Origin of the sequence: Janthinobacterium aquaticum, from assembly GCF_009208565.1 — a bacterium.
GTDB lineage: Bacteria > Pseudomonadota > Gammaproteobacteria > Burkholderiales > Burkholderiaceae_D > Janthinobacterium.
Window position 1 is genome coordinate 172,261 of the sequence record NZ_WFLK01000011.1, and the last position, 57,036, is coordinate 229,296.

Consider the following 57,036-nt stretch of genomic DNA (forward strand, 5'->3'; position numbering starts at 1 on the left):
GTAACGCGCACAGCGGCCAGCGGTTCACCACGCCGTCGACCAGGAACGGCAGCCCTGCAGCCGCGCGCTCACGGAAAGCCGCTTCGCCAAGCCGCGCCAGACGCGGCACTACTGATATGGAAGGCAGAGCGCGCGACGCCTGCCGGATCGCCTCGCGCATGGCGTCGATCGAACTGACGCCGCGCACCTGCGCATCCTTGCGCGCCCGCGCCTCGCGGTGGGCCTCGGCAGCGTCGCTGCTGGCGAACTGCGCCGGTGGCAGCGGCGGCAAATGGCGTGGCTTGGCAGCCACAGTTTCAGCTGTTGAAATCAGATTACTTTTGGACATGGATTGCTGCTATGTTGATCAGTGCCGAGAGCTTAGCATTTTGCCGTGCCAACTGTCCTGCCCGCCCTCTGCCGACCATGATTTTTCTTTATTTGAACAGTCATTGAATCCGTTTTTGATTGTCATCCGTACAAAGTGAGCAGTCTGTTGTTTCTTGATATTCCAAAAGTGCAAAACAATCAGGGAGATACACATGTCGCTATCAAAAACCGCATTGGGCGCCGCCCTACTGGGCAATCTGCTGGTGCTCGCCTGCGCGCCGTCCGCCTATGCTTCCAGCCACCGGGAAGCGCCGTTCATTACACAAAACCCGAAAGTCGACGCCACCGACTTCTATATGTTCCGCAGCTACGAAGCGGGCCGCGGCGCCTTTACCACGCTGGTAGCCGATTATGTGCCGCTGCAGGACGCTTATGGCGGCCCCAACTACTTCGCCATGGACCCGCAGGCGCTGTATGAAATCCATATCGACAACAACGGCGACGGCAAGGAAGACATCACCTTCCAGTTCCGCTTTACCAATACCATCAAGGACGGCCAGTTTACGGTCGGTGGCAAGAAAGTATCGATTCCGCTGGTCATCAACGGCGGCGCCATCGACACCGTTAATCCGGCTGGCCTCAATGTGCGCGAAACCTATAGCGTCACGGTGGTGCGCGGCGACCGGCGCAGCGGCACGCGCTCCAGCGTAACCAATGTGACCGGTGGCGGCGCCACGTTTGACAAGCCGGTCGACAATATCGGCAACAAAGCCATTCCCAACTACGCTGCCTATGCGGCGCAGCATGTGTATGCCATCAATATTCCCGGCTGCGCCACGCCGGCGCGCATGTTCGTGGGCCAGCGCAAGGACCCGTTCGTGGTCAATCTGGGCGAGACGTTCGACCTGGTCAATATCAAGGCGCCGGCCACCGAATTTGCCGCCAATGCCGAGTCCGCAGCCAAGGATGACCTGGCCAAGAAGAACGTGACCGCGATTGAAATGGAAGTGCCGACCAGCTGCCTGACCGCCGGTACCGACCCGGTCATCGGTGGCTGGACTACCGCCAGCCTGCGCCAGGGCCGTCTGCTCAATCCCGTACCGGGCACGACCACCGGCGCCTCGAAGGAAGGCGGCGCCTGGGTCCAGGTGTCGCGTCTGGGCATGCCACTGGTCAATGAGCTGGTGATCGGCCTGAAGGACAAGGACCGCTTCAACGCCAGCAAACCGTCGGGCGATGCGCAGTTTGCCGATTACGTCACCAACCCGACCGCGCCAGCGCTGGTCGAAGTGCTGTACGGCTCGGCAGGCGCCAAGGCGCCGACCAACTTCCCGCGCAATGACCTGGTCGCCACTTTCCTCACCGGCATCAAGGGCGTCAACCAGCCGGTGACCGTCGCCGCGTCGGAAATGCTGCGCCTGAACACCTCGATTGCCGCCACCGCAGTGGGTTCGCAAAACCGCCTTGGCGTGATCGGCGGCGACAATGCCGGCTTTCCGAACGGACGGCGTCCCGGCGACGATGTAGTCGACGTGGTGCTGCGCGTGGCCATGGGCAAGCTGTGCACGCTCAATATCGGCTGCGCCCCGGCCGATGCACCGGCGGGCAACCTGCACTTTACCGATGGCGCCTACCTCGATGAAACGGCCTTTACCGCCGGTTTCCCGTACCTGAAAAACCCGGTAGCCGGTTCGCCACAGCAATAAGGAGTTCGCCATGAAAAAATCAACGATTGCCGGCGCGCTGGCCGGTGCGGCCCTTCTGGCAGGCTGTGGTGGTGGCAGCAGCCACACCCATAGCGGCAGCGACGGCGGCGTCAATCCGCCGCCGGTGGCCCTGCTCGACACTTTCTTTGTTGCCGTCAGCAATCTCACGCTGACCACCAGTGAAGACAAGGAAGGCGTCAGTATCGACGCCATCATGGCTACCTCGCCGGACAATACCGAGCCGGTACCGCTGTAAGGTAGGTGGGCGCCAGGCTGGCAGCAGCCTGGTGCCCAATTGCTGTGCATTGCCACGAAAGCAATAATGAATGCATCGATACGCTGGCTGGCCAGCGCGCTGTGCGCCGGCTTGTGCTCGACCGCGCATGCCACCCCCTATATCCCCAAAGACGGCGCTGCCGTGATCGAACAGCTGCCACACCGTGCCGACGCCACGCAGACCGAACTGCGCCGCCTGCGCACGCAGCTGAACGCCCAGCCGCAGGACCTGGCGCTGGCGACCAGCCTGGCGCAGCGCTATATCGGCCTGTCGCGCAGTGAAACCGACCCGCGCTATCTTGGCTACGCCCAGGCCGCGCTGGCGCCCTGGTGGCAAAGCGCTGCCGCGCCGGTGCCGGTTCGCCTGCTGCGCGCCACCATCCTGCAAAGCACCCATCAATTCAATGCCGCCCTGCAGGATCTCGATGCCGTCATCGCACAGCAGCCCGGCAATGCGCAGGCCTGGCTGACCCGCGCCACCGTGCTGACGGTGCAGGGCAACTATGCAGCGGCGAGCGCCAGCTGCGCCCGGCTGTCCAGCCTGGCAGCGCAACTGGTGACCGTGACCTGCCTGGCCAATGTGGCCGGCGTCAATGGCCGCTCTGAAAAGAGCGAGCAGTTGCTGGACCTGACGCTGCAGCGCAGTGCTGGCGTGGCGCCCGAGATGGAAAACTGGGCGCTGACCCTGCTGGCCGAAATGGCCACGCGGCGCGGCGACGCCGCCGTGGCCGAACGGCGCTACCGCCAGGCGCTCGCGCAGCAGCCGCGCGACAGCTATCTGCTGGGCGCCTGGAGCGACTTCCTGCTCGACCAGCAACGCCCGCAGGAGGTCATTGCCCTGTTAAAAAGCGAGCAGCGCATCGACGCCCTGCTGCTGCGCTACGCGCTGGCGCTGCAGGCGGTGCCCGGCCAGCAGGCAGCACTGGCGCGTGCCACGACCGAACTGGCGGCGCGCTTCAATGCCGCCATGCAGCGAGGCGACACCGTGCACCAGCGCGAACAGGCGCGTTTTGCCTTGCTGCTGCAGCACGATGCGCCGCAAGCCTTGCAGCTGGCGCAAAAGAACTGGGCAGTACAAAAGGAAGTAGCCGACATGCGCATCGTGCTTGAAGCAGCACTGGCCGCACGCGATTTCGCAGCGGCGCAGCCGGTACTGGACTGGATCAGCACCAACAAGGTTCAGGATGTGGCGCTGCAGGCGCTGGCAGCCAGGCTGGCTGCAAGGAAGGCGACATGATGGCGCGGCTGATTCTGATGGTACTGGTCTGCTGCTGGTGCACGCTGGCCCAGGCCCACAAACCAAGCGACAGCTATCTGAGCCTGGACGTGCAGGGCCAGACCATTGCCGGGCAATGGGATATCGCCTTGCGCGACCTCGATTTTGCCATCGGCCTGGATGGCAATGGCGATGGCGAGCTGACCTGGGATGAAATCCGCGCCCGCCATGGGCAAATAGCTGCCTACGCCTTGCAGCACCTGAAAATTGCCAGCACAGCCGGTCCCTGCCAGCTACAGGCAGGCCAGCAACTGATCGACCAGCATACCGACGGCGCCTACAATGTGCTGCGTTTCCAGGCCACTTGCCCCGGTAGCGCGGCGCCGGCCAGTCTCGACATCAGCTACACGCTGCTGGCTGACCTGGACCCGCAGCACAAGGGCCTGCTAAAGCTCAGCCATGACGGCCAGGTGCAGACCGCCATTTTCGAGCCGGAACATGCGCGGCAAAACCTGTCGCTGGCCGCGCCAAGCCGGCTGGCGCAGTTTGGCGCCTACGTGCAGCACGGCATCTGGCATATCTGGATCGGCTACGACCATATCCTGTTCCTGCTGTCGCTATTGCTGCCAGCGGTACTGCTGCCTGCGGCCGCGCGAGCCGGCATCGCATCGGGCCAGCAAAGCTTGAAGGCGGCGTTTTTCGATGTGCTCAAGGTGGTGACCGCTTTTACGCTGGCGCACTCGATCACGCTGAGCCTGGCCAGCCTGTCGCTGATTTCGCTGCCTTCTCGCATGGTCGAGTCGGCGATTGCCGCTTCGGTGGTGCTGGCGGCGCTCAATAATGTGCTGCCGCTGTTTCGCGGCAAGCGCCCGGTGGCCGCCTTTGTGTTCGGGCTGATCCACGGCTTCGGCTTTGCCAGCGTGCTGCGCGATCTTGGCCTGCCGCAATCGGCGCTGGTTACCAGTCTGCTGGGCTTTAATGTGGGCGTGGAGATCGGCCAGCTGGCGATCGTGGCGGTATTCCTGCCTGTGGCCTGGCTGCTGCGCAAAACCTGGTTCTATCGGCAACTGATGACCTGGGGCTCGCTGGCGATTGCACTGGTGGCGGCCATCTGGCTACTGGAACGGCTGGCCGATATCAAGCTGATCAGCTAAACTGGGCAAAACAAACGCCGCTGGCGGAGGAGCACCTATGCATCATGGTCTGGCGGTCATCCTGTTCCTGCTGGCGGCGCAGGCCTCGGCCTGCACCGTGCGCGTCGGCTATCCGGATCGCGAACGTGCGCCCTACTATCTGGGCAACGGCAGCGCCATTCCCCAGCGCCCGGGTGCAGCGGTGGACGCCATGACCGAAGCGGTCAACAGCGCCGGCTGCACGGTGCAGCTGGTGCGCTTGCCCACCGCGCGCATCAAGGTGGCCCTGATCGAAGGACTGGTGGACATGGCGCCGGTCGACCTGCCGCCGGGCGCAGCGCCCTATTCCGCCTTGCCGCTCACGCCGCGCGGCCTGCCCGATACCCGCCGCGCCCTGCGCACCAGCGCGATTGTCTTTGTGCGCAGCGCCGACAGGCTGGCGGTGGAAGCGGATCCGCGCCAGTACTTCCGCAACCACAAGCTGGCCGTCAACCAGGGCTCGTCGCTGGTCGAGACGCTGGTCGATGACGGCATGCAGGTCGACTCCGGCAGCGGCGACACCCTCAGCAACCTCGACAAGGTGATGCTGCAGCGCGTCGACGGCTTCAGTTTTGCTATCGCCAACGAAAAAGCCATGGACAGCGTGGTGGCGGCACGCTACGGCGCCGCGCTGGTACGCATCAGGGAGCCGCTCCGGGTCTCCTATGTATGGCTGTCGGCCAGCTACCGTTTTTATGGCGTACATGCCGCGCAAAGCGAGGCGGTGTGGAACTGGTTCGGGCAAAAAGGCAGCGAGCGGCTGGGCGAACTGGTCGATCAATACGTGCGCCAGCGCTGATTTTGCGTGAGCCAGCGGCCACCCCGGCGGCATTTCAGGCTACAATAAGAACAATTCTCAATCGCATTGACGCCATCCGGCACAGGCATGGCGTAGAAAGCCTGCATGCTCCACCCGCCACTGCACCAGCAAATCGAAGTGCTTTACAGCGACCACCACGGCTGGCTGCATGGCTGGCTGCGCCGCAAGCTCGGCAACGCCTTCGACGCGGCCGACTTGGCGCATGACACCTTTTTGCGCCTGCTCACGCGTGGCAGCGCGCCTCAGCCCGGACAATCGCGCCAGCATCTGGCGCGCATTGCCAACGGCCTGATGATCGACCTGTTTCGCCGCCGCGATATCGAGGCCGCCTACCTCGAAGCGCTGGCCCTGCTGCCCGAGTTGCAAGTGCCTACGCCTGAAACACGCGCACTGATTATCGAGGCACTGACCGAAATCGACGCCATCCTCGCCCGCTTGCCAGCCAAAGCGCGCGAGGCTTTCCTGCTGTGCAAGGTCGAAGGCCTGGCCTATGCCGAGATTGCCCGCCAGCTTGGCGTGACGGTGTCGTCGGTGGAAAAATATATCGCCCGCGCGCTGCTGGCCTGCTGCCTGGCGCAATCGCGATGAGCAGCCTGCGCGAGCCGCTCTCGCCTGAGATTGCGCCCGCCGTGCTGGCCCGCGCCGCCCAGTGGATGGCGCGCCTGTGGTCCGACAACGCCAGCGCGGCCGACAGCGCCGCCTGCGCCGCCTGGCGCAGCGCCCACCCGGAACACGAACGCGCCTGGGCGCGCCTGCAGTGCTTCGAGCAGCAGTTTGATGCCATACCGCGCCAGATCGCCCGCTCTGCCCTGTCCGAGCTGCCGCCACGCAGCCACGGCACGCGCCGGCGCGCGCTGCAGCTGCTGGGCGTGATCGCGGCCGGTGGCGGCAGCGCCTGGCTCGCCCATGAAAGCGGCCTGTGGCAAGCTTACAGCGCCGATTACCATACCGCCACTGGCCAGACGCGCAACATCACGCTGGCCGACGGCACGGCCGTGGTGCTCGACACGGCGAGCGCCATCGATGTGCGCTACAGCGCCAGCGAGCGGCGCATCGTGCTGCGCGCCGGCGCCATCCTCGTCACCAGTGCGCGCGACCCGGCGCCACGCCATCGGCCACTGCTGGTGCAAACCGTGCACGGCACGGCCACCGCGCTGGGCACGCGCTTTGACGTGCGCCTTGAAAAAGCCGGCACCGGTGTGGCCGTGTTCGAGGGGGCCGTGGCGCTGCAGCCAAGCCTGGCGCCCGACAACGGCGTGCAGCTGCAGACCGGTCAGCGCGCCAGCTACGGCCATGATGGCGTGCAGGCGATTGGCAGCGTGCCCGATAGCGCCGCCGCCTGGGCGGACGGCAGCCTGGTGGCCGAAAGCATGCGCCTGGACGCTCTGCTGGCCGAACTGGCGCGCTACCGTCATGGCCTGCTGCGCTGCAGCCCTGACGTTGCAGCCTTGCGCGTGACCGGCGTCTACAGCCTGCGCGATACCGACCGCGCGCTGCACAACCTGGCAGCGAGCCTGCCGGTGGAACTGCATGCGCGCACGCGCTACTGGGTGACGGTCACGCGGCGCAGCGGGGCATAAATTATTTGGCTATGTCACTGCCAAATGTGGGAATTGTCCCAGTGCAGCATTAAGCAGACTGGTCGCTGAGCGGATGCGCCTGGCATCGAGTATCCAGCGCCAGCCCAGGTAGTTGGGCAGATAGCGCGTGGCCACGCCATGAAACGGCGCCAGCCATTGCCGGAATCGACTATGGTAGGCGTTGACGTTTTGCACATGCGCCGCGCCGCTGACACGGATGCCGGCACGCAGGTTGACGGCCTGATGGCTGATGCCAGCCTCGCGTGCGAAGGCACGGTAAGCCGGGTGGCCATCGGTCACGAGCAACACATCACGGTCGATCACCGGTTCAAGCCAGGTGTGCAGCTTGGCAGCAGTTAATTGACCCTTGCCGGTGACAAAGTCGCGCGTCTGGCCGGTACGGTCGCGCGCTACCAGGATGCAGACCTGTTCGCCGGAAATGCCGCGCTGGCGGGCGTGGCCGCCACGCCGGCGCGCCGGCCGGGTCAGGTGGCGCGAACCTTTTTCTGACTCCAGCAGATACATCTCGTCTGCCTCGGCAATACCGTGCAGACACAGTGGCCGGTCGGTTCTGGCCAGCTCAAGGAAGCGGTGGCGCCAGCGAAAGCTGGTATTGCGATGAATGGCGACCTGCTGGGCTGCCTTGCGCACCGAAAATGAGTCAAGCATGCAGCCGGCATAGGCCAGCCATCGCGCTTTGTAATGTAAATGGGCCAGCGGCGTGCCCGAGAGAGCATTAAAGGTTCTGCCGCAGCCTACGCAACGATAGCGCTGCAGGCCATGCGCATGGCCGTGCCGGTGAAAATGTGTTGAACGGCAGGCGGGACAGGTCAGATGCGCCTGCGCCGCCTGCTCGATCAGGGCCAGTGTGGCGTCGATCCCCGCAGATGCACTCATCAGTTCCATGGCGGCACTGCGCTGGTGTGGCGACAACTGGGCGAACTGGCTGATAAAAGACTGCCATCGTGACGGGGACATGATGTGCTCCTGACGGTAGATTCAGACCGTTAGACCTGCCCAGTTCAGGCGCGTTCCCCTATTTCTCGCTGACAGAGCCAATTATTTTCAAAATTCATTGAGGGTTTGGTTTTTTGGTTCGGAAACACCTGCAGAACACGCTGTTCTTCAACTGACGCCAAGGAAATCCCGCCATGCCTGCTCTGCCCAATTTGTCCCGCTCCCCCCGTCCGTCGCGTATCGCCCTCGCCATCCAGGTACTGTGCCTGGCCGGCGCCGCCGCGACTATTACGGCCAGCATCGCCCCTGCCGCGCAGGCGCAAACGCAGTCCGCGCGCTCCTACGCAATTGCCGCCGGCTCGCTGGAACGGGCGCTGACCAGCTTTGCCACTGCGGCCGGAGTGGAATTGTCGGTCGACAGCGCGCTATTGCAGGGCAAGAGCAGCGCCGGACTGGCCGGCAGCTATACGGTCAGTGAGGGCTTCGAGGCGCTGTTGCGCGGCCAGAACCTGCAACTGGTGGCGCAGCCGAACGGCAGCTATGCACTCAGGGCCGCAGCACCGGCAGCGGTGGCCGCGGCCAGACCGGCACAGGTGGACGCCACGTTGCCGGCCATTACGATTAGCGCCAGCACCGAGCGCGAAACGGCCACCGGCCCGCTGCGCGGCTATATGGCGCGCCGCGCCACCTCGGCCACCAAGTCCGATACCGCGCTGATTGAAAATCCGCAGTCGGTGTCGGTTGTCACGGCCGATGAAATCAGTGACCGCAATGCCGAGTCGCTTGATGAAACGCTGCGCTACACGGCGGGCGTCACGCCCAACCAGCGCCCGCTGGGCAGCGACGATTCTTCGCTGCTGCGCGGCTTTACGGTGGAAACGGCCGGCCTGCTGCAGGACGGCCTGCGCGTGTCGGGACGCACCTTTGGCGCCGTGATCGAACCGTACGGGCTGGAGCGGCTTGAAGTGCTGCGCGGCCCGGCATCGGTACTGTACGGCCAGATTCCGCCTGGCGGCGTGGTCAATGCCGTCAGCAAGCGCCCGAGCCTGGACGCGGTACGCGAAGTGGGCGTCGAAGTGGGCAGCTACCAGCGCCACCAGGTGAAAGCCGATGTGGGCGGCGCGCTGGACGCTGAAGGCAACTGGACCTGGCGCCTGGTCGGCCTGGGCCGCGAAGCCGATACGCGCCTGGCGCACGACCGCGACAACCGCCTCTACCTGGCACCCTCGCTGACCTGGCAGGCCGGCCCCGGCACGCGCCTGACCCTGCTGGCGCGTCACGAGGAAGACAACCAGCAGTATGCGTTTCCGAACCAGCTGTTCACGCCCGGCGCGCGCGGCCAGGTCGATCCGCGCGTCAACCTGATGGGTTATGACAACCGCTTCAAGCGCCGCAATACCAGCCTGGGCTATGAGTTCGAGCACCGATTCAACGATACCTGGACGCTGCGCCAGAACCTGCGCTATGCGCGCCTGGAAAACGAGCGCACCGATGTGTTTCCGCTGGGCCTGAACGATGACGCCACCGTCGAGCGCTATTTCCGCCCGGTCGATACCGCATCGCGCAGCCTGTTTGCCGACACCCAGCTGCAGGCGCGCTTTGCCACCGGCGCCGTGCAGCATCTGGTGCTGATGGGCGCCGACTACGCCAATATCCGCAACCGCGATGAATATATCTACCGGGTTGGTTTTATCGACCCGCTCGACCTGTACCAGCCGGTCTACCAGCGCCAGGTCAAGTCGCCGTCGGCCAAACCAACCCGCGCAATTGCGCCGTCACGCCAGATGGGACTGTATGCGCAGGACCAGCTCAAGTGGGAGCGCTGGGTCGTCACGGCCGGCCTGCGTCACGACCAGGCGCACCAGTCGCAGCAGACGGTCAACCTGCTGACCGGCGTGCCGCGCAGCGACTACGACCAGTCGCCGTCAGCCACCACCGGGCGCATTGGCGCGGTCTATCTGTTTGACAATGGCTGGGCGCCGTATCTGAGCTACGCCACCTCGTTTTCGCCCGAACTGGGTACCGCAGTCGGTGGCGGCGCCTTGAAGCCGTCGCGCGGCAAGCAGGTCGAAGCGGGCGTGCGCTACGAGCCGGTCGGCCAGCGCGCCAGCTATACGGCAGCCGTGTTCGACCTGGTGCGCAACAACGTGTCCACTTCTGCCATCGGCAACCCCGGCTTCCTGCTGCAAACGGGCCAGGCCAAGTCGCGCGGCGTGGAGCTCGAGGCGCGTCTGGACCTGGCCAGCCGGCTGGCATTGATTGCCCAGTACACCTATCTGGACACCAATATCAACCGCAGCAACAATGGCGACCAGGGCCTGCAGCAGGCCGGTGCACCGCGCCATAGCGCCTCGGCGTGGGCGCGCCAGTCGTTCACGCTGGCCGAAGCGACCCCGGCCTATGCGGCGCTTGGCATGCGTTTCCTGGGCAATATGCGCTCGAACTCGGATGGCGAGAACCTCAATATCCGCAACGGCGGCCTGACGCAGTGGGATGCGGCGCTCGGTTTAAGCCGTGGCCCATGGAACTTCACGCTCAACGTCAACAACGTGCTCAACAAGCAGACCCTGTATGACTGCGGCTACCTGCCGGGCCTGTGCTACCGCAGCGCCGAACGCACGGCCAATCTCAGCGCCATGTACCGCTTCTGATGCGCGCAGTCCTGGCGGCACTGCACCGCTATGCCGGGCTGCTGATGGCGGGCTTTTTGCTCGTTATTGGCCTCACCGGCAGCGTGCTGGCCTGGAGCGACGAGCTGGAAAGCTGGCTGGCGCCACAGGTGTTCCTGGTCACGCCGCCGGCGCCCGGCGCGCCGCTGCAAGACCCGCTGCTGCTGCGCGAGCGCATTGCCAGCCTGTATCCGCAGGCGCAGGTGGTCTATGCGCCGCTCAGCGCACCGGCCGGGCACAGCATGGTGTTCTACCTGCGCCAGTCCGGCAGCACGCCGCTGGCCAATAACGAGGTGTTTGTCGATCCCTACACCGGCAAGGTGCTGGGCCAGCGCCTGTGGGGCGAACTGCGCCAGGGCCGCCTGAACTGGCTGCCCTTTGTCGAGCGCCTTCACGAGGCGTTCGCGCTCGGCGAACCCGGCCTGCTGGTGTTTGGCGTGGTGGCCATCATCTGGACCATCGACTGCTTTGTGGGTGCAGCGCTGACTTTCCCGGCGACGCCGAAGCGGCCCAGGTCCGCCGGCACACCACGTGCCACACCTCGCAAACCTTGGCTGCTGCGCTGGCGCCCTTCCTGGCTGGTGCGCCGCCACGGCGGCAGCTACAAGCTGGTGTACGACCTACACCGTGCCGGCGGCCTGTGGCTATGGGGCATGTTGCTGGTTTTTGCCTGGAGCGGCGTCGCCTTCAACCTGTACAACGTCTATGCGGCCGTGATGCAGCCAATGTTTGCGCATCAACTGAGCGAAGAAAAAGTCCTGCAGCGCCAGCCCACGCCCTTGCCGCACCTGGACTGGCCGGACGCGCTGCACCATGCGCGCACGCAGATGGCGGCACTGGCGCAGCGCGAACACTTCCAGATTCTCGAAGAAAACGCGCTGGCCTACGAAGCATCGCTGGGCGTCTACCGCTACAGCGTGCGCAGCAGCCGCGACGTGCGCGAACACAAGGGCCTGACCACGCTGTTCGTGGACGCCGGCAATGGCCAGCCGATTACCAGCTGGCTACCTACCGGCAAGGCCTCAGGCGACACCATCCGCAGCTGGATCAGCGCCCTGCACATGGCCTCGATGTGGGGCTGGCCATACAAGCTGCTGGTCTGCGCGATCGGGCTGGCCGTCGGCATGCTCAGCGTGACAGGTGTGTTGATATGGCGGCGCAAGCGGCAGGGGCAGCGTCAGGCCAAAGCACGGGCAAGGCCGTTCAAACCCGGCCAGCCCTAAAACGCATGCATCAAGGTCAAGCGCACCGAACGCGGCTCCACAGGATGAAAATGCCGGTCTTCCACTCCACCAGGCGCTTCGCCAGGCAAACGCGAAGCGTAGAAATAGTCAATATCGCTGGCGCGCTTGTCAAACAGGTTGAAGATATCGAATGACAGGCGCGTCTTGCGGTTGAACTGGTAAGCCAGCCGCGCATACGCCAGCGTGGTCGAGGACGAGCGCACGCTATTGTCTTCAGTCAATGGACGCGGCCCGAAATAGCGCAGCTGGAAAGCGCCCGACCACGGCCCCTGGTCGGTCACGGTCACGCCAAACGAGGCCACCTTGTCGATGGCGCCGGGAATAAAGTTGCCGGCCGGATCATTCTCCGTATAGCGCGAGCGCGACGCTGCCAGGTCGAGGTCGAACAGCAGCCACGGCGTGGCGATATAGTGGTTGTTCCATTCGAGGCCATGGCGCCGGCTGGCGCGGCTCGGTTCGGTCTCGCCCGCGTCACCCACGAACAGCAGTTCGGAATCGACATCGAGGCGCCACAGCGCAAGCGAACTTTGCAGGCCGGGCAGCCATTCGGTACGCGCGCCCAGCTCCATGCCGCGCGTGCCCACCAGTGGTGTCACCGGCACCGACTCGCCGCCGTCGGGCAGCCGCGTTTGTGTGGTGCCACGCGCATCATTGCTGTGAAAACCCTTGCCGTAGTTGGCAAACAGCTCGGTCTTGCTCCAGGGGCCGAAGATCAGCGACAGCTTGGGCGAGAAAATGTGGTCATCGGCCTTGCCGCTGTTGCCGTCGATACTGCTTGCAACATTGAAACGGTAGGCGTCGTAACGCAGGCCAGCCACCGAGCGCAGCCACGGCTGCCATTGCAGCGTGCTTTCGCCATACAGCCCCATGCTGCTCTCGCGCACGCGGTCTTCGCGCACCGTGCTCTGGTGCACGCGTTCGACGGTGTTGTACAGGCCCACCGGCGCCAGGCGGTCGAAGCGCGCCTGCACGCCCAGCTTGTTGCGCATCGCCATACCGGCCAGTTCGGTCTGCCAGCTTTCGCTGGCATTGAGACCGGCCACGGTGCGCCGTTCGCTTTGCTGGAACTGGTCGCCAAGGTCGGGGTCGGCCAGGAAATAGGTGAAATTACTGGCCAGATCGAGCGAGGAGCGGATCAGATAGGCATCGAACTCGAACAGCCGGTTGTCGTGGCGCTGGCGCAAGGCATAAGACAGGCTGTAGCGCGCGCTGTCGCCGCCGTCGCTGGCATCTAAAGCGCCATAGCGGCCGATCAGGCCCGACTGCACGGCCCGCAGCGGCACCTGGTCGGTTGCGTTCCAGCTGTTTTTGTAGGCCATGCCCGTGATGCTGTAGCCATTGTCGGCGCTGCCCTGGCTATAGCGCAGCACGGCGCTGTACTTGCGCACGCGCTCGGGACTGTCCCATGGGCCGTTGTTGCGGTTGATCTCCAGCCCGTACAGCAGCGTGCCCTGCATGGCGTCAAAAGAATCGGCCACCACGCCGCGCAAGTAGCCATGCTGGCCCAGCGACACGCTGGCCTGGCCCTGCGCCAGCTTGTCGCCCAGGCGGATGCGGGCGCTGCCGGCCGAGGCAAAGTCGCCTTCGGACGCAAAATACGGTCCCTTCTTGTAATCGATGCGCTGCACCAGCTCGGGGATCAGGAAATTGAGGTCGGTATAGCCCTGGCCATGCGCATGCGTGCGCATATTGACCGGCATGCCGTCGACATAGGTGGCAAAGTCGGTGCCATGATCGAGATTGAAGCCACGCAGAAAGTACTGGTTGGCCTTGCCGTCGCCGCTATGCTGGGTGACTATCAAGCCTGGCACGAATTCCAGCAGCTCGGCCGTGCGCAAGGCGGGCCGGTTGACAATCAGCTCGCTGGTAATGACGCCCTGGCTGGCCGCATCCGAGGTGCCCACCGCATTGTCGTAATGCCCGCTGACGCGCACCGTGCGTTCATCGTCCAACTCGGCAAGTGGCGCTTCGGCTTGCGCCATCACCGGCCCGGCCATCGACACCAGCGCACAAGCGGCCGCCAGTTTGCGTTTTCTCAAGTGCATGGTCTCTCCTGTTTTTATGATGAAGGCACACCAGCCACATCCACATAGCCTGGTCATGCAAACACACGTTCTATCCATGCTTATACGCAAAAAAATGCTGTCTGGATGCAAATAGTTGGATTTTTTTCAAGCGAGGAAACCATGGCCACGCAAACTGGTACCGACAGCTTCCGCACCAGGTTGACCAAACGCCTGCCCGGCCCGGTCAACCAGCGCGATGTGCTGCCGGCCATTTTGCTGAGCATCCTGCTGGCCGGCCTGGTCGCCGTTGCCAGCGGCGCGCTGCTGCCACCCAGATACCAGGCTGTGCCGGCGCTGCTATGGAGCCTGGGCTTTGGCGTCAGCGGCATGCTGCTGGGTTTTCTGTTCGGCATTCCGCGCAGCCTGCCCTCCGATGCCACTGCCACCACCACTGGCGCAGTGCAGCCAGACGGCGCCAGTATTGCTGCGACGGGCGACAAGTCGCTATTGTCCGGCACGCCCGCTCCCATGGAAATCAATTCCAACCTGGTCGAAGTATCAGACTGGCTGACCAAGATTATTGTCGGCGTCGGCCTGATCGAACTGAAAAGCCTGCCGGCAGCCGCGCGCAGCATGACCAGCTTTATCGCCCCCAGCCTGGCCATCGACACCGATACCGCCAGGGCCATTGTCGGCGCCATCATGCTGTTTTTCTCGGTGCATGGTTTCCTGACCGGCTATCTGCTCACGCGCATCTACCTGTCGATTATCATCAAGCGCGCCGACAACCTGGTCAAAAACGAATCGGTGCTGCTCGACAGCGGCAAGGAAATCGAGGTATCGGAACTGAGCCGCCTGCAGCAAAAGTCGCTGGAGGACATGCAGGAAGCGGTCACGCAGATCCTGCTGGCAGAGGGCAATGACGGTGCTAACACCGCTGGCAGCGCCGCCATTGCGTCGCTGGCAGACCAACCATCAAGGCAAAGCCCCATCGACGTGCTGTGGCTGGACGACCACCCGCGCAACAATACCCTGCTCGTCGAGCAACTGGTGCGACAGAATATCCGCGTGGACCTGGCGCAATCGACAGTGCAGGCATTGAGCCTGCTGTCGAAAAAGCCGTATGCGCTATTAATTACCGACATGGCCCGCCTCGAAGGCGGCCAGCGCCGGCCCGACGCCGGCGTGCAAACCGTGCGCGAAGTGCGCCAACTGACCCCTTCCATGCCGATTATCGTCTATTGCAGCAAGGATACAGCCGTGACTTACGGCCAGCAGGCTGAAGCGGCAGGTGCGAACTTTATTACTACCTCGGGTATCAGTTTGCTGGCCAATGTCAGTAAACTGGTGCGGGGACAATTTCACGAATAATTTACACATGCACAGCCGGGCTGATCCACTTTGTTAATTGACTTCATATTGAACTCGACTTTACATGCGGGGGCTATTCGTCGGACTTTTCCTGGCAAGAATGATGCCTCACCCTGTATGATACTAGCAGCCGAAGCACAATCTTTGGTAATTCCGCGCCACCAAATCTTGTAACTCCTGACAACGCCCTCTGACGTCAATTATGAATAAGCGCGAATTTGAACAACTTGTGTCCGTACGGGTCACCGAAGGAAAAACCCTGCTCGATCAGGGGCTGTATCAGGGCGCTTATTATTTGGTTGGGTATGCCGTGGAATGTGCGCTCAAAGCAGTCATTGCGAAAGAAACCAAGCAATACGACTTCCCCGACAAGGCATTTGCAGTAAGGTGCTTTACCCATGATTTAACTGACTTGGTAGGTGTTGCAGGTCTCAAGCAAAGACTAAAGGAACGCGAGGACGCCGATGAAGAATTCAAATTAAACTGGGCTGTGGTGAAGGACTGGTCGGAGCATTACCGGTACGAAACTGCAATTGAGAAGACAAAGGCAAGCGACCTTTATGCAGCTATCACAGACGAACCTTCAGGAATTTTACAATGGTTAAAAGCGTACTGGTGACCGGCGAGTTCACTGAAGTTATGGAAAAAGCGGGCGCAGCGCTGCTGCGTCGGCTCGATACTGGCCGCGCTGATGTAAGGAGTGCATTTTGGTTTTATCTTGCGGATGTAAAAGCCTGGAAATTTGTGATCGCATCCAAAAAAGTAGACTTGGAGGGGCCTCGCGAATTTTATAAACGCATTGTCGAGGCAAACAAAGCTGCAGCGAAAAGTGAACACATTCTTTCTTTGAACGATATTGGTGTCACGAACATGACTAATCCAGTTGTTGTGCTGATAGGCATTGCGGTTAGAACTCCGCCCGGCGAAGTGGGAAGCGTCAGGTTTTCACGAAATACTATCAATGGACACTTCATCGAAGATGCATACATCTATCGATCAAGTACCCGGGAATAAAATATAAATTACACAACGAAGTACTTGTAAGCACCCAGATAATTAAGCGAACAGCGCTGCGGGTGCGCAAGCGTATTGGGCGCAAACACACAGACACAGGTCGTAATCAAGCTGCCCGCTACCTGCGTACGGGCTGCGTCCAGCCAGCTTTCGCCATACGACACGCCGTCAAGCAAGACCTCCAGCGTCTGCGGCGTTTCCACCGTCACACTTTCAATACAGCCCGGCTCGAAATCGGCCAAGCCTGTTTCGAGCATAAACTGCGATGGCACCAGCTCGCCGTCGTCGGTACTGCCTGGCATCAGATAGTGTTGCCAGGCCTGCTCGCTGGTGTAGCGCCCGCAAGACGCAAATACATGCACCAGCGGCATGGTTACAGCCCTTCCATCTTTGCCCGTACCTTGGGCGCCATGGCGGCGTTGGGCGCCAGCTCCAGATAGGTCTTGTAGGCGGCGCGGGCTTTGGCGGTGTCGCCGGCGCGGGCGTAGGCGTCGCCGAGGTTCAGGTAGGCGATCGCGCGCGACGGGTCCATCTTCACGGTGTTTTCAAACCAGCGCGCCGCTTCGCGGTATTTTTCCTGCTTGTAGAACACAAAACCAAGGTTGTTGGCGGCCAGTGCGAAGTCGGGGCGCAGCTTCAGCGCTTCGGTAAATTGCGCTTCGGCCAGGTCGTACTGCTTTTCCTTGTAGTGCTGCAAGCCGCGGTCGTTGGCGCGCTGGGCCATCTGGCGCGTGGTCGATGGCACGGCGCCTGGCGTGACGATCTTCTGCTCCCCGCCCTGCAGGTCTTTTACCGTCACGCTGGCGGCGGCTGGCTTGGCGTCGAGCTTGCTGTTCATGGCGATCGCTTCGGTCGACAGCTGGGTGGTGTCCGGGCTCAGGAACTCGGTTTCGCCCGGCAGCTCGAACACAAAGTCGCCACCTTCCGAGCCTGGCAGGCTGCCAAAGGCTGGCGTCTGGTTCGATACGCTTGAGACCGCTGGCGCCACGTAGGCGGCCAGTTCGGTGGCGGTGATCAGACCGTCGCCATTGAGATCGCCCTTGCCGGCCAGGCCTTGCAGCAGCGTCCAGGTAAATACCGAATGGCCGTTCGGGCCGCCGTCTGCGACCAGTTGGTCGCCACCACCGGCGGTCAGCATCTGGCGGCCGATGCGCTTGGCGTTGTCGCGCAGGAAGGAACTGGAACCGGCGCCACGCGTCAGGCCCAGGCCGCTGTAGCAGGCGTCCATCACGAAAAATGCGTGCTTGGCGGTCAGGCTTTCAGCGATATTCTGGATTTCCGTCATCGGAATGGCGTCGGTGGCAAACTGCGCCGGGTCGGAGTCGACCGGTACGATATAGCCGAGGTCGCGCCCCGAACTCAGTTTCCTCGTGGCGCCGTGGCCGGCAAAGAACACGAAGATGCGGTCGTTCTTCTGCACGCCGCCGTGGGCCAGCTTGTCGTGAAATGCGGCCAGGATATTGTTACGCGTCGCTTCACTGTTTTTCAGCGTCACCACGCGTTCCGGTGCAAAGGCGAACTTTTCTACCAGCGTGTCGCGGATGCTTTGCGCGTCGCGCACGGCGTATTGCAGCTTGGGCCATTTGGCGTAATCGTCGATACCGATCACCACCGCCCAGGAATTGGCGTAGCCGGTGGCAACCGGCATTTTCTCGGGCACAGCCGCTTTCCTGGCGCCCTGGAAGCTGGTGCCGTCCCAGGCGGCAAACTGATAGCCTTCGGCTACCAGCCGGTCGAGAATCGCCGGCAAGGCCTTGACGGTGCGCTCGTGGATATCGTGGAACAGGATAATGCCGCGCCCTGCCTTGTCGACCGAGGCCAGTACGCGGTTGGTAATCGAACTGGGCACCGGGTCGGCCCAGTCGAGTGAGTCGATATTCCACATCACCGAGGTCAGGTGGGCGTCGGCCAGCGCGGCCATGCCTTCGCTGTTGCGCGCGCCATAGGGAAAGCGGAATAGCGGCGCGCGTTCAGGACTAATGGCTTTGAGCAAGGTGTCGGTACCGAGAATTTCACCCTTGAGCTTGTCGCCGGTCTCCTTGGACAGCTGCGCATGGCTGAAACTGTGGTTGCCCACCGCATAACCTTCCTTGATCAGCTTGCGGCTTACTTCCGCGCCGCTGTTGAGCTTGGCGTGCCCGGCCGCATCGAGCGTGCCCAGGTTGCGGCCGACGTTAAAAAACACGGCCGGCACGCCATACTGCTTGAGGATGGCGGTGATTTCTTCGGTATAGCGCTTGTGCGGACCGTCGTCAAAGCTGAGCACGATGGTTTTCTTGGGCAGGCCCAGGCCGAAGATTTCTGCGTTTTCCTTGTCGGCTTCCGGCTTGGGCTCCGGAATGGAACCGGCCGGCGGCGCGGTGTAAGGCAGCACGACGCCGTTGTCCTTGAGTATCTGCTCGCGGTTGTAGAGCTTTTTCAGCTGCGCCACATAGTCGTCCCAGCGCTCGCGCTTGAGCTCGATGGCGCGCTGGCCCAGGTTGCCGAAAATCTGACGGATTTCCTTCTCGTAATTGCGCTCGATCTCGCTCAGGGCGTCGAGGTCTTCCGAGATGCGTTTGTGCAGCTTGATCGCAGGCAAGGATGAATCCTTGGCTACGTCGGCCAGCAGGCCTTGCAGCAGCTCGCGAAACGCCAGGCGGTCGGCGTCATACAGGCTGGCGTCCGACTCGATATAGCTGAGCAGACCGTCCAGCGTATCGAAGCGGCTGGCCTTGGTTGGCACCATCAATTGGTCGAACATCACGTCGATGCGGGCGATGCGTTCCTGGTTTTCATGGAACAGCGCCTGGCCCACCTTGCGTGCCTGTTCGCGAGCGCCTTCGGGCTGGCTCTGCTCGTCGGCCAGCAGCACGATAATCTTGCGGTAATTGGCCAGCAGCTCGCGCAACTGGGCGGCAATGGCTGCAGCCTCTTTGGCATCCTGGGCAGCGGCAATCTCCTGCGCAGACGGCACTGCGGGCGCGCTGCCCGTTGGACGCGACAGGCTATAGACGCCAGCGCCGGCGGCCAGCGCCACCACCACGGTGGCGGCAATCTTGAACGACTTGGAACTCACAAGCATGCTTTCTAAAAATACATTCAACCGTAATTGTAGAGCACGCCCGTCAGGCTTGTCGTTCGATATATTGCTACCCGGCTACAAACTGCTTGCGCAGCCCCTGCCAGCATTCAAAGTAATCGGCCTGCAACAGTTCGGTCTGCAGCGCAAACGGCGTTGGCCGGATGATATTGCGCGTCTCGAACATGAATGCCATGGTGTCGGCCACCTTGACCGGTGTGCCGGTATCGCTGTGCGACGCCTTGTCAAACGTCTGCGCGTCAGGGCCGTGGCCGCTCATGCAGTTGTGCAAGCTGGCGCCACCGGGCACGAAGCCGCCCACCTTGGCGTCGTACACGCCATGCACCAGGCCCATGAACTCGCTGGCCACATTGCGATGGAACCAAGGTGGGCGGAAGGTGTTTTCAGCGGCCAGCCAGCGCGGTGGAAAAATCGCAAAGTCGATGGCGCCGAACAGCGGGTTTTCGCTCGGCGCCTGCAACACCAGGAAGATCGACGGATCGGGATGGTCGTAGCTGATCGAACCGATGGTATTGAAGCGGCGCAAATCGTATTTGTACGGCGCATAGTTGCCGTGCCAGGCGACGACGTCCAGCGGCGAATGGTCGAGCGTGGTCGTCCACAGATGGCCGCCGAATTTGGCCACCAGCTCGCAGTCGCCATCGACATCTTCAAACGCCGCATGAGGTGTCAGAAAGTCGCGTGCATTGGCCAGGCCGTTCGAGCCGATCGGCCCCATATCGGGCAGGCGAAACGCGGCGCCGAAGTTTTCGCAGACGTAGCCGCGCGCCACGCCGTCCGGCAAGCTGACGCGAAAGCGCACGCCGCGCGGGATCACGGCAATTTCCTGCGGTTCGATCTCGATCACGCCCAGCTCGGTGGCGATATGCAGCCGGCCCTGCTGCGGCACGACCAGCCATTCACCGTCGGCCGAATAAAAGCAGCGCTGCATCGGGCAATTGGTGCTGTACACATGGATGGCGCAGCCGTTCATGCTCTCGGCGCTGCCGTTGCCGCCCATAGTGATCAAACCGTCGATCAGGTCCACCACCTGGTTCTCTGCCGGCAGCGGTATCGGATCCCAGCGCAGCTGATTGGGCGGCGTGGGCGGCATGGCGTGAAAGTCGCTGATAATGCGCGAATTGTCCAGCCGCACGAACGGTGGATGCTGGCTGGCGGGACGGATACGGTACAGCCACGAGCGCCGGTTTTGCGCGCGCGGCGCGGTAAAAGCAGTGCCCGACAGCTGTTCGGCGTACAAACCCAGCGGCGCGCGCTGCGGTGAATTCTGGCCTTGTGGCAAGGCGCCTGGGATGGCTTCGGTGGCAAATTCATTGCCGAAGCCGCTTTGGTATCCGCGTGAAGTCAAGCTGCTCAAGGGGTTCATGAGCGCTCCAGGCCATCGGCCGCGTCGCGCAGCAGCGTTTGCACCGTGTCGGCATTGCCGATGGCGCCCATGGCCAAGAGCGCAAAGCGCGCCAGCAGCAGCGGCGCGCGCTGTTCGCCGACGCTGCCCATGGTGTGGCACAGATCGGTGTAGAGATTATCGAGTTCGATATCGGTCATGATGTGGTTCCTTTTTGCTGTTTTAAGCCAGGGGACGAGGACTGGGGTCTGATCGTAGTTGTCGGATTACGCTGCGCTAATCCGACCTACCCGACCTACCCGACCTACGTCAGCGAGGCGGTGATTGCTGCTGCTACCTGCCCGGCTTTGCCCTGCCGCCAGCGCCCCAGCACATGCCCGTCGGGGCGCAGCAGGTACAGCGTGCCTGGCTGCGCGTCGAGCAGCAAGCTTACTTCGCCGCCCTGATCCCAGGCGCACAGCTTGCCGTCGGGGTCGGCCACGCGGGCAGCTACGGCGATGGTGCGCACTGGCCACTGCGCGTCCAGCGCCAGCAATTGGGCCGGCACCTGGCCATCCTCGTTAAACACCAGTACGGAAAAGCGCCCTGCGGCCAGGCGCACTAGGTCGGTCAGGTGGCCCGGCCACTGCACGGCGTGCTCGACCAGCGTCAGCGGACATTCGGGCAGTACCATGCCCGGTGGCGGCCCGGCGGCAAAGCCGCTATCCTGGGCGTTCAGCGGCGAATCAATGTAGGCAATCGCGCTGGTCTGACGCGGGTTGATCAGCGAACGCACCTGGGGGTGCTTGCCGGCCAGGCCCAGCACCGCGGTGCGCATCAGATCAAACGCAAACGTGGGCGGCGCCATGAATTCGGTGCTTTTGGTGCCGTGGCGCAGATTTTCATGGGCGGCAAACACGCGCTCGCTCGAGTAGCTGTCGAGCAGGCTGCCGCCGGCCAGCCCCTTGACGACGTAGGCCAGCTTCCAGGCCAGGTTGTCGGCGTCATCGATGCCGGAATTGGCGCCGCGCACGCCAAAGATCGGCACCAGATGGGCGGCGTCACCGGCAAACAGCACGCGGCCATGGCGGTAGGCGTCCAGCGTCAGCGCATTGGCCTTGTAGATGGTGATCCAGACCGGATGCCAGGGCGCCGTCTCGCCCATCATGGCCAGCAGGCTGTCGACGCGCGGCGCCACGTTTTCCAGCAGCACTGCCGCCTGCGGGTCTTCATCGTCGCGCAGCTGATAGTCGATGCGCCAGATATCGTCGGGCTGCTTGTGCACCAGCACGGTCGAACCGGGGTTCGACGGCGGGTCGAAATACGCCAGGCGCTCGGTCGGACGGTCGCTTTTCAGATGAATATCGACAATCACATAGCGCCCTTCGTAGCTGGTACCCCGCAGTTTCAATCCCAGCGCCTCGCGCACCACGCTGCGCCCGCCATCGGCTGCCACCAGCCAGTCGGCATGCATCTGGTAGGTCTGTTGCGGCGTGGCCAGCGTCAAAGTTGCACCATCGGCATGCAGCTGCACCTCGCTGACGCGCGTCTGCCAGCGGATATCGATCAGGTCGGCATGCTGCTCGGCGGCATCGAGCAGGAATTGTTCGATATGGTACTGCGCCAGATTGACCATCGGCGGCAGCTTCTGGCGCTCGTCCTGCGGCATGCGAAAGTGCAGCACTTCCTGGTCGCGATAGAAGCTGCGCCCGCCAGCCCACGGCAGGCCTTTTTCCAGGAAGCCGTCAAGCGCGCCCAGGCGTTCGATAATTTCCAGGCTGCGCCGCGAAATGCAGATGGCGCGGCTGCCGGTGCAAACGCCATCGTCCGCTTCGATCAGCACCGAGCGCACGCCCTGGCGCGCCAGGCCCAGGGCGGTGGCCAGGCCCACCGGGCCGCCGCCGACGATCACCACGCCGGCGTGCTCCACGCCAGCGGCGCCAGGCTGGCCGGCAGGATAGACTTTCGGCACATGGGGATAAGAAACAAAATCAGGCATCATGTTTATTCCAATCAAAGGTCACTTGTTTTTGGCCGCAGCAATCGGTAGCGTCAGCACAATGCAGGCGCCAGCCACCAGCAGCACGCTGGCATAGATCAGGCCGGTAGCAAAACTGTGGGTCAGGTCTTTCAGCCAGCCGACCACCACCGGGTTCAGGGCCGAGCCGATATTGCCGGTCGCGTTGATGACGGCAATGCCGATGGCGCGCGCACCGAGGCTCAGCGCACGGTCCGGCGTGGTCCAGAAGATCGACATGGCGGTGTAGGCGCCGGTCGAAGCCAGGCACACGCCTGCCAGTTGCACGACCGCATGACCGGACCAGGCTGTCAGCAGCCAGCCACCGGCCGACAGCAGCATCGGCCAGACCAGATGCCAGCGGCGCTCCTGCAACCGGTCGGAACGGCGGCCCCACGCGATCATGCCGATCACCGTGCACACCTGCGGTATGGCCGCCAAGAGGCCGATCTGGGTATTGCTGGCGTTGCCGCTGAAGCTCTTGACGATCAGCGGCGTCCAGACCGCCACCATGGCCAGGGTATTGACCAGGCAAAAGTAGGCGACGCCGAATTTCAGTACGGTGGACGACAGCATTTCGGCCATCACGCTGGTTTTTGGCGTCACCGACGCTGCAGGGGTAACCTGCTCGGCCGCCAGCATGCGCGCCAGCACCTGCTGTTCGAGCTTGCTGAGCCAGCCGGCCTTGTGCGGCGCATCGTCGAGATAGCCAAAGACCACAAAACCCAGCAGCACCGACGGCAGCCCTTCAAGCAGGAACAGCCATTGCCAGCCTTTCAGACCCCAGTGCCCGTCCAGGCCCAGGATCACGCCCGACAGCGCCGAGCCGATGGCGGCCGTGACCGGCATGGCAATCATGAACAGCGCATTGGCGCGCGCCCGGTAGGCGCTGGGAAACCAGTAGGTCAGGTACAGCAGCATGCCCGGCAAAAATCCCGCTTCAGTCACGCCCACCAGAAAGCGCAGCAGGTACAGGCTGGTCGCGCTGCTGGCAAACATGGTGGCTGTCGAGGCCAGCCCCCAGGCAATCATCATGGCGCCGATCCAGCGGCGCGCACCCAGGCGGGCCAGCACGATATTGCTGGGAATGCTGCAGGCGATATAGGCGATATAAAACAACGTGGTGGCAAAGCCGAACTGGGTGCCGGACAGGCCCAGGTCCTGCATCATGGTCAGGCCGGCAAAGCCGATATTGATACGGTCGAGAAAGGAAAATACAAACAGCACGAACAGAAAGCCGAGCAGATGGCGCGATACCTTGCGCATCACCTGCTGTTCGATTTGCACGGTAGCAGCATCGGCGGCGGATGGATGGGTGGCGATGGTCATGCGAGTCTCCAGTGTGATGACCCGGCCATTGATTTTTTTATGGGCCGGAACTGGAAGCCAGTATGCAGACAGTGATGCTGCGGCCTGTCCCCATTTTGGGGACGTTTTGGGTGAAAACTAGGTCGAAGGACGAATGGACGGCGCCAGGCACAGGGCAAACAACTGACGCTGGCTGGAAATGGCCAGGCGCTTGTAGGCGCGCTTCTGGTAGGTGGTGACGCTGGACGGCTGCACGCCCATGGTGTCGGCAATCTCGGCGGCAGTCTTGCCTTCGAGCACGCCGCGCAGCGCATCGAGCTCACGTTTGCTCAGCTCCGGGCACTGCTGGCGCAGCCGCGCCAGCATCATCGGCGCGATACCCAGCGCCTGCTGGCCATTGAGGCTGTAGTGATGGCGTACCGCCTGCGAAAACAGCGGCGACAGCGTTTCGATGGCCGCCACTTCGCCCGGCTGGAACTTGCCCTGGCCGCTGTCGCGGTAAAAATTGACCGACAGCCAGATGTCCTGCGCCGGCTGCATCAGCAACGCCAGCCGGTCCGACACATTCGGTTTCTGGTAACAGGCGGCGCGGTAGCCAGGATGGTCGATCTCATCGCTGGCCTGCTGGTGCAACACCATGGCGGCGCCGTTTTTCGGTTTGCCTTCCGGCGCAATCACGCGCTGGTTGCCATCGAGCGCGTAATAGTGGCGCGCATAGCTGTCGGCGATATCCTGCAGGAAGCGCCCGCCGCGCCGGTCAGCCACGGCCACCGTGCGCGGCCGGTTGCCAAATTCATAGGCAAAGATCGTGCACTGCGCGATTGGCGCGGTGGTGCTGACAGTTTTCAGGATGGCGCCGGCGATCGCATTGACGTCATCCTGGCCGATGGCCGTGACCAGGTCGAGCGCGCGCCCCAGCTCGAGCTGGCTTTCATTGTGCCGCCGCTCGACTTGCCAGTAGCGCATAGGCCCTTCTTTCTTGATGTCGCTAAATTATGCAGATTTCGTCGGATGACGGCCCTTCGTCCCCAACCCGACATACCATTCTTCGGCGTAGGTCGGATTAGCGGCGCACCGCGCCGCGTAATCCGACAACATTGTTAGCGTGAGCAGGTGTTGCCGGATTACCGCAGCACCCAATCCGGGCGCACATAATGGCAGGTATAGCCATGCGGCAGGCGCTGCAGATAGTCCTGGTGCTCGGGTTCGGCTTCCCAGAACGGGCCTACCGGCGCCAGTTCGGTCACCACCTTGCCTGGCCACAGGCCCGAGGCGTCGACGTCGCGGATGGTTTCTTCGGCCACGCGCTGTTGCTCGTCGGTGGTGTAATAGATGGCCGAGCGGTAGCTGGCGCCGCGGTCGTTGCCCTGGCGGTCCACGGTGCTGGGGTCGTGGATCTGGAAGAAAAACTCCAGGATCTTGCGATAGCTGATGACGGCCGGATCGAACACGATTTCAATGCCTTCTGCGTGCGAGCCATGGTTGCGGTAGGTAGCATCGGGTACGTCGCCGCCGGTATAGCCCACGCGAGTGGTTTCCACGCCTGGCATTTTGCGGATCAGTTCCTGCATGCCCCAGAAGCAACCGCCGGCCAGCACTGCCGTTTCAAGATTGTTGTTTGCCATAATTCAAACCTTTCCAAGTTCCGATGGACCTATCTTACCGCGTTGCGCCATTTTCTTCAGGGCGCGCGCACAAGCGTCGCAGCTGGGCCGCCTGGTAGGCGCCGATAGCATCGTTGAACAGCGTGCGGATCAAAGGATCATCGACAATATCGGCTTCCTGCAGCGCGGCCGTGGTTGCCGCATCAAAGTCGATATCGTTGATGCGCATGTACATGGAAGTGAGCGACTCGCCCAGCACCAGCGCTGCATGGCATTTGACCAGCGGCACTTCGGTGCTCCAGCCAGGCGCCTCGTCTGTTTCGGACGCCAGCTCGATCATGTCGCCGTCGATGCGGTAATGCAGCACCGTGGCGGCGCCATCATGGCCGTACAGCGCCAGGCGCCACAGGCGCGGCTGCTGGAAATAACTGTCGTCGGGCAATTCCATGTCGCGGTAGCGCGCAAGCAGGTCGTGACGGCAAAAATCCATCACCAGCACCGTGTCCTCGGCAGTCAAAGGCGCAAAGCGGCGTGCAATCTCGGACGTCGGCGGTGGCGGCGCATCGGGACGGTAGTCAAAATCGACATCCTGCGGCCCTACCGGAATCACCCACGGCAGCGGCGCAGCAGGCGTGACGCCACCGGCGTCCAGCAGGACCGACACCGAAGGATCGAGGCGCATGATACTGGAGGCCGGCAGCGCCGCACCGATTTCCTCGGCAAAGCGCGCATAGGTAATCGGGAACATGGCGTGGTTGTACCAGGACCAGTCTTCCTGCACGAACTGGCAGGAGCTGGGCACGAGAAAGCGCGGCGCCAGCGCCTGCAGCTGTTCGATCCAGTCATCGGGCAAGGCCACCTCACCCTTGGCGGCCATGCGCGGCGCAATCACGGCCAGCTCGCGCATGGTCTGGAATGGCCACAGCACCATGTCCCACGGGGCAAAGGCGGCCAGCTGGTTCAAGGTCTCGGGGCCGATCCAGGAGTCGACCACGTTGAGCACATTCAAGCCCCCTGCCCGCACCTGGAACAGCGAATCGACATCGTCGTCGAGTGCGCGGCGCGGAATGACTTCGATGCTGCCCACCTGCACCGGTATATCGACCTGCAAACGCGTTACCTGCTCGAAGCCCAGCTGGCGCAGCATGTCGAACAGTTCGTCAAACACGCAGTACAGATAGATCGGCGTGGCACGGTGCAGGCAATCGAGGCTGTCGAGCGACAAATGATCGTCATGCAGGTGTGAGATAAACACCGCATCGAAGCGCAGCGCGCGCACCGCGTCCAGATCGAACCGCACGCTGGGGAAAGCGTGGCAGTTGCGGCTGAACGGGTTTTCCACCACCGGGTCGAACGCAATGGTGGTGCCGGCATGCTCGAACACATAGCCGGCATGCAGGATGCGTGAAATCTTCAAAGACATACTCAATTACGGTTGTTCAGCACATCCATCGCAAAGTACGTAAAGATCATGTCAGCACCGGCGCGCTTGATGGCGCCCAGCGTTTCCTGCACCACGCGGCGCTCGTCGATGGCGCCGGCCAGCGCGGCGAACTTGATCATCGCGTATTCGCCGCTGACCTGGTAGGCGCCTATCGGCAGGCGCGACGCTTCGCGCAGGTCGCGGATCACGTCCAAATAGGCGCCGGCCGGCTTGACCATCAGCGCATCGGCGCCTTCGGCTTCATCCAGCAGCGACTCGCGGATCGCTTCGCGGCGGTTCATCGGGTCCATCTGGTAGGTCTTGCGGTCGCCCTTCAAGGTGCTGCCGGCCGCATCGCGGAACGGACCGTACAGGCCGGAAGCAAACTTGGTCGAATAGGCAAATACCGGCTTGTCATGAAAACCGGCGGCGTCGAGCGCGGCGCGAATCGCGGCCACCTGGCCGTCCATCGCGGCCGATGGCGCGATGATATCGGCGCCGGCCTGGGCGGCGATTACCGCCTGCTTGCCCAGGTTGGCCACCGTCAGGTCGTTGTCGACCGTGTCGCCATGCAAAATGCCGCAGTGGCCGTGATCGGTGTATTCGCAAAAACACGTGTCCGACATCACCACCATCTCCGGCACGGCGTCCTTGATAATGCGCGACATGCGCGCCACCAGGCCGTCCGGGTTCAGGGTATCGCTGCCGTGGCCGTCCTTGTGATGCGAAATGCCGAAGGTCATCACCGAGCGCAGGCCGGCGCGCGCATAGCGCTCCACTTCCTGCGCCAGCTTCGCTTCCGGGATGCGGCGCACGCCAGGCATGGAGGCAATTTCCACGAAGTCGCTGGTGCCTTCGTCAACGAAGATCGGCAGTACCAGGTCTTGCGGCAGGATTTCGGTTTCGCGGAACAGTTCGCGCAGTTGCGGGGTGGCGCGCAGGCGGCGCATGCGCGCGTTGGGGAAAGATGCAGACATGTGGAAGCTGACTTGAGGTTATCGATGCCCGCAAGTATACGCCCATCGTGCCATTTGCGTGAAGCCGCCTGCCAAAAAGCCCTGCCTGGTCAAGAAACCGGCGCCAGCTGCCTGGCGTGCGTAGACGGCAGCAGTAGGCGGGTGGCTGATCAGCGCATCGGCCTGGCGCCGCAGGTCGGTCATTGCCTGTGCCAGCATGGCGCCGCGCCGGCGTGCTTCGGCGCGCTTTTTAGACGGCGTAGCATCGAGTGCGGGCACGGTGTACGGCGCGCATGGCAGGCGATAATTGCCGTCGCTGCCAGGCAGCGCCTGCAGCTCCTGCCAGGTCAGGTCGTAGTCGGCCGAGATCTGGCTGCGCCGGCTCTGATTGAGTGCGATGCGGTTGGCGTTGCTGACCAGTTCAAGCTGGCGGCAGCCAAAGAAGTCGCCCAGCTCGCGCACCGCCGCCACCATCAGGCTTTTCGGCCGGCAGCCATGCAGCGCGCGCGTGGCTTCTCGCACCAGCTGCGCACCGGCCGGCGAACGCAGGCCCTGCAGCGCGCCCAGCTGCACACTGGCGCCGGCCGGATGCGGCAGGAACAGAAAACTGGCCAGGTACAGCGGCGCCCCATTGCGCGTCAGGTGCAGGCACAACTCGCCTTCGCGGTAGCTGTCGTCGATGGCGGTGAGTTGCAAACGATAGGTGGCGCCATCCTTGCCTGCAATGCTTGCCAGCACCAGCGGGCGGCGCGCCGTATATTCGACCAGCGGGCGCGCGCCGGCATGCCATAAAAACGTGTAATGCCCCTGCAGCAGCGATACGCGCTGGGCGCAGCCGGGGCCACGCCGTGCATAGGGTCGGTAGATTTTATAGAGCAGGCAGGGATGAGCCTCTGCCAATGCGGCCAGGCCGGGCGTGGCCGCAATAAAGCCGTGCCAGCGGGCCCGCTGGCGCGGAAAAACCAGGGCGCCCAGCAGGGCTTTCAGACGGTGGCCGTCACGCAGCGATGGAACGGGGGCGATCGGCGCCAGGCCGGCAATATGTGTACTCATCGTGCGGTTCTTCAGCGGTCATCTGTCTCATCACGGCTGGCGCCGTGCACCGCTCGCATCTGGCGGCTGCACGATGGCAGCCGCGCTGTGGCGAGTAGCAGGCATGATAGCGGCGAAGAAAAGCGGCGGGGGTTACAGCTTGGTAATGTGTACCGCTGCAGCAACTCAAGACTCAGGACTCAGGACGCCAGCCGCAGCCGCAGCCGCAAACCCGGCGCCGCATCCTCGATTTCCAGGCTGCCACCGTGCAGCGCTGCAATCGCCGCCACGATCGACAGCCCGAGCCCGTTGCCCGGCAGGTGGCGGCTCTTGTCGAGCCGGTAGAAACGCTGCGTCAGCTTGGGCAGTTCTGCAGCCGGCACGCCGGGGCCGTTATCGCGCACCGCCACCCACGGCCCCTGGGCGTCGTGGCCAGCCGACACCTCGACAGTGGCGCCATGGCCGCCATACTTGATGGCGTTGTCGACCAGGCTGGCCAGCGCCGTGGCCATCAGGTTGCGGTCGCCGCGCGCCGGCACCTCGGCGCCATACATCTGCACCAGCAGCACGCTCTGCTCGTCGGCCGTGGCCTCGTACATCTCGACGATGTCGGCGCCGATCTGCTGCAGGTCGATATTGTCGGTATATTCAGGCCGCATGCCCGATTCGGCCGCCGCGATCTGCAGCAGCTTGTCGAACACGCGCGTGAGGTCGTCGATATCGGCAATCGCCGCCTGCGCCACCTCGGCGTAGCTCTCGGCCGTTTGCGGCGGCGGCAAACGCAAGGCGCCATCGAGCTTGTTGCGTACACGGCCCAGCGGCGTGCGCAGGTCGTGCGCAATCGCGTTCGAGACATGGCGCACCCCTTCCATCAGCTGTTCGATGCGGTCGAGCATGCGGTTGATATCGCGGCTGAGCAGGCCGAATTCATCGTCGCTGGTGACCGGGATACGCTGCGACAGGTCGCCCGCCTCGATCTGCGCCGCCGTGCGGCGGATCTTGCACAGGCGCGCTTCGAGCTGGCGCCCGACCAGCCAGGCGCCGGCCACCATCAGCAGCAGCGCCACCAGGCCGCCGTAGGCCAGCGAACGCAGTACCAGCGTGCGGATCGAATTGCTCTCCAACATGGCGCGCCCCACATACAGGCGCGCGCCGCCGATCATGTCGCGAATCAGCAGTCGCGCCGGCACGCGGTGGCCTTCGCGCGTGACATGCACGTGCAGCAGCTTGCCCACCGGGCTGCCCTCGGGCCACATCGACAGATTGCCCGAAACATGGCGCCCCTGCGCGTCCACCAGCAGGAAAATCTCGGTATCGCTATCGGTACGATCGGTCAGCAGGTGCGCAATTTCAGCCGAGATGCGCACGCTGTCGCCGTCCTGGTACATGGCAGCCAGGCGCTCGGACAGCTCCGTGAGCTTGCGGTCGACGGTACGATCAAGCACGCCGATGGTGCCAAAATAGAATACCGCACCGACAATCGCAATCGACAGCGCCAGCAGCAGGCCATAGCCCAATGCCAGGCGCGCCGCAATCGATCTGGGCAAGAGCCGTTCAGCCATGCTGGGCGTTGTCCAGCACATCGAGCGTATAGCCGACGCCGCGCACGGTATGGATCAGCGGCGGCGAAAACTCCTTGTCGATCTTGGTGCGCAGGCGCGACACCTGCACATCGATCACATTGGTCTGCGGGTCGAAATGGTAGTCCCACACTGCTTCGAGCAGCATGGCGCGCGTGACCGACTGGCCCTGGTGGCGCATCAGGTATTCGAGCAGGCGAAATTCGCGCGGCTGCAGCGCAATCTGGCGGTTGGCGCGCATCACGCGCATGGTGCGCATGTCGAGCACCAGGTCGGCCACCTGCAGTTGGGTCGCGTCGGGCGCTGGCGCGGCGCGGCGCAGCAGCGCCTCCAGGCGTGCCAGCAATTCGTCGATGGCAAACGGCTTGGACAGATAATCGTCGCCGCCGCTGCGCAAGCCGCGCACGCGCTCGTCCACGCTCGACAGCGCCGACAGCACCAGCACCGGCGTATTGCGACCCATGCCGCGCAGGCGCGCCACGATGGCCAGGCCGTCGATCTCGCCCGGCAGCAGTCGGTCCAGCACCAGCGCATCCCATTGCTCGCCGCAGGCCAGGCGCATGCCATCGATGCCATTGTCGCAGGCCGTCACATCGTGGCCGGCGGCGCGCAGGCCTGCGCAAATATAACGGGAAGTATCGGCTTCGTCTTCAATGACCAGGCAGCGCACGGGGGTTCCTTGTAAATCAGTTTATTAAAGTAGTCTGCAGGCGCAGCATACAAAGAGTCTGCAGTCGCAGCATACGCCAGCGGCGCGCAGCATGCCAGTGCCGCCTTGCGGTCGCCGGCGTGTTTTCTGACGCGATTGATGATTAACGCACCAGCACGGTTTTGGTGCACAGCCGGGCAAAGAAACTGCCTCATCTTGCATGATCGACAGCACACGCGCACAACGGCGCCATCGTGCGCCCGGCGCTGCGATGCAGCCTCAGGTACAATGTCGCTTCAAATTTGATAGCCGCGCCTGGCGCGCAGCGTCCACGACCCTCTTTATTGCCATGAAATCGACTTCCTCACTCGCAATCGCGCTGGCCCTGGCCATCACGCATGGCGGCGCCATTGCCAAAGACACCAAACAAAGCCTGCTGTTCGATGAAATCCCGATCGGCAGCTGGAGCACCTCGGCCGAACTGGGCGCCATCACCACCTCGGGCAATACGGTCGGCACCTCGGTCACGGGCAAGATCGATGCGCGCCAGGAGCTTGACGACTGGAGTAACCAGTACATCTTCAGTGGCTACTTCAAGGAAGACGAGACCACCGACGACGACGGCCACAAGGTGCGCGAACGCTCGGCCGAACGCTTTTCCGCCTCCGCCAAGGCCGCCTACAAGCTGATGGCCGACAATGAAAAGCTGTTCGTGCTGGCCTCGCACGTCAACGACCGCTTCGGCGCCTACACCAAATACAGCACGCTGGCCGTCGGTCACAGCTCGCGCTGGTACCAGTCCGACGACAAGAGCGTCGACGTGGAAGTCGGTCCCGGCTACTTCAGCGGCACCAACGAAGATGGCGTCTCCGAGCATGGCCTGACCATCCGCGGTGCGGCCGCCATGAAATGGAAAGTCAGCCAGTCGGCCATGTTCACGCAGACCGTCAGCGTCGAACGCGGCACCTCGAACACCCACTCGATCGCCGAATCGGCGCTCAGCGCCAAGATCAACGGCACCATGCAGATGAAAGCAGCCTTCAGCGCCCGCAACGACACGCGCGTGCCCGACGATAAAAAAAATACCGATACGCAGACGTCGCTGACGCTGGTGTATTCGTTTTAAACGCTGGCCGCGCGTAGGTCGGATTAGGCCCTGCAGGGGCCGTAATCCGACAACATTGTTGGCGTCAACGGCGTTGTCGGATTACGGCCTTGCGGCCTAATCCGACCTACGTTTTTCCCGATATCAGGGTTCGCGCCACTGCTCCTTGATCTCCAGCATCGCCGGCAAATTGGCGATGAATAGTTCCAGCAGTTGCGGGTCGAAGTGCTTGCCGCTGTCGCGGCGCATGGCCTCGATGGCTTCTTCCACGGTCCAGGCGCGCTTGTAGGGGCGCACGCTGGTGAGCGCGTCAAACACGTCGGCAATCGCCACGATGCGTCCTTCGTGCGGGATTTCCTCGCCTTTCAAGCCTTTCGGGTAGCCGCTGCCGTCCCATTTTTCATGGTGCGTCAGGGCGATCATGCGCGCCATCTTCAGCAGGCCGCTGGCATGCTCGCCGATAATGGCCGCGCCGATTTCGGCATGGCTGCGCATGACGTTCCACTCTGCTTCATCGAGCTTGCCCGGCTTTTGCAAGATGGCGTCGGGGATGCCGATCTTGCCCACGTCGTGCATCGGCGCCGCATTGAGCAGGTCTTCGGCCTGCCCTTCGCTGTAGCCGGCCGCCAGCGCCAGCTGGCGCGCGTAATAGCTCATGCGGATTACGTGCATGCCGGTTTCATTGTCCTTGTACTCGGCCGCCTGGCCCAGCGTCTGGATCACCTGCAGGCGCGAACGGCGCAGTTCGGCCGCGTCCACCAGCGACAGGTGGGTGCGCACGCGCGCACGCACGATGGGCGGGCTGACCGGCTTGGTGATGTAGTCGACGGCGCCCACATCGAAGCCTTCGGCTTCGTCCTTCACATCGGCCAGCGCAGTGACAAAAATCACCGGCACCGGCGCCGTATGCGGCAAGGCCTTGAGCTTGCGACAGACATCGTAGCCGGTCATGGCCGGCATCATGATGTCGAGCAGAATCAGGTCCACGCTGTGGTTCTGCGCCAGCTCCAGCGCCTTCTCGCCATCCTTGGCGTACAGCAGGCGATAGTCGTCCTGCAGGATCTGGCGCAGCACCTGCAGATTGGTTGCTTCATCGTCGACCAGCAACAGGGTCGGTTCTTGTTCAGGCAGTTTCATCGTCATCCGGTCAAGCTAGGCGTTCAGGCTGGCGTACGCAGCCAGTCCTGCAACTGGCGCAGCACATCGCTGGCGCGCGAAAATTCAAAATCGTCCACGGCGCCGGCCAGCGCCTGCAGCAGTGGCTGCTGGCCATGCGGCGCCAGCATGGCGGTAATCTGCTGCAGCAGGGCTTCATCGAGCTGGCCGCTATCCAGGCAGATGATCGCCTGGGTCAGCATGGCGTCGACGGCAGCGTGATCCAGCGGTTCGACGACAAGCGGCGTCATCACCGTTTCAGGCTGCACGCCTTCCTTCACTTCGCTGGCCAGCGCGGCAAACGCGGCGGCCAGCTGGGCCAGCAGCGGCGCCACCGGCTGGTCGCGTGCGATGGCCTGTTCGATGCGCGCCAGCAGGCTTTCCAGCGGCACCAGGCACATATTGGCGGCAGCGCCTTTCAGGCGATGCAGCAGATGGCCCGCCACGCTGGCGGCGCCACGCTCGATCTCGCCGGCCAGCAGCTTGGCGCTGTCGGTATTCGATTGGGCGAAACGGGTAATCGCGCGCGCCAGCGCCTCGCGCGAACCCCACAGCGCCACGCCGCGCTGCCAGTCAACCTGGCTGGCGCCAAAGCCGGCCAGCGCGGCCTGCTCGATATTGCCGGCAACGGCAATATCGAGCAGGCGCGCAATTTCCGCCGTCAGCTTGTGCATTTCCAGCGGCTTGGAGGCAAAACCATTCATGCCGGCCGCTTGCGCGGCGCGCCGGTCCTGTTCCAGCACGCTGGCGGTCAGCGCGATAATCGGCGTCGGCTGCAGGCTCTGCTCGCGCTCGTGCAGGCGGATCAGGCGCGCCGCCTCCAGGCCGTCCATGCGCGGCATCTGCACATCCATCAGCACGATATCGTAGCTGCCGTTGCGGAACTCGCGCACGGCGCTCTCGCCGTCGCTAGCGGTAATGACCTGGTGCCCGGCCGCCCCAAGGCTGATCAAAAGCAGTTCGACGTTCTGCGGCACATCGTCGGCCGCCAGGATGCGCAGCGGCGGCAAGGCCACCACCGGTACCTCGCCGCGCCGCTGCACGCTCTTGCCGGCGGCCAGCGGCAGCAGCACATGAAACACGCTGCCCACGCCGAGCGTGCTTTCCACGGTAATCGTGCCGCCCATCAGTTCGACCAGCTGGCGCGAAATCGTGGTGCCCAGGCCGGTGCCGCCAAAGCGGCGGCTCATCGAGGAGTCGGCCTGGGTAAATGGTGCAAAAATCTTGTCCAGGCGGTCGGCAGGAATGCCGATGCCGGTGTCGTGCACGGCGATATGCACCAGCGCGCCCTGCATGCTGACAGCCACGCGCACGTGGCCCACTTCCGTGAATTTGACGGCATTGCCGATCAGGTTGGTCAGCACCTGCTGCACCCGGCGCGCGTCGCCGAGGAAGAACTGGCCCATGCCCGGATCGATGTCGACCTGCAGCGACAGGCCGCGCGTGTGGGCCGTGATACGCAGCGAGGCGGCCACATGGTCGATCAGGTCCGGCAGCGAAAAGTCCACCAGTTCCAGTTCGGTCGCGCCTTTTTCCAGCTTGGCCGTATCGAGGATATCGTTGAGCAGCTCGAGCAGCGAGCGCGCCGACTGGCGCACCGTGCCCAAGTGGCGCCGCTGCAGCGTATCGAGGCTGGTGCCGAGCAGCACTTCCGTAAAGCCGATAATCGCGTTCATCGGCGTGCGGATCTCGTGGCTCATATTGGCCAGGAAACTGGTCTTCGATTCGGCCGCCAGTTCGGCGCGGTCCTTGGCTGCGCGCAGGCTTTCCTGCATCGCGCGCCGGCCACTGACGTCGGTGGCGAACTTGACCACCTTGAACGGCTTGCGGTCGGTATTGAAAATCGGGTTATACGACGCCTGTATCCAGATCTGCTTGCCATCCTTGCCGATACGCTTGTATTCGGAGGCGTCGAACTCACCCTTGCCCAGGCGTGTCCAGAACTGCTGGTACTGCGGCGAACGCACATACTCGGGCTCGCAGAACATGCTGTGATGCAGTCCCTGCACTTCGTCGAGGCGATAGCCGACCAGGTCGAGGAAGTTCTGGTTGGCGTCCAGGATATAGCCCTGCAAGTCGAATTCCACCACCGCCAGCGCGCGCGAGATGGCCGTGACCTTGCCCTCGTATTCGGCATTGCGCAATTCGCTTTCGGTGATATCGAGGATCACGCCGTCGATCCAGCGCACCACGCCGTCGTTGTCGAGCACCGGTCCACTGCTTTCACGCACCCAGCGTTCGCGCCCGTCGCGGTGCAAAATGCGGTAGACGTTCTCGAAGTCGCGCTTCTCGCCAGCGGCTTGTACGCAGGTGTCGTCGACACGCTGGCGATCGTCGGCATGCACCAGGTCGCGCATATTGACGCGGCCTTCGATAAAGTCCTGCGGCATCCAGCCGGTCAGGTTGTACACGGCGTCGCTGATAAAGATCATGTGCCAGTGCGGCCCGAAGCTGCGGTGGAAGGATACGCCAGGAATATTGCGGATCAGCGTGCGGTACTGGCGTTCGCTGTCTTTCAGCGCCTGCTCCATGTTGCGCGACGAGCGCATGTCGGTAACAAAGGCCACGAACAGCGGCTGGCCCGGCGTGTCGATCTTGCCGATCGCCAGGCGGATCGGCAGGATGCTGCCGTCGATATGGCGCCCGTCGACCTCGCGCCCGCTGTCGAGGATACGCGCAGTACCGCCCACCAGATAGTCGCGCAGATAGCCCTGGTAGCGGGCCGCATCGTCCTGCTGCAACAGAATATTGGCGTCGCGCCCGATAATGTCGGCTTCGCCCCAGCCGAACAGCGCTTCGGCGGCCGGGTTGAAGGAGCGCACCTTGCCGTCGCCATCGATGGTGATCAGGCCGTCGGCCGCCGTATCGACAATCGCGCGCAGGCGCGACTCGTTGGCGTTGGCATGGCGCAGCAGCTGGCGATAGCGCAACAGGCCGTTGGCCGCCGCCACGAACACCGTCAGGCTGACCGTAATCAGAGCCACCGCCAGCGCCACGAACGAAGCCTGTACCGTAAACATATTGTTGCCGGCGCTGGGTATGCCGGCAAAGCGGGCCGCCAGCATGCCGGTGTAATGCATGCCCGAGATGGCCAGGCCCATCACCACGCTGCTGGCCAGCAGCGCTGTCATTGGGCGCAAATGCAGCACGCGCAGGCCAAAGCGTATCCACAAGGCCAGCATGGCCATCACCACCGCCACCACGATCGACAACGCGAACAGCCACGGATCGTAGCTGAGCATGAGCGACGTTTCCATCGCCGCCATGCCGCTGTAGTGCATCGAGCCGATACCCGCCCCGACCAGTACGCCCCCCGACAGCAACTGCACAAACGATATCTTCGGACGCGCCAGCAGGTTCAGCGCCACCCAGGAAGCGCCCATGCCCGGCAGCATCGACAGTAGCGTCAGGCGTGGATCGAAAGTGACGCGCGTGCACAGGTCAAAGGCCAGCATGCCGATGAAATGCATCGACCAGATGCCGCCGCCGAGCGCAATGGCGCCGGTGACGATGGCGGTCTGGCGCTGCAGCCAATGGTCGCTGCTGCGCGCCATGCCGGCGATCTGCAGCGCCATGAACGAGGCAAAGATGGAAATGGCGATGGAAAACACCACCAGCATGCCGTCGTACGTACCGTACTGATAAGGCATGGAAGGCGGCGCCGCACTGAACATTGAACTAAACATACGGTCCTGGATGCAAGGTGATAAGCATAGCGTCAAACTGCAAAAGCGCGCCGCCAGCATGATCAAGCTGACAACACAGAAAAAATAACAACGGGAAATTTCGGCCTGGTGACGACTTGGTCATCACGCCCGCGCCAACCGCGCGGAAGACGGTGCTTTTCAACGATGGGGAAAAGCGGAAGTGCGTGCAACTCTGGAGCGGGACAGTGGCAGCCAGCGCGACGACGATTTTTCTAAAGACGTCCGATTATAGTTGCTTTTGGAAAATAGTGGTAAAACATCGGCAAGACAGTAATCTTCCTTGCAATAGTTCGCTGCTTTAATGCAACAATTGGTGATTATTTACTATTCACCAACCAAGCTGCACGGATCTGCTCGGGCCGCTGATCGGGCGCGCCGTAGCGATGCTCGACCGGCACGCCGGCCTGTGCGCACTGTGCCGCCAGCGCCTGAGCCAACTGCTGCAGCGACCAGCGCTGCGCCCATTGCAAATCCATGCCCACCACGCGGATCAGCGGCAAGCCAGGCACGCTGGTCACCAGACGCAACTCAAGCCGCGCCAGCGGACCGCTGCCCTTGTACACCCGCTGCGCGCCTGGATGGCGAATCAGCTCGAGCCGCAGTAGTTCGCTTGCCTCGATGCGGACGCTGCGCCCGCAACCGGGCAACCGGCGCGCCTGACGCTGCAGCAGCAGTCCGCGCCGGTCAAGCGCCACATGAAACGCCAGCCCAGGCGCCGGCCAGGCAAACAGCAGCACGATCCACGCCGCCATCACCGGCACGCACAGCAGCACGGCAGTACCGGCATACGACACATCGCGCCAGACTGCCTGCACCACCATCAGCAGGATCAGAACCAGGCCGCCAGAGAGCAGCACGCGCGAGCGCACCGGCGCCAGGCGCGCGCGCCAGACGGCGTCCACGCGCGCGTCGTCGGCCAGCTCAAAGCTGATCCATTCGGCGCGCGCCTTCAATTGAACCATCGTGCCAGATGCATCTCGCCGCCCCATAAAAAAGCCGCCAGTGTAGCAAAAGCCCCAGCCTGTAACGCTTGACGGGTGTAACGGTACCTACATCCTGTAGGACAGCGAAACCAGCACGCTGCGCGGCGCGCCGTAGCGCTCCAAGCCGCCCGACCAGCTGTAGCCGAGCGCCTGGTAGTAGCGACGATCGAGCAGGTTGTCGATATTGAGGCGCAGCTGCAGCTGCTCGCTGATGCGGTAGCCGGCATTGAGCCCGACGACCGCATACGTGCCCTGGCTGGTGTCATAACCGGCCTCGCGCCGATACATGCGATCCTGCGCCATCACCGAGGCGCCCACGTTCCAGCGCGCCAGGCTGCCGTCGAGCTGGACATTGGTATGGAGCTTGAACAGTTGTTTCGGCTCGTCGGTGGCGATGCGCTGGCCGATATTGCTGGCCACACCGTCTTTGGTGTACTTGGCCAGCACATAGGTGTAGCCGCCGGCAATCTGCCAGCCTGGCAGGGGCGAGCCGGCAATTTGCAGATCGACGCCGTCGCTGCGCACCTCGCCGGCGGCGCGCGCGCAATACAGGCCGCCGCCGCTCGGGCAATGCTGTTCGTCCTGCATGGCGCGGTTGCTCTGCGTAATGCGAAACAGCGCGGCGCTGGCATTGAGCGCGCCGCCGAAATACTCGCCCTTCAGCCCAGCCTCGACATTGCTGCCCTTCAAAGGCGGCAACGTATTGCCGGTAAAGTCCATGCTGCTTTGCGGCTCGAATATCTGGGTTGCACTGACATAGGCGGAGTGGCGCTTGTCGATATCGACCACCAGCCCCGCATACGGCGTGACCTTCGCGCTTTCATCGAGGCTGCGGCGCCAGGTGGCGGCCGTTTCATACCAGCCCGTCACATCCTGCGCGTACCAGCCCAGGCGCGCGCCCAGCACCAGCCGCACCGGGTCGGCCAGGCTGAAGTTGCCTGCCGCGTACAATCCCTTCTCGCGCGTCTTGCGGCCCCAGTTGTACGGTTCGACCGGCCCGCTGTGCATGCGGTAGGCGTATGGATTCCAGTTGCGAATATCGACCACGCGGGTGGTGTCGCCTTCCCAGCTCTGGCCGGCAACCGAACTGTCGTCACGGTAGCTGGCGCCGACTATCACGTCATGCTGGCGGCCGAACCAGTTGACCGGACCGCTGAGGCGCAAGTCCGCCACCTGTTGCTTGGTGCCATAACGCCAGCCCGTTTCGCTCTGGCTCAGCAGAAAATCCTGGCCCTCTATACGGCCATTGGTGGTATTGCGCGTGTCCGAGTCGGCCTTGACATGGGTGGCGGCAAAGCGGGCGCGCCAGCCGCCGCCGAACTGGTGCTCGATATCGGCAAACAGCACATCGTTGTCGCGGTCCTGAAAGGAATCGGCATTGTTGAGAAAAGTTGAGCGCGGCAGGTTCATGTGGCGCCCGTCGGCATAAGTGGGCAAGCCGATAAACATGCCGTTGGTGCGCGTACGCTGGCGCGAAAAGCCGACGGCGGCCGTGGTGCCGGGTGCCAGGTCGGCTTCGACGATGCCATAGACAGTGTCGTTCTGGTGGTTGACCACATCGACGAAGCTGTCGCTGTCGCGCCAGCTCGCTGCCACGCGGCCGCGCACGCTGCCCGAGGCATTCAAGGCATTGCTGGCGTCGAGCGTCAGCTGACGATCGTTCCAGCTGCCCAGGCTGGCCGAGACATTGAGCAGCGGCGTGGCGGTGGGACGCTTCCTGATCATATTGATGCTGCCCGACGGCGCACCGGCGCCTTCGAGCAGGCCGGTGGCGCCGCGCACCACCTCGACCCGGTCGAACATCACCATATCGGCCGAGACATTGCGCTCGTTAAAGCCGGTGACATCGAGCGGCAGGCCGTCGACATTGACATGGCTGAGCGCAAAGCCGCGCGCGTAATACGTGGTTTCCTGGTCGGAGACACCCTGGCGCTTGCCATAAATGCCGGGCGTGGCCAGCGCCACGTCCTGCAGCGTGGTGAGGTTGAAGTCGTCCATCTGCTGGCGGCCGATCACGCTGACCGACTGCGGCGTATGGCGCTGCGACAGATCGAGGCCGGTGGCCGACCTGAGCTTGCGCGCCGTATAGGCACCGGTGCCTTCGCTGTTGCGCTCGGCTTCGGCATTGATGGTGACCGCCGGCATGGTCGCTTCGCCCGCCTGCGCGGACGCTTTGCGCACCAGGAAATTGCCGTTGCCGCCATCGACCGCTTCGAGTCCGCTGCCGGCCAGCAGCAGTTGCAACCCTTGGTAAGACGAGTGACGGCCTTGCAGCCCCGGCGTGCGCAGGCCGGCCAGTTGCACCGCCTGCATGGAAATATTCACGCCGGCATGCACCGCAAAACTGGACAACGCCGTCTGCAGGTCGCCGGCAGCAATCTGGAAGTCGCGCGTGGCGCTCGCTTGCGCGCTTTGCGCCATGGCCGGCGGCGCGATGGCGGCCGCGCCGCCCAATAACAGCAGCAGCGCAGTGCGCACGGCAAAAGTAGTTGGATGCAGCGCCAGCAGCGCTGCCGGAGTGCGGTGAAACAAAGCCATGGTGGTCCTTTCTGGTCGATAGAATGTGCTTCTATCTGATATGACGGACAAGGCGCACAAAAGGGACAAACCAGGAAACGGGATTCATACCGGCTCTATACTGACCCAGTAACGCGTGCTGAGCCGCACACGCACCGGCAGCGACATCTGCAGCAACTGCAAGATGCGATCGGTATCGTTCAGCTGGAAGATGCCGTCGACGGCCAGTTGCGCCACGCCCGGGTGACAGCGCACGACGCCCTGGCGGTAGCGCGCCAGTTGTGCGGCCACCTGCCCCAGCGGCGTGCGCCGGGCAACGAGCAGGCCGTCGCGCCAGGCGTCGGCATCCGGTGCAAGCGGCATAGCGGGGTCTGGCGCATGCTCGTCAAAGCTCAGTTGCCAGCCCTGGCGCAGCACACTGGCAGCACCCTGCGCTTTGACTGGCGTGATTTCCACTGCGCCATCGCTGACCGCCACATGGGTACGCGGCGAGAGCAGCGCCTCGTCCTGGCGTACCGTAAAGCGCGTGCCGATGGCGCGCACGCTGCCGTTGCTGCTGCGAATAATCAACGGCGGCGAAAGAGCGGGGTCAGCGCCGGCGGGCTTGGCCCCGGTCTGCACATGCACCTCCCCCGCATGCAAGGTCACCAGCCGCGCCGTGCTGTCAAACGCCACATCGATGGCGGTGGCGGTATTGAGCACCAGCTGGGTGCCATCGGGCAGCACCAGGTGCCGGATTTCACCGGTCGCGGTGCGCGTTTGCGCCCGAAACGCCTGCCACGGCGCCGAGCGGCTGGCCAGCCACAGCGGCGTGACGCCGGCAATCAGCAGCGCCAGGCGCTTGATGGCGACGCGCCGCTGGCGCACTGGCGCGGCATCGCCGGCCGGAGCGCGCAGCGCAGGCGGCACCATCGCCAGCGTGCGGCAGACCAGTTCGGCCCGCGCCCAGGCCGCCGCGTGGGCCGGGTCGCTGGCGCGCCAGGCCTCGAAAGCCCGCTGTTCGGCGCTGCCTGGCAGCACTTCGTGCAGGCGCACCAGCCACTGCGCCGCCTCGCGCGCGGCGCGCGGATCGATGGTTGTGTTCACAGGATCAGCAGGATGCATTGTTCGAACGCCTGCACCAGATAGCGCTTGACGGTGCGCTCGCTGACGTCCAGCCGCGCCGCGATCTCGGCATACGGCAATTCGTCGATATGCGCCATCAGGAAGGCACTGCGCACCGCGCAAGGCAGGCCGGCCAGCATGGCATCGAGCCGCTGCAGCGTTTCAAGGATCAGCAGGCGCTCTTCGGGCGACTGCACCAGCAGTTCGGGTTGCTGCGCCAGCACTTCCAGCCAGGCGTGTTCCAGCGACAGGCGCCGGTAATGGTCGATCAGCAGGCGCTGCGCCACGGTGGTGAGGTAGGCGCGTGGCGTCTGCAATGGCGTGGCGGGCGCGCGCGGCGCGGCCAGCAGGCGCACAAAGGTGTCCTGCGCCAGGTCTGCGGCCTGCTCGGCGCATTGCAGCTTGCCGCGCAGCCAACGCTTGAGCCAGCCATGGTGCTCGCTGTATAGGCCGGCCAGTCCGGCAAGGCTGTCGCTTGACTGCGCAATGTTCAAAAGCTGCTCCGCTGCGCCCCAGGCGACATGATGGATAAGCACGGCAGAATCGCCGCTCTTAATTGAGAATAATTCTCATTATATCAATCATGGCCTGGCGGGGCCAGCAAAGCTTGCAGACTTGCGACAGTGATACCGTCAGGACATCACCTTATCCGGCGTCATCGGCGTATCGCGTACGCGCTTGCCGGTGGCGTGATAAATCGCGTTGGAAATGGCCGCCGCCACGCCCACGATACCGATCTCGCCCACGCCCTTGGCACCCAGGCGGCTGACAATGCGGTCGTCTTCCTGCACGAAGATCACGTCGATATCGTGGATATCGGCATTGACCGCCACATGGTATTCCGACAGGTTGTGGTTCATGAAGCGCCCCATGCGGTGGTCCATATAGGTTTCTTCATGCAGCGCCTGGCTGATGCCCCATACCACCGCGCCGCTGACCTGGCTGGCGGCCGTCTTGGTATTGATGATGCGCCCGGCCGCCACCGCACTGACCACGCGCGTCACGCGCACGGTGCCGAACTCCTCGTCCACACGCACTTCGCAAAACACAGCCGAATGCACGGCGCGCACATATTTTTTCTGCTTGAGCACATTGGGCAGCAGCAGGTATTTTTCCTCGACCGATGCCTTGTCCTCAAGCCGCAGCAGTTCGGTCAGGGAAATGGCGCAGCTGTGGTCGCGCCGCAGCCGTATCGTCCCTTCCACAAACTCCACATCGGCAAAGCGCGCATGGGGAAACGGCGAGCGGTCCAGGTGTTTGGCCAGCTTGTAGAGCCGCTTTTTCAGTTTTTCGCAGGCGCCCTGCACGGCCGAGCCGACCGTGGCCACATGCGACGAGCCGCCTTCGATCGGCGCCACCGGCAGCGTCGAGTCGCCAAGCTGGAACGCCACCTGTTCAAGCGGCAGGCCCAGTTCTTCGGCCGCGATGGTGGCCATCACGGTATAGGTGCCGGTGCCGATATCGGTGGCCGCGCTGCTGACCACCAGCCGGCCATCGGCATGCAGCACGGCGCTGGCGCGTGCAAACATCTGCATGGCATCCCAGATGCCGGTCGCCATACCCCAGCCGACCCACTCGCTGCCTTCCTTGCGGCTGCGCGGCGCCAGCGGGCGCTGGTCCCAGCCGAAACGCTCGGCGCCCTGCGCATAGCAGGCGCGCAGCTCCTTGGTCGAATAGGGCAGGTCATCCATCGGGTTCGACTCGGCGTAGTTCTTCAGCCGCAGTGCCAGCGGGTCGATGCCGATTTCATACGACAATTCATCCATCGCCACTTCCAGCGCATGCACGCCATGCGCGGCGCCGGGCGCGCGCATGTCCATCGGCGTGAACTGATCCAGATCCACCAGTTGATAGCCTAGCCGGATATTGTCGCAGGTATAAAGCTGGCCGGACCAGTTGACCACCACTTCCACATAATCTTCAAAGCGCGACGTTTCGGCGCGCGCCTCGTGCCAGATCGCCTGCAGCTGCCCATCGCGGTTGGCGGCCAGCTTGATGCGCTGCCATGTTTCAGGCCGGTGACCAAAGGTAAACATCTGCTGGCGGCTCAACACCACGCGCACCGACCGCTTGAGCTTGAGCGCCGCCATCACGGCCAGCGGCAGCTGGTACTGCGGACGCAGTCCGGAACCGAAGGCGCCGCCCACATAGGGATTGCGCACCGTCACCCTGGACTTGGACAGGCCGAATACGCGCGACACATACCAGCGGCTGTTCTGCGAGCTTTGCGTCTTGTCGTAGATGGTCAGATGGCCGTCTTCGCCGCGAATCACGGTCGAGGCAAACAGCTCCATCGGATTGTGGTGTTCCACGCCGCTGTAATACTGGCCGTCGATCCTGCATTCGGCTGCCTGCCAGGCCTGCTCGGCATGGCCTTTTTCATCGGGCGGCGGCGAGAAACCGGCCTTGATGCCTTTCGGTGCATGCGGCCGGTCGAGGAAGCTGAGCAGGCCCGTTTCATGCGGTTGCGCCTCGTACTCGATACGCACCAGCGCTGCCGCATGGCGCGCCGCCTCGAACGTTTCAGCCACCACCAGCGCCACCGGCTGGCCGTTGTAGACGATCTGCTCGTCGTACAGGGGCCGGAACGGCGCGCCACCGGGCGCTGTCATGTCCTTGTAGAACAGGTCGAAGCTGCGCATTTTGGGACGGTTCTGATAGGTCATGACGTCCACCACGCCGGCCTGCGCCAATGCTGCGCTGGTGTCGATGGCCACGATGCGTCCGCGCGCAATCGTGCTGTTGACCACCACGCCGTGCAGCAGATCTTCGGTAAGGAACTCCGCCGTATAACGCGCCGCGCCGGTGACCTTGTCGCGGCCATCGACGCGCGAGACCGGCGTGCCGGTCCTGACATAGCCGGCGCCCGGGTCGGCCACCGGCGTGCGCAGTTCTGGTATCAGTTCGCTCATGCCGCTCCCCTTGTCATCACGGTGCCATTGGTGTGGCCGGTATTGTTGTAAGTGCCCGCCACGGCCATATTGAGCGCACGCACGATGGCGCGGCGCGCCATGGTGATCTTGAAGTCATTGCCGCCCTGCCCTTGCGCGCCTTCCAGCAGACGATCGGCAAAGGCTGCAAAGCGGCCCGCATCGGGTGCGCCATGCAGCAGCGGCTCGGCTGCCGGCACGCGCCACGGCTTGTGCGCCACGCCGCCGAGCGCCACACGCGCTTCGCGAATCGCACCGTCTTCGCCGATATCGAGCATGGCTGCCACCGACACCAGCGCAAACGCATACGAGGCGCGCTCGCGCAGCTTGAGGTAAATGCTATGGCCGGCAAACTGGCCGGCCGGCGGCAGGCTGATGCTGGTAATCAGTTCGTCCGGCGCCAGATTGGTGTCAATTTCCGGCGTGTCGCCGGGCAGCCGGTGAAAGTCGGCAAACGCGATCTGACGCTCGCCGCGCTGCGACGCCACCTGCACCGTTGCCTCCAATGCGGCCAGCGCCACGCACATGTCGGATGGATGGGTAGCGATACAGGCGCTGCTCGCACCCAGGATCGCATGCTGGCGCGACAGGCCGCCAATCGCCGGGCAGCCCGTGCCCGGTTCGCGCTTGTTGCACGGCACTTCAGCATCGTAGAAATAATGACAGCGCGTGCGCTGCAGCAGGTTGCCGCCATTGCTGGCCATATTGCGTATCTGTGGAGACGCGCCAGCCAGGATCGCGGCACTCAGCAAGGGATAGCGCTCGAGCACCAGCGGATGGTAGGCGGTGGCCGCATTGCGCGCCAGCGCGCCCAGCGCCAGCCCGCCGTCTGCTTGCTCTTCGATGACGTCCAGCGGCAGGCGGTTGATATCGACCAGCCGCTGCGGCAGCATCACGCGCTCTTTCATCAGGTCGATCAGATTGGTGCCGCCGGCAACAAAGCGCGCACCTTCGGCGCGGATCTGCTCGAGCGCGGCAGCCTGGTCGAACGGCACCACAAACGATAGCGGATTCATGCCGGCACCGTACCGATACGCGCACCGGCGTGATCGTCCTTGTCGTGGTGATTGGTCTCGTCGGGCAGCTTCATCACCTCGGCCATGGCCGCCACGATTTGCGGATAGGCGCCGCAGCGGCATACATTGCCGCTCATCAGTTCGCGCACCTGCGCGCGGTCTTGTGCCTGGCCCTCGTTGATCAGGCCCACGCCAGAACACAGCTGGCCCGGGGTGCAGTAGCCGCATTGAAACGCGTCGTGTCGGACAAACGCCTGCTGCAGCGGATGCAGCGCATTGCCGTCCGCCAGTCCTTCGACGGTAGTAATGCTGCGCCCGTCCTGCATCAGCGCCAGCGTCAGGCAGGAATTGATGCGCTTGCCGTCAACGAGCACCGTGCAGGCGCCGCACTGACCCTGGTCGCAGCCCTTCTTGGTGCCGGTCAGCGCCAGCCGGTCACGCAGCAGGTCAAGCAGGCTGACCCAGGCTTCGACATGCAACTGGTGCTGTTCGCCATTGACGCGCAGGCTGAGCGGATAAACAGGAACAGCAGGCGCCGCGGGCGCTCGGCCGGCGGCGGAAGTGGTAATACGGGTATCCATGGCCAACCCTTCAAAAACGTGGGGAATGCATGGATACTAAGATTGCAGAAACAGTACGACTATGCGCTGTCGCACATAAGGGCAAATGGGTCAGTTGATGCTGTCGGCCAGCGCCGCCTGTACCAGTTGCTCCATATCAGGCCCGGCGGCCTCACAATTGGCCAGCTGGATAATCGACATACGGCTTTGCGGCAGCCGTACTATCAAGGTACCGAAGCCCCACAGGCCGCCGCCATGAAACACCACGTCCTGCCCTGCCCTTTGCACGATTTCCAGCCCAAAACGGTAGTCGCGCACGGTGCCGTCCAGCAGTGGCGACGGCTGCAACAGCGCATGCAGCAGGCTGGCCGGATCGGCCCATTGCCGATGCCACTCGACTTCCCAGCGCACCAGCTCGGCCGCGCTGCCATAAATACCGCCATCGCCCACCGTATTGGCATTGCCCAGATGCTGGCGCCAGCCGAACGGACGTCCGGCATCGGCGTCATAGCTGGTGACACGGTGCGGTATCAGATTGAGCCGGTCGTCGTCGTAGCCGAGCTTGTGCATGCCCAGCGGCTCGAACAACTTCTCTCTGGCATAGCGCGCCAGCGGCATGCCAGACAGTCGTTCGACCAACGCGGCCAGCAATATGTAATTGCTGTTGCTGTAGCGGTATGCACTCGACGTCGCACACTCGACCGTATCGAGCCTGCCGATCAACTCCAGAATCAGCGCATTATTGAAATAGTCCGATTCATGCCGTCCCAGCTGCGCCTGCAGAAACGCAAAATAGTCGGGTATGCCGCTGGTATGGTTGAGCAGGCTGCGCAAAGGAAAAGCCTGCTCGAATTTTGCCAGCTCAGGCAGATACGCGCAAACATCATCATCGAGCCCGATACGCCCCTCGCGCACCAGCATCAGCATGCAAGCAGCCGTAAATTGTTTTGATTCCGATGCCAGGTAATAGGCCGAGTCGCGTGACAAAGGCACCTGCAGTTCCAGCGACGCCATGCCGTGGTGGATATCGAAAACAAGCTGGCCATTGCAGACCATGGCCGCACTGAAGCCGGGGCCTTGCTGTGGCAGGCTGGCACGCAACTTCTGAAAATATTCCTGTAAATGCAGCACGGCGCCTGCCTGTCGATTTGGTAAAACGCTTATTTTAAGGGTTTTCATTGAAGCGATAAACGCAAGACTGAATTCAAGGCGCGCAGTTTTCTGCTTTATCGCAAGGCGAACCTGCCAACCTGAAAAGATAGCGCGTTCCTTGCTGGCCAGCGCCAGCCATGGCTCCGGTCACGCACGTGGTGTTGCAGAGCAGCTGCCCTCGCAGTGCAACATGCATTTCCCTCCTGCTTGGCGCGGCCATGCATTAGAATCAGCGACCTTAGCCAGCAAAAACAGGAACACAGAATATGACGGCAATCGGCAGTACCGAACCACAAGAGCTCAAGCGCGGCCTTAAAAGCCGGCATATCCAGCTGATCGCCCTGGGCGGCGCCATCGGCACCGGTCTGTTTCTCGGCATTGCGCAGACCATCAAGATGGCCGGCCCATCGGTGCTGCTGGGCTACGGCATCGCCGGCGTGATCGCTTTCCTGATCATGCGCCAGCTCGGTGAAATGGTGGTCGACGAGCCGGTGGCCGGCTCGTTCAGCTACTTTGCCGACAAATACTGCGGCCACCTGCCGGGCTTTTTGTCGGGCTGGAATTACTGGGTGCTGTATGTACTGGTCAGCATGGCCGAGCTGACGGCGGTCGGCATCTATGTGCAGTACTGGTGGCCGGGCGTGCCGACCTGGGTCTCGGCGCTGGTGTTCTTTGCCGCGATTAACGCCATCAGCCTGCTCAACGTCAAGGCCTTCGGTGAAATGGAATTCTGGTTCTCGCTGATCAAGGTCGTCGCCATTATCGGCATGATCGTGTTTGGCGCTTATTTGCTGGCCTCCGGCAACGCGGGCCCGCAGGCCTCGGTGGCCAATCTGTGGCAGCACGGCGGCTTCTTCCCGAACGGCTGGCAAGGGCTGGTGATGGCCATGGCCGTGATCATGTTCTCGTTTGGCGGCCTGGAGCTGATCGGCATCACGGCGGCCGAAGCCGACGATCCTTCGACCACCATCCCACGCGCCACCAACCAGGCCATCTACCGCATCCTGATTTTTTATATCGGTGCGCTGGGCATTTTGCTGTCCCTGTATCCATGGCAGAACGTGGTGACCGGCGGCAGCCCGTTTGTGCTGATCTTCCATGCGCTCGACAGCAACCTGGTGGCTACGGCGCTCAACGTGGTGGTGCTGACGGCAGCGCTGTCGGTCTACAACAGTGGCGTCTATTCGAATACCCGCATGCTGTTCGGCCTGGCCAAACAGGGCAATGCGCCGCGCGCGTTGCTGCACCTGAACCGGCGCGGCGTGCCGCTGGTCGCGCTGGGCGTGTCGGCGCTGGCGACCGGCATCTGCGTGGTGGTCAACTACCTGATGCCGGGCGAGGCGTTTGAAATGCTGATGGGGCTGGTGGTATCGGCCCTGATCATCAACTGGGGCATGATCAGCTGGATTCACCTGCGCTTTCGCGCCCAGAAACAAAGCGAAGGCAAGGTTACGCTGTTCCAGAGCCTGGGCTACCCGTTGACCAACTACCTGTGCCTGGCCTTCCTGGCCAGCGTGCTGGTGGTGATGTTCATGACGCCGGGCTTGCGCCTGTCGGTCTATCTGATACCCGTCTGGCTGGGTGTGCTGTTTGTCGGCTACCGTATCAGACAAGGCCGGGCAAGCCGGCAATCGAGTCACTAAGCTCGCAGCCTGCCATATTTGCAACCGGGCGGTTGCCTGCTATAAACCGCTCTCGCGCACCAGCACGCCGGCTGCCTTGCGCCCAGCGCTCCACAGCATGCTGCTGCGCTCGCCCTCTATGTGCGCCACAACCGGCGCCATGCTGCCAGTACCGCCCTGGTCGAGCCGCAAGGTAACGCGGTACAGGGCTTCGTTGGCCAGCGACTCGCCTTGCCGCCCCGCACGCGCGGCGATCGGGCCGCCGTGGACTGACGACAGCATGGATTCAGGCAAGGCGCGGCTGGCCGTGCTGTCGATGCCGATCACGGTCGCCTCCATTGCCTTGCCATCGTGGCGGCGCTCGATCAGGCGCGCAAGCGCGCCCGGCCTGACGCGGCCGATATCGGATTCATGCACATACACCTGGGCCAGTGCCGCGCTGGAATCGACCACCCTGCCCAGCACATGGCTGCGGCTGACCCAGGCGCCGGGATACAGACCGGGATCGAGGTCGCGCACCACGCCGTCATGCGGCGCGATGACCGTCAGGCGCCCGGCTTCCGCGCTCTGCGCAGCATATTCAGCGCGCGCTGCCGCCAGTTCCTGCTCCAGTACGCGCGAACGCTCATACAACTCGGGGCTGTCGATGGCGCCGTTAAGGCGCAGCACCAGACCATCGATACGGCTTTGCAGCTGCACCAGCTGGCTGCTGACAGCCGGTGCGGTCAGCACGAACAGCGGCTGGCCGCTTCTGACTTGCTGCCCTTCTCTGACCAGCACCTGTTCCACCCGCGCCGGCATCGGCGGGAACAGCTGGCTGTGCTTGCCAGCCTGCCAGTAGCCGTCGGCCACCACATCGGAGCGCCAGGGCACTGCCAGTAACAGCACCAAACCGGACAGGACCAGCGCACTGCGCGCGGCATTGCCTGACCAGCGGCTGCGCAATTGCCACCAAGCGCGCAGTTCATTGCACATCGGGCGCAGCACGAACCAGCTTATTTCCACAGCAAACAAAATCACTCCCATCACTTTGAAGAAGAAGAAATACACGGCGGCGGCAATGCCGGTAAACATGATCAGCCGGTACAGCCAGGTGGCATAGGCATACAGCGTCAGCCCGTGCGTGCGCGATGCCAGTTGCGGATCGGGAAACGCCGACTGCACGCCCAGCACCGTCTTGCGCAGGCGCCAGCGGGCGATGGCAAAGCTGCGCTCGGACAAATTGGGTATGTCGAGCAGATCCATCAGCAGGTAATAGCCGTCAAAGCGCATGAAAGGATTGAGATTGATCGCCAGCGTACTGACCCAGGTAACAGCGGCCAGGATATACATGGCGCTCTTGAAGCCGCCGTCGGGCGCCACGCTCCACAGCAGCGCAGCAATCCCGGCCAGTATCAGTTCGGCCACCACGCCCGCGCCGCCAATGGCCAGCCGGGCGCGCCGCGAGGTCAGCTTCCATGCCTCCGAAGTATCGGTATAGAGCAGCGGCCACATCATCATCAGCGCCACGCCCATGGCGGGCACCCGCACACCGTAGTATTTGCAGGTATAAGCATGGGCCAGCTCATGCAGCATCTTGGCCGCGCCCAATGCCAGGCCATAATACAAGGCGCCCTGCCATGAAAAGAAATACAGAAAAGTGCTGGTAAAGGCAGGCCACTGATCCAGTACGCGCCATACGCCCAGCAGTGACAGCAGCGCGCAGGTCGCAAAAAACGCCGGGCGGAATAGTAGCAGCACCCAGCGGCTGGTACGATCAAGAAAGGCATTGGGCCGCACCAGCGGCACGCGGAAAAACAAATAGTGGTGCAGCAGCCACGTCAGCGCCGAAGGCTGGCGGCTGGCAGCGACCTTGTGCAACTGGGCGCGCAGCTGTGCGGCATCGGCGCGCAGCAATTCATTCGCCTGCAGGAAGCGCTGCACATCGAGCACATCTTCCGGTTCGGGCGCCAGCGCCGTCGCATTTGCTACCGCCTCGCACAGTTCGCCGGCCCGCATGGTGCCGCGCCAGCGCGACAGCAACTCGAATTCCAGCCAGCCGATACGAAAAAAACGGTTGCGTGCCGCGTCATAGATATGCCAGTGCGGTGCGCCATCCAGGCCGGGCGGTGCTGGCTGCAGGGCAAGATCTTCGCGCAAAGGCGCCAGGCGCTCTTCGGCAGGTTCAGGCGTGACGGTGGAAGCCGCTTGCGCCAGCGTCAGGTGCTCTGCCAGGCTCATGGCTGCGGCCGCATCGGCGATGAAATGGAATGGCGCATCGCATACACCGGAGTGCACTCAATACCCGGTTGAACCGGCTGGACTGTCACTGAATTGCTCAAAATATCACCACTCATAGCGCGTTTTAGCCTAGCGTTTTACGCAGCATGCGTCGTTTCGTCAAGATAATAATTTTGTAAAAAAAACTTGCTCAGATACACTATTAATATGCAGCAACAGCTACAATTTATAACCGAAAAAATTATTAAATTAAATATTTTATTTTAATTGAGATAATAGGAAATATTACCAGATAAGCATTATTTTTAATTCGATCAGTTTTTATATCGGCCTTTCACTTTTTTGATATTCCGCGCCAGCTGCCTTCTCCGAACAGGGCAACATCATGGCAAACCAGGAAACCAGCGATGACTTCACGTGACAACCGCAGCAATGCCTCCCCCATGAACGCCGCGCCATCGAACGCCGTTTCCTTGCCATCGGGCCCAAAACGGACTAAGGGCTTGCGTCCGTCAAGCAGCCTGCTGGCGCTGGAAACACGCATCGTGTTTGACGGCGCCGTGCATGCTGCGCTTGCGGAGCCACACGATGCCGGCGCCGGCATCATGCACAAGGCCGTTGCTGCGGCAGCAGCCGAGGTGGTCCGCGCGCCGGCACCGCTGCATGCACCAGAGCGCACGGCGACGCCGGATCGGCTGGCAAGCGAAGCCGCCGTGACAGCAGCGGCGCCAACGACCATCGTCTTTATCGACGCCTCGGTACAGAATTCGCAATCGCTGCTGGCCGGCCTGAAACCGGGTGTTGAAGTCATCATGCTCGACAGGAACAGCGACGGCGTGCAGCAAATCGCCGACGCCCTGAAAGGCCGCCACGGCCTCGACAGCATCCAGATTCTGTCGGAAGGCAACAACGGCCGGATCCTGCTGGGATCGGCAACCCTGGCCGACAGCAATATCGACACCTACCGGGCGGCACTGGCCGGCTGGGGCGGCGCACTGCGCGCCGGCGGCGATATTTTGTTGTTTGGCTGCAACGTCGCCAACACCGCCACCGGCGACCACTTCGTCAACCGCCTGGCCGAGCTGACCGGCGCCGACGTCGCCGCCTCCACCGACGCCACCGGCGCCGCCGCGCTGGGCGGCAACTGGACGCTGGAAAAACACACGGGCAACATCGAGGCAGAGAAGGCCCTGGGCGAGCGTGCCATGGCCGACTACGACGGCCTGCTCATTACCGGCAACGGCACCGCCGATGGCACCTATGATTTTGGTGGCACCCTGAGCGCAGAACTGAGCGCTCCTAACACCGGCTTCAAGAAGCTCGCTGACAAGATGCTGGTCAGCAGCTTCCTGGCGCAATCGGGTACCTCGCTGTTTCCGCAGACCGGTACTTTTCCCCTTGGCGGTACCATCACGGCCGAGTTCAAGGGCGAGGGCACGGTGATGAAGTCGTTCACCTTCCAGGATTTTTCGATCAGTGCCCAAGGCGGCACCAATGGCCGCATAATCGATGAGCTGCGACTGGTCGTGAAAGATGCCAGCGGCAACGTCTTGCTCGACAAGGCGATGACTGAATCGACCAAGAATCTGAACAAGACAGCAACCACGCTCAGCTCGCTGATTAACGGTGGCGTCGAATGGAATGTGGCCAATGCCGCCTCGATCTCTATTACGGCCAGCTTTGTCGCGAGTACGGCCTCCGTCGGCGGCTACAACGGCGCCACGCCAGCCAACTTCAACTTCCTGTCGATCAAAATGGCCGGCATCTCCAGCTCGGCGGGCGGGACACCATCAAATGTTGCACCCACCTTTGTCGGCACCAACACGGCGCTGCCGGCAGTACAAAACGGCGCCACCATTGACGTCAAGTCCGTGCTGCACGCCAGCGACAGCGACAGCGGCCAGACCCTGAGCTGGACCCAGTCCACCGGGCCATCGAACGGCACGGTGAACTTCAGCGCCGCCACCGGCGCCTCGGGCAGCACCGACATCACGCCGGGCGGCACCATCACCTACACGCCGAACGCCGGCTACGCCGGCACCGACACCTTCACGGTCCAGGTCAGCGACGGTACCACCACCGCCACCCGCACCGTCACCGTCAACGTCGCGCCTACCACCGCCGGCACGCCCGACCTCGCCGCCGCTTCGGATTCCGGCAGCAGCCAGACCGACAATCGTACCAATGCCGCCAGCCTGACCTTTTCCGGCACCAGCGCCGCCGGCGACAGCACCAGCTCCGTCCAGGTATTCCTCGACGCCAATAACAACGGCGTCTATGACAGCGGCGAAGCCACTGCTTCGGCCACCGTCTCGAATGGCAACTGGACCGTCAGCAACCTGTCCACCACGGGCCTGGCCGATGGCACTTACACGGCGTATGCGATCGTCACGTCGGCCATCGGCGCTGTCAAGAGCACTGTCAGTTCCGGTCTGTCCGTCATCATCGACAAGACCGCGCCCGGTACGCCGACCAACGCCAACGCCTTGCTCTCCGCTTCCGACAGCGGCAGCTCGAATTCGGACGGCATCACCAGGATCACCAATCCAACCATTCGTGTCAGCCTGGCCGGTACCAACGCGGTGGCGGGCGACACGGCCGAGCTGCTGCTGGGCGGCGCCGCGCTGGCCACACCGGCCACCGCGACGGTGAGCGCCACCGATATCAGCAACGGCTATATCGACGTCACCTTTGCCAGCGGCACGCTGGGCGCTGATGGCAGCAAGACCGTCACCGCCCGTGTGACCGACGTGGCCGGCAACGTCGGCAGCGCCGGCGGCAGCGTCAGCTTCACGCTCGACACGACCGCGCCGGGCGCGCCAAGCACGGCACTCGTGCTCACCGCCGCCACCGACAGCGGCAGCTTGGCCACCGACGGGCGCACCAACAACACCAGTCCAACGTTCCAGGTGAGCCTGGCCGGCACCAACGCCGTGGCCGGCGACACCATCGAGCTGCTGCTGAGCGGCGCCGCGCTGGGCACGCCGGTACTGGCGACGCTGACCACCAGCGACATTACCCGGGGCACGATCGACCTGAGCCTGGGCAGCAACACGCTGGGCGCTGATGGCAGCAAGACCGTCACCGCCCGCGTCATCGACGTGGCCGGCAACATCGGCACGGCCGGCGGCGCCGCCACCATCGTGCTCGATACCACGGCACCGGGCGCCCCCGCCTCTATCGCATTGAGCGCCGGCTCCGACAGCGGCAGTTCGAACAGCGACGGCATCACCAATGTCACCACCCCGGTCATGCGCGTGTCGCTGACCGGCACCAACGCGGCGGCCAACGACACCATCGAGCTGCTGCTGGGCGGCGCCGCCATGGCCACCCCGGTACGCGGCACCGTCAGCGCCACCGATGTCAGCAATGGCTACATCGACGTGACGATCACCAGCGGCAACCTGGGCAGCGACGGCGTAAAGACGATTACCGCGCGCCTGACCGACGTGGCCGGCAACACCGGCAGCGCCGGCGGCTCGGTGAGCTTCACGCTCGACACCACCGCCAACGCTACGCCCGGCACCCCGGTATTGAGCGCCGCCTCCGACAGCGGCAGGTCCAGTACGGACCGCATCACCCGTATCAACACCCCGACCATCACCGGCACGACCGTGGCGGACAGCACCGTCACCTTGTATGACACCAACGGTAGCACCGTGCTGGGCACGGCGGTGGCCAACAGCAGCGGCGCCTGGAGCATCACCACCACCACGCTCGCCGACGGCGTGCACCAGCTGCGCGCCCGTTCGACCGACGCGGCCGGCAACATCAGCCTTTCCTCCAGCACCCTGATGGTCACCATCGATACCACCGCGCCGGGCAAGCCGGGCGTGCCCACCCTCGACGCCAACAGCGACACCGGCAGCTCGACCTCGGACCGCGTCACCAGCGATAACACCCCCACCATCAGGGGCTCGGCGGAAAACCTCTCGACCGTTACCCTGTACGACAGCGACGGCACCACCGTGCTGGGCACCGCGAACGTCAGCAGCGGTACCTGGGTCGTCACCAGCAGCGCCCTGGCCGACGGCGTCCACAACCTGACGGTGAAATCGACCGATGCCGCCGGCAATACCAGTCCCGCGTCGAACGCACTGCAAATTACCATCGCCACCGTCGGTGTGCCTCCCACCGGGCTGGCGCTGGCCGCAAGCTCCGACAGCGGTCTGTCAAGCGCGGACGGCATCACCAGCGTCACCATGCCCACCGTCACCGGCAGCGCGATGGCCAACAGCCTCGTCACCCTGTACGACAGCGACGGCACCACCGTGCTGGGCACGGCCACCGCCACCGGCGGCACCTGGAGCATCACCCCTACCGTCGCGCTGAGCGAGGGCCAGCACACGCTGACGGCCAAGGCGTTCGACGTGGTGGGCAACACCAGCGCCGCCTCCAGCGCGCTGACCATCACTATCGACACCACCGCGCCCGGCACGCCGACCAGTCCGCTGGCACTGGCAACCGGTTCCGACAGCGGCAGCTCGAGCACCGACAACCTCACCCGTATCGACAATCCGACGGTGCGCCTGAGCCTGGCAGGCACCAGTGCCGTGGCGGGCGACCGGGCCGAACTGCTGTTGGCTGGCAATGCCCTGGGCACGCCCGCGCGCGCCACCTTGAGCGCGCAGGACATCAGCAACGGCTACGTTGACCTGGTCGTGACGGCGGGCGACCTGGGCGCCGATGGCAGCAAGACCTTCACCGCCCACGTCACCGATGCGGCCGGCAATGTCGGCACCGCCGGCGGCGCGCTCACCATCACGCTCGACACCTCGGCGCCGGCAGCGCCAAGCGCACCGGTACTCGCTGCGGCCAGCGACAACGGCAGCTCGAACACCGACGGCATTACCAGCGTCACCACGCCTACCGTCACCGGCACTGCCGAAGCAGGCAGTACCGTCACGCTGTACGATACCGACGGCACCACCGTACTCGGCACGACAGTTGCTACCGGCGGCGCGTGGAGCATCACCAGCAGCGCACTGGCTTCCGGTACGCACAGCCTGAGCGTCAAGGCGGTGGATGCTGCCGGCAATAGCAGCGTCGCCAGCGCCACGCTGTCGATTACCATCGATGCCACCGCACCGGCAGCGCCAAGCGCACCGGTATTGGCGCTGGCTTCCGATAGCGGCAGTTCCAACACCGACGGTGTTACCAACGTCACCACGCCTACCGTCACTGGCACCGCCGGAGCGGGCAGCACCGTCACACTGTACGATACCAACGGCACCACCGTGCTCGGCACCGCATTGGCCACCGGGGGCGTGTGGAGTATCACCAGCAGCGCATTGGCTTCCGGTACGCACAGCCTGAGCGTCAAGGCGGTGGATACTGCCGGCAATAGCAGCGTCGCCAGCGTGGCGCTGGCGATCACCATCGACACGATCGCACCGGCAGCGCCAAGTGCTCCGGTATTGGCGCTGGCTTCCGATAGCGGCAACTCCAACACCGACGGTGTTACCAACGTCACCACGCCTACCGTCACTGGCACCGCCGAAGCGGGCAGCACCGTCACGCTGTACGATACCGACGGCACCACCGTGCTCGGCACGGCCGTGGCCACCGGCGGCGCGTGGAGCATCACCAGCAGCGCACTGGCTTCCGGTACGCACAGTCTGAGCGTCAAGGCGGTGGATGCGGCCGGCAA

42 protein-coding genes (1 of these 42 only partly in view) are annotated in these 57,036 nt (G+C 63.5%); 15 read left to right on the forward strand and 27 right to left on the reverse strand.

Annotated elements, in window-relative coordinates; translation table 11 throughout:
• Positions 1–328, reverse strand: partial view of a cupin-like domain-containing protein gene (locus GCM43_RS17735; RefSeq protein WP_152246673.1) — the beginning only. Its footprint begins 626 nt before the window's first position; 328 of the gene's 954 nt are visible here — the first part of the coding sequence; it begins with the start codon at positions 326–328; the stop codon falls past the left edge of the window.
• A gap of 193 nt (positions 329–521) precedes the next feature.
• Between GCM43_RS17735 and GCM43_RS17740 the strand changes: the two genes are divergently transcribed.
• The 7 genes from GCM43_RS17740 to GCM43_RS17770 all read left to right on the forward strand — a co-directional run bounded on the left by GCM43_RS17740 (position 522) and on the right by GCM43_RS17770 (position 7,079).
• Complete coding sequence (locus GCM43_RS17740) at positions 522–2,015, forward strand: DUF4331 domain-containing protein (RefSeq protein ID WP_226929542.1); 1,494 nt, start codon at positions 522–524, stop codon at positions 2,013–2,015.
• A 10-nt stretch (positions 2,016–2,025) separates the two neighbouring features.
• Positions 2,026–2,271 (forward strand): hypothetical protein, encoded by a 246-nt coding sequence (locus GCM43_RS17745; RefSeq protein WP_152246675.1) that lies wholly within the window; start codon positions 2,026–2,028, stop codon positions 2,269–2,271.
• A 66-nt stretch (positions 2,272–2,337) separates the two neighbouring features.
• The gene (locus tag GCM43_RS17750; protein WP_152246677.1) at positions 2,338–3,528 is read left to right on the forward strand and encodes a tetratricopeptide repeat protein; all 1,191 of its coding nucleotides are present in this window, start codon (positions 2,338–2,340) and stop codon (positions 3,526–3,528) included.
• The gene (locus GCM43_RS17755) at positions 3,525–4,661 is read left to right on the forward strand and encodes a HupE/UreJ family protein (RefSeq protein WP_152246679.1); all 1,137 of its coding nucleotides are present in this window, start codon (positions 3,525–3,527) and stop codon (positions 4,659–4,661) included. The genes GCM43_RS17750 and GCM43_RS17755 overlap by 4 nt, the downstream gene beginning before the upstream one ends.
• Positions 4,662–4,698: 37 nt before the next feature.
• The gene (locus tag GCM43_RS17760) at positions 4,699–5,478 is read left to right on the forward strand and encodes a hypothetical protein (RefSeq protein ID WP_152246681.1); all 780 of its coding nucleotides are present in this window, start codon (positions 4,699–4,701) and stop codon (positions 5,476–5,478) included.
• A gap of 105 nt (positions 5,479–5,583) precedes the next feature.
• Positions 5,584–6,087, forward strand: a complete 504-nt coding sequence (locus GCM43_RS17765; RefSeq protein ID WP_152246683.1) for a sigma-70 family RNA polymerase sigma factor — start codon at positions 5,584–5,586, stop codon at positions 6,085–6,087.
• Positions 6,084–7,079, forward strand: coding sequence for a FecR domain-containing protein (locus GCM43_RS17770; RefSeq protein ID WP_226929543.1), 996 nt, complete (start codon positions 6,084–6,086; stop codon positions 7,077–7,079). The genes GCM43_RS17765 and GCM43_RS17770 overlap by 4 nt, the downstream gene beginning before the upstream one ends.
• A 9-nt stretch (positions 7,080–7,088) precedes the next feature.
• On the opposite strand, the gene GCM43_RS17775 is transcribed toward GCM43_RS17770, so the two are convergent.
• Positions 7,089–8,057, reverse strand: coding sequence for an IS1595 family transposase (locus GCM43_RS17775; RefSeq protein WP_152246685.1), 969 nt, complete (start codon positions 8,055–8,057; stop codon positions 7,089–7,091).
• 173 nt (positions 8,058–8,230) lie between these two features.
• Between GCM43_RS17775 and GCM43_RS17780 the strand changes: the two genes are divergently transcribed.
• Complete coding sequence (locus GCM43_RS17780; RefSeq protein WP_152246687.1) at positions 8,231–10,687, forward strand: TonB-dependent siderophore receptor; 2,457 nt, start codon at positions 8,231–8,233, stop codon at positions 10,685–10,687.
• On the forward strand, positions 10,687–11,928 hold the full coding sequence (locus GCM43_RS17785) for a PepSY-associated TM helix domain-containing protein (RefSeq protein WP_152246689.1): 1,242 nt from the start codon (positions 10,687–10,689) through the stop codon (positions 11,926–11,928). The genes GCM43_RS17780 and GCM43_RS17785 overlap by 1 nt, the downstream gene beginning before the upstream one ends.
• Here GCM43_RS17785 and GCM43_RS17790 read toward each other — a convergent pair.
• Positions 11,925–13,994 carry a TonB-dependent receptor gene (locus GCM43_RS17790; protein WP_152246691.1) on the reverse strand — a complete coding sequence of 690 codons (2,070 nt, stop codon included), beginning with the start codon at positions 13,992–13,994 and terminating at the stop codon, positions 11,925–11,927. The genes GCM43_RS17785 and GCM43_RS17790 overlap by 4 nt on opposite strands.
• Positions 13,995–14,135: 141 nt before the next feature.
• On the opposite strand from GCM43_RS17790, the gene GCM43_RS17795 reads away from it, so the two are divergent.
• The 3 genes from GCM43_RS17795 (at position 14,136) to GCM43_RS17805 (ending at position 16,340) form a co-directional block, all read left to right on the forward strand.
• The gene (locus tag GCM43_RS17795) at positions 14,136–15,326 is read left to right on the forward strand and encodes a response regulator (RefSeq protein ID WP_193315661.1); all 1,191 of its coding nucleotides are present in this window, start codon (positions 14,136–14,138) and stop codon (positions 15,324–15,326) included.
• Positions 15,327–15,528: 202 nt separating this feature from the next.
• Positions 15,529–15,945, forward strand: coding sequence for a HEPN domain-containing protein (locus GCM43_RS17800; RefSeq protein WP_152246695.1), 417 nt, complete (start codon positions 15,529–15,531; stop codon positions 15,943–15,945).
• Positions 15,924–16,340: a hypothetical protein gene (locus tag GCM43_RS17805; protein WP_152246697.1), complete on the forward strand. Its 417-nt coding sequence runs from the start codon at positions 15,924–15,926 to the stop codon at positions 16,338–16,340. Before GCM43_RS17800 ends, GCM43_RS17805 begins: the two co-directional genes overlap by 22 nt.
• An 8-nt stretch (positions 16,341–16,348) precedes the next feature.
• On the opposite strand, the gene GCM43_RS17810 is transcribed toward GCM43_RS17805, so the two are convergent.
• From GCM43_RS17810 to GCM43_RS17870, 13 genes are all read right to left on the reverse strand, one after another.
• Positions 16,349–16,711 carry an immunity 22 family protein gene (locus GCM43_RS17810; RefSeq protein ID WP_152246699.1) on the reverse strand — a complete coding sequence of 121 codons (363 nt, stop codon included), beginning with the start codon at positions 16,709–16,711 and terminating at the stop codon, positions 16,349–16,351.
• A gap of 2 nt (positions 16,712–16,713) precedes the next feature.
• Positions 16,714–19,404 carry a polysaccharide deacetylase family protein gene (locus GCM43_RS17815; protein WP_152246701.1) on the reverse strand — a complete coding sequence of 897 codons (2,691 nt, stop codon included), beginning with the start codon at positions 19,402–19,404 and terminating at the stop codon, positions 16,714–16,716.
• 67 nt (positions 19,405–19,471) lie between these two features.
• Positions 19,472–20,788: a homogentisate 1,2-dioxygenase gene (gene hmgA / locus GCM43_RS17820; RefSeq protein ID WP_152246703.1), complete on the reverse strand. Its 1,317-nt coding sequence runs from the start codon at positions 20,786–20,788 to the stop codon at positions 19,472–19,474.
• Entirely contained in the window at positions 20,785–20,967 is a 183-nt protein-coding gene (locus tag GCM43_RS17825; RefSeq protein WP_413770961.1) for a hypothetical protein, read from the reverse strand. Before GCM43_RS17825 ends, hmgA begins: the two co-directional genes overlap by 4 nt.
• A 104-nt stretch (positions 20,968–21,071) precedes the next feature.
• A complete protein-coding gene (locus GCM43_RS17830; protein ID WP_152246707.1) occupies positions 21,072–22,748 on the reverse strand; it encodes an FAD-dependent oxidoreductase in 1,677 nt (558 codons plus the stop codon).
• A gap of 18 nt (positions 22,749–22,766) precedes the next feature.
• The gene (locus GCM43_RS17835) at positions 22,767–24,092 is read right to left on the reverse strand and encodes an MFS transporter (RefSeq protein WP_226929544.1); all 1,326 of its coding nucleotides are present in this window, start codon (positions 24,090–24,092) and stop codon (positions 22,767–22,769) included.
• Positions 24,093–24,209: 117 nt separating this feature from the next.
• Entirely contained in the window at positions 24,210–25,037 is an 828-nt protein-coding gene (locus GCM43_RS17840; RefSeq protein WP_152246709.1) for a helix-turn-helix transcriptional regulator, read from the reverse strand.
• 158 nt (positions 25,038–25,195) lie between these two features.
• A complete protein-coding gene (msrA, locus tag GCM43_RS17845; RefSeq protein WP_152246711.1) occupies positions 25,196–25,696 on the reverse strand; it encodes a peptide-methionine (S)-S-oxide reductase MsrA in 501 nt (166 codons plus the stop codon).
• A 34-nt stretch (positions 25,697–25,730) separates the two neighbouring features.
• Positions 25,731–27,098, reverse strand: coding sequence for an MBL fold metallo-hydrolase (locus tag GCM43_RS17850; RefSeq protein WP_152246713.1), 1,368 nt, complete (start codon positions 27,096–27,098; stop codon positions 25,731–25,733).
• A gap of 2 nt (positions 27,099–27,100) precedes the next feature.
• Positions 27,101–28,075 carry a porphobilinogen synthase gene (hemB, locus tag GCM43_RS17855; protein ID WP_152246715.1) on the reverse strand — a complete coding sequence of 325 codons (975 nt, stop codon included), beginning with the start codon at positions 28,073–28,075 and terminating at the stop codon, positions 27,101–27,103.
• A gap of 18 nt (positions 28,076–28,093) precedes the next feature.
• Positions 28,094–29,107 (reverse strand): VirK/YbjX family protein, encoded by a 1,014-nt coding sequence (locus tag GCM43_RS17860; RefSeq protein ID WP_152246717.1) that lies wholly within the window; start codon positions 29,105–29,107, stop codon positions 28,094–28,096.
• Positions 29,108–29,286: 179 nt separating this feature from the next.
• Positions 29,287–30,648, reverse strand: coding sequence for a sensor histidine kinase (locus GCM43_RS17865; RefSeq protein ID WP_152246719.1), 1,362 nt, complete (start codon positions 30,646–30,648; stop codon positions 29,287–29,289).
• Positions 30,641–31,336, reverse strand: a complete 696-nt coding sequence (locus GCM43_RS17870) for a winged helix-turn-helix domain-containing protein (RefSeq protein WP_152246721.1) — start codon at positions 31,334–31,336, stop codon at positions 30,641–30,643. Before GCM43_RS17870 ends, GCM43_RS17865 begins: the two co-directional genes overlap by 8 nt.
• Before the next feature lie 328 nt (positions 31,337–31,664).
• On the opposite strand from GCM43_RS17870, the gene GCM43_RS17875 reads away from it, so the two are divergent.
• Positions 31,665–32,441 (forward strand): DUF481 domain-containing protein, encoded by a 777-nt coding sequence (locus GCM43_RS17875; RefSeq protein ID WP_152246723.1) that lies wholly within the window; start codon positions 31,665–31,667, stop codon positions 32,439–32,441.
• A 123-nt stretch (positions 32,442–32,564) separates the two neighbouring features.
• Here GCM43_RS17875 and GCM43_RS17880 read toward each other — a convergent pair whose 3' ends face one another.
• The 10 genes from GCM43_RS17880 to GCM43_RS17925 all read right to left on the reverse strand — a co-directional run bounded on the left by GCM43_RS17880 (position 32,565) and on the right by GCM43_RS17925 (position 47,523).
• Complete coding sequence (locus GCM43_RS17880; RefSeq protein WP_152246725.1) at positions 32,565–33,557, reverse strand: response regulator; 993 nt, start codon at positions 33,555–33,557, stop codon at positions 32,565–32,567.
• A 23-nt stretch (positions 33,558–33,580) separates the two neighbouring features.
• Entirely contained in the window at positions 33,581–37,261 is a 3,681-nt protein-coding gene (locus GCM43_RS17885) for a PAS domain S-box protein (RefSeq protein WP_152246727.1), read from the reverse strand.
• Positions 37,262–37,599: 338 nt separating this feature from the next.
• Positions 37,600–38,244, reverse strand: coding sequence for a hypothetical protein (locus GCM43_RS17890; protein ID WP_152246729.1), 645 nt, complete (start codon positions 38,242–38,244; stop codon positions 37,600–37,602).
• An 87-nt stretch (positions 38,245–38,331) separates the two neighbouring features.
• On the reverse strand, positions 38,332–40,803 hold the full coding sequence (locus GCM43_RS17895) for a TonB-dependent siderophore receptor (RefSeq protein ID WP_152246731.1): 2,472 nt from the start codon (positions 40,801–40,803) through the stop codon (positions 38,332–38,334).
• A gap of 84 nt (positions 40,804–40,887) precedes the next feature.
• Complete coding sequence (locus GCM43_RS17900) at positions 40,888–41,868, reverse strand: FecR domain-containing protein (protein ID WP_193315662.1); 981 nt, start codon at positions 41,866–41,868, stop codon at positions 40,888–40,890.
• Positions 41,865–42,380 carry a sigma-70 family RNA polymerase sigma factor gene (locus GCM43_RS17905; protein WP_413770962.1) on the reverse strand — a complete coding sequence of 172 codons (516 nt, stop codon included), beginning with the start codon at positions 42,378–42,380 and terminating at the stop codon, positions 41,865–41,867. Before GCM43_RS17905 ends, GCM43_RS17900 begins: the two co-directional genes overlap by 4 nt.
• 138 nt (positions 42,381–42,518) lie before the next feature.
• A complete protein-coding gene (locus GCM43_RS17910) occupies positions 42,519–44,798 on the reverse strand; it encodes a xanthine dehydrogenase family protein molybdopterin-binding subunit (protein ID WP_152246735.1) in 2,280 nt (759 codons plus the stop codon).
• On the reverse strand, positions 44,795–45,832 hold the full coding sequence (locus GCM43_RS17915; RefSeq protein ID WP_152246737.1) for an FAD binding domain-containing protein: 1,038 nt from the start codon (positions 45,830–45,832) through the stop codon (positions 44,795–44,797). The genes GCM43_RS17910 and GCM43_RS17915 overlap by 4 nt, the downstream gene beginning before the upstream one ends.
• Complete coding sequence (locus GCM43_RS17920) at positions 45,829–46,413, reverse strand: (2Fe-2S)-binding protein (protein ID WP_152246739.1); 585 nt, start codon at positions 46,411–46,413, stop codon at positions 45,829–45,831. Before GCM43_RS17920 ends, GCM43_RS17915 begins: the two co-directional genes overlap by 4 nt.
• Before the next feature lie 90 nt (positions 46,414–46,503).
• Positions 46,504–47,523 (reverse strand): serine hydrolase domain-containing protein, encoded by a 1,020-nt coding sequence (locus GCM43_RS17925; RefSeq protein ID WP_226929545.1) that lies wholly within the window; start codon positions 47,521–47,523, stop codon positions 46,504–46,506.
• Positions 47,524–47,810: 287 nt separating this feature from the next.
• Here GCM43_RS17925 and GCM43_RS17930 point away from each other — a divergent pair, with 287 nt between their 5' ends.
• On the forward strand, positions 47,811–49,187 hold the full coding sequence (locus GCM43_RS17930) for an amino acid permease (protein ID WP_152246741.1): 1,377 nt from the start codon (positions 47,811–47,813) through the stop codon (positions 49,185–49,187).
• Positions 49,188–49,226: 39 nt separating this feature from the next.
• Here GCM43_RS17930 and GCM43_RS17935 read toward each other — a convergent pair whose 3' ends face one another.
• Complete coding sequence (locus tag GCM43_RS17935; protein ID WP_152246743.1) at positions 49,227–51,386, reverse strand: HlyD family efflux transporter periplasmic adaptor subunit; 2,160 nt, start codon at positions 51,384–51,386, stop codon at positions 49,227–49,229.
• A gap of 407 nt (positions 51,387–51,793) precedes the next feature.
• On the opposite strand from GCM43_RS17935, the gene GCM43_RS17940 reads away from it, so the two are divergent.
• The coding region (locus GCM43_RS17940) for an Ig-like domain-containing protein (RefSeq protein WP_152246745.1) at positions 51,794–57,036 on the forward strand (5,243 nt) is incomplete at its 3' end.

Coding starts and splice junctions, on each gene's coding strand:
- GCM43_RS17795 (WP_193315661.1), top strand. CDS start 14,136: ATGGCCACGCAAACTGGTACCGACAGCTTCCGCACCAGGTTGACCAAA.
- GCM43_RS17745 (WP_152246675.1), top strand. CDS start 2,026: ATGAAAAAATCAACGATTGCCGGCGCGCTGGCCGGTGCGGCCCTTCTG.
- GCM43_RS17815 (WP_152246701.1), bottom strand. CDS start 19,404: ATGCTTGTGAGTTCCAAGTCGTTCAAGATTGCCGCCACCGTGGTGGTG.
- GCM43_RS17860 (WP_152246717.1), bottom strand. CDS start 29,107: ATGAGTACACATATTGCCGGCCTGGCGCCGATCGCCCCCGTTCCATCG.
- GCM43_RS17880 (WP_152246725.1), bottom strand. CDS start 33,557: ATGAAACTGCCTGAACAAGAACCGACCCTGTTGCTGGTCGACGATGAA.
- GCM43_RS17805 (WP_152246697.1), top strand. CDS start 15,924: ATGGTTAAAAGCGTACTGGTGACCGGCGAGTTCACTGAAGTTATGGAA.
- GCM43_RS17840 (WP_152246709.1), bottom strand. CDS start 25,037: ATGCGCTACTGGCAAGTCGAGCGGCGGCACAATGAAAGCCAGCTCGAG.
- GCM43_RS17875 (WP_152246723.1), top strand. CDS start 31,665: ATGAAATCGACTTCCTCACTCGCAATCGCGCTGGCCCTGGCCATCACG.
- GCM43_RS17785 (WP_152246689.1), top strand. CDS start 10,687: ATGCGCGCAGTCCTGGCGGCACTGCACCGCTATGCCGGGCTGCTGATG.
- GCM43_RS17755 (WP_152246679.1), top strand. CDS start 3,525: ATGATGGCGCGGCTGATTCTGATGGTACTGGTCTGCTGCTGGTGCACG.
- GCM43_RS17770 (WP_226929543.1), top strand. CDS start 6,084: ATGAGCAGCCTGCGCGAGCCGCTCTCGCCTGAGATTGCGCCCGCCGTG.
- msrA (WP_152246711.1), bottom strand. CDS start 25,696: ATGGCAAACAACAATCTTGAAACGGCAGTGCTGGCCGGCGGTTGCTTC.
- GCM43_RS17890 (WP_152246729.1), bottom strand. CDS start 38,244: ATGGTTCAATTGAAGGCGCGCGCCGAATGGATCAGCTTTGAGCTGGCC.
- GCM43_RS17780 (WP_152246687.1), top strand. CDS start 8,231: ATGCCTGCTCTGCCCAATTTGTCCCGCTCCCCCCGTCCGTCGCGTATC.
- GCM43_RS17765 (WP_152246683.1), top strand. CDS start 5,584: ATGCTCCACCCGCCACTGCACCAGCAAATCGAAGTGCTTTACAGCGAC.
- GCM43_RS17775 (WP_152246685.1), bottom strand. CDS start 8,057: ATGTCCCCGTCACGATGGCAGTCTTTTATCAGCCAGTTCGCCCAGTTG.
- GCM43_RS17910 (WP_152246735.1), bottom strand. CDS start 44,798: ATGAGCGAACTGATACCAGAACTGCGCACGCCGGTGGCCGACCCGGGC.
- GCM43_RS17865 (WP_152246719.1), bottom strand. CDS start 30,648: ATGGCTGAACGGCTCTTGCCCAGATCGATTGCGGCGCGCCTGGCATTG.
- GCM43_RS17935 (WP_152246743.1), bottom strand. CDS start 51,386: ATGAGCCTGGCAGAGCACCTGACGCTGGCGCAAGCGGCTTCCACCGTC.
- GCM43_RS17830 (WP_152246707.1), bottom strand. CDS start 22,748: ATGATGCCTGATTTTGTTTCTTATCCCCATGTGCCGAAAGTCTATCCT.
- GCM43_RS17810 (WP_152246699.1), bottom strand. CDS start 16,711: ATGCCGCTGGTGCATGTATTTGCGTCTTGCGGGCGCTACACCAGCGAG.
- GCM43_RS17930 (WP_152246741.1), top strand. CDS start 47,811: ATGACGGCAATCGGCAGTACCGAACCACAAGAGCTCAAGCGCGGCCTT.
- hemB (WP_152246715.1), bottom strand. CDS start 28,075: ATGTCTGCATCTTTCCCCAACGCGCGCATGCGCCGCCTGCGCGCCACC.
- GCM43_RS17850 (WP_152246713.1), bottom strand. CDS start 27,098: ATGTCTTTGAAGATTTCACGCATCCTGCATGCCGGCTATGTGTTCGAG.
- hmgA (WP_152246703.1), bottom strand. CDS start 20,788: ATGAACCCCTTGAGCAGCTTGACTTCACGCGGATACCAAAGCGGCTTC.
- GCM43_RS17920 (WP_152246739.1), bottom strand. CDS start 46,413: ATGGATACCCGTATTACCACTTCCGCCGCCGGCCGAGCGCCCGCGGCG.
- GCM43_RS17760 (WP_152246681.1), top strand. CDS start 4,699: ATGCATCATGGTCTGGCGGTCATCCTGTTCCTGCTGGCGGCGCAGGCC.
- GCM43_RS17750 (WP_152246677.1), top strand. CDS start 2,338: ATGAATGCATCGATACGCTGGCTGGCCAGCGCGCTGTGCGCCGGCTTG.
- GCM43_RS17885 (WP_152246727.1), bottom strand. CDS start 37,261: ATGTTTAGTTCAATGTTCAGTGCGGCGCCGCCTTCCATGCCTTATCAG.
- GCM43_RS17790 (WP_152246691.1), bottom strand. CDS start 13,994: ATGCACTTGAGAAAACGCAAACTGGCGGCCGCTTGTGCGCTGGTGTCG.
- GCM43_RS17825 (WP_413770961.1), bottom strand. CDS start 20,967: ATGACCGATATCGAACTCGATAATCTCTACACCGATCTGTGCCACACC.
- GCM43_RS17895 (WP_152246731.1), bottom strand. CDS start 40,803: ATGGCTTTGTTTCACCGCACTCCGGCAGCGCTGCTGGCGCTGCATCCA.
- GCM43_RS17800 (WP_152246695.1), top strand. CDS start 15,529: ATGAATAAGCGCGAATTTGAACAACTTGTGTCCGTACGGGTCACCGAA.
- GCM43_RS17740 (WP_226929542.1), top strand. CDS start 522: ATGTCGCTATCAAAAACCGCATTGGGCGCCGCCCTACTGGGCAATCTG.
- GCM43_RS17835 (WP_226929544.1), bottom strand. CDS start 24,092: ATGACCATCGCCACCCATCCATCCGCCGCCGATGCTGCTACCGTGCAA.
- GCM43_RS17915 (WP_152246737.1), bottom strand. CDS start 45,832: ATGAATCCGCTATCGTTTGTGGTGCCGTTCGACCAGGCTGCCGCGCTC.